Here is a 57,671-nt window from a genome sequence, read left to right as displayed (position 1 = left end):
CCAGACCATGGTCAGGTCCGCTACATCACGGTCGCGGTCCTGGGAGGTCGAAGGTTCCAGGGACTGCGTGCCGGTGCGCACACTCTGGCTGCTGGAGGCATTGACGTTGTTACGCCCCACGTATCCGGCGTCCAGCGCCATGCGCGGCAGCATGTCGAAACTGGCGAGGTCGAGCTGACGCTTGGCCAGGGCCTCTTCCATGATTTTCAACCGGCCTTCGAGGTTGTACTTCACCGCACGGGCCATGGCCTGGTGCAGGGTCAACGGGCCGCCAAGGGGCTCCTGCCCCTTGTACATGGCTTGCAGGTCACTTTTGGCCCGCTGCTCACTGACACTGCGTTCGATCGGCTCACTGGTGACTGCGCATCCGCTCATCGCCAGTGCCAGCAGGCTGGCGCCGAACAACTTATGACTTTTTTTCATCCTTGCATCGCCCCTGGGTGCCGCATCAAAAGTGAAAGTTCTCATCAGGCCTGCATTTCGCTGATGCCGGCCAGCTTCAGAGCGGCGGCCAGCTTGTCGACCTGCTGCTGCTCGTTGTCTTTGATTTGTTGCAATTGCTGACCCAGGGTCGGTGCGCCAAATACCCCGCGCAGGCCTTGGGAAACATCGCCGGACTTGATCGACTGACTGCCAAAGGCGTTCAACGAATCGCGTTCGCTACTGCTGTCCTGATTGAACAGGCTCGATAGCGTGCTGGTGCCAAACACACCGCCATCGCCGCCACCGAATCCGAGGAAACCATGCCCCGAACCATCGCCACCACCGTCATTGCTACTGAAAACCTGCGCGATGAAACTCGGGGTCAATGCGCCGTGGTTCATGAAGATATCGCCCAACGGCCGGATGCCGTTGCCGATCACCCGTTGCTCGAACAACGGCTGGAAGGTCAATGGTGAAGTGAGGTTGCCCGTCGGAGGCGTGAAAATGGTCGGTTGCAGCGGCACGTTAGGCACATCGGGCAGCGTCACCGGGGTGCTGCTTTGGAACTCGGGGTCTACCGTTACGACGACAACCGATGAGGTCGGCACCGTGTTGATGAAAAAATTGTCGGACTGGCTCACGCCGCTGCCACTGTTGCCGGCCATGTCGCTGATACCGGCGCGGTTGATGATGATCGCGTTGCTGGCGATATTGATGTTGGCGTTCGGTGTCAGCATCGCCGTCCAGGTCTTGCCGCCGTCGCTGCTGCTCAGGCCGGACAAGGTGCCGTTGGCAATACTGATGTCGGACAAATCAAAACCGCTGACCGCTTCGCTGAAGGTGATGGTCACCTGCGAGGTCTGGCCCACGCCCAGGTTCGGATTGGCGACCACGACGGTGGCGGTCGGCAGTTCGCTGTCGAGGGTGTAATTGTTCGACACCGCCACGGTGTTGCCCGTGTTGCCCACCAGATCGGTGACGTTGCCGGTGTCCAGGGCGATGAAGTTGCTTGGGTCGGTGACATTGGCCGTCGGCGTGAACGTCGCCGTCCAGGTCTTGCCGCCATCGCTGCTGGCGAGATTGCTCAGCTCGCCGTTGGTCACGCTCAAATCAGACAGATCGAAGTGGCTGACGGCCTCGCTGAAAGTGAAGGTCACCGTGGTGGTCTGGCCGATACCGAGGTTCGGGTTGGCAACCACGATGTTCACCGTTGGCCGGGTCGCATCGAGCGCGAAGTTGTTGGAGATAGCGATACTTGCACCGAAGTTGCCGGCAACGTCCTGCACTCGACCGGTGTCGAGCACGATCAGGTTGGTTGCATCGCTGACATTGGCGGTCGGCGTCAGGGTCGCGGTCCAGGTCACGCCGCCATCGCTGCTGCTCAGGTTCGACAGCGTGCCATTGGCAACACTGATGTCCGACAGGTCGAAACCGCTCACCCCTTCGCTGAAGGTGATAGTCACAGTGGTCGTTTCGCCAATGCCGAGCTGCGCGTCGGCAACAACGATGGTCGCCGTCGGCAGTACGGTGTCGATGGCGAAGTTATTCGAGTCGGTGGTGCCCGCCCCCGCATTGCCCGACGTGTTGGCCACGCCGCTATTGTCGAGCGTGATCAGGTTGCTGGCGTCGGTCACGTTCGAGGCTGGCGTAAAGGCTGCTGTCCAGGTGATGCCGCCGTCACTGCTGCTGACATTGCTCAATGTACCGTTGGCGACGGTCAGGTCGGCATTGGTGAAACCGTTGACTGCCTCGTTGAAGGTGATGGTAACCAGGGTCGTTTCGCCGGCCTTGAGCGCGGTGTCGGCGATCACGATGCTGGCGGTCGGCACGCTGGTTTGCACCAGATAATTCGCCGAATGGGTCACCCCGCTTCCGGTATTGCCTGCCGCATCAGTGACACCGGAGTTGTCCAGGGTGATCAGGTTGGTGGTGTCGGTGATGCTGGCGGTCGGCGTGAAAGTCGCGGTCCAGGTAACGCCACCGTCGCTGCTGCTCAACCCGCCCAAGGTACCGTTGGCGACGCTCAGGTCTGAACTGTCCAGGCCGCTGACCGCTTCGCTGAAGGTGATGGTCACCAGGGTCGTTTCGCCGGGACGCAGGTCGGTGTCGGCCATGACGATGGTCGCGGTCGGGCGCTGGGTGTCGATGGCGTAGTTATTCGAATCGGTGGTGCCGCTGCCGGCGTTGCCCGCCGCATCCTGGACACCGCTGTTATCGAGCTGGATGAGGTTGCTGGTGTCGGTGATAGCCGTCAACGGTGTCAGGATGGCCGTCCAGGTGATGCCGCCGTCGCTGCTGCTCACCGCGCTCAGGGTGCCATTGGCGATGGTCAGGTCGGCGTTACTGAAACCACTCACCGCTTCGCTGAAGGTGATGGTCACCAGCGAGGTTTCGCCGACGTTCAGGGCAGTGTCGGCGACCACGATGGTGGCCGTCGGGCGCACGGTGTCGATCGCGTAGTTGTTGGAGTCGGTGCTGCCGCTGCCGGCGTTGCCCGAGGCGTTTTGCACGCCGCTGTTGTCCAGGGTGATCAGGTTGCTGGCGTCGGTGATATTGGCGGTGGGTGTAAAGGTCGCCGTCCAGGTGACGCCGCCATCGCTGCTGCTCACCGCGCTCAAGGTGCCGTTGGCGATGCTCAGGTCGGCGTTGCTGAAACCGCTGACTGCTTCGCTGAACGTGATGGTCACCAGCGTGGTTTCGCCGACGTTCAGGGCGTTGTCGGCGACCACGATGGTGGCCGTCGGCAGCACGGTATCGATGGTGAAATTGGCGGAGTTGGTCGTACCGGTGCCGGCGTTGCCAGCCAGGTCGGCGATGCCGGTGTTGTCCAGGGTGATCAGGTTGGACGTGTCGTTGATCGCGGCGTTCGGTGTGAAGGTCGCCGTCCAGGTGATGCCGCCGTCGCTGCTGCTGACCGCGCTCAACGTGCCGTTGGGCACGGTCAGGTCAGCGTTGGTGAAACCGGTCACCGACTCACTGAAGGTGATGGTCACCAGGGTCGTTTCACCAGCACTCAAGGTCGGGTCGGCGACCACGATAGTCGCGGTTGGACGCAGGGTGTCGATGCTGAAATTGTTCGAATCGGTGGTGCCGCTGCCGGCGTTACCCGCCAAGTCAGCGATCCCGCTGTTGTCCAGGTTGATGACGTTGCTGGTGTTGGTGATGCTGGCGCTCGGCGTAAAGGTCGCCGTCCAGGTGATGCCGTCGCCAGTGCTCAAGCCGCTGAGCGTGCCGTTGGCCACGGTCAGGTCGGCGGTCGTGAAGCCCGTCACCGCTTCACTGAACGTGATCGTCACCAGCGAGGTTTCACCAATGGCCAGCGCGTTGTCGGCCACGACAATGGTCGCCGTCGGGCGCACGGTGTCGATGGCGTAGTTGTTGGAATCGGTGGTGCCGCTGCCCGCGTTGCCGGAGGCATTCTGCACGCCGCTGTTGTCCAGGGTGATCAGGTTGCTGGCGTCGGTGATGTTGGCGGTGGGTGTAAAGGTTGCCGTCCAGGTGACGCCGCCGTCGCTGCTGCTCACCGCGCTCAGGGTGCCGTTGGCAATGCTCAGGTCGGCATTGCTGAAACCGCTCACCGCTTCGCTGAAGGTGATGGTCACCAGCGAGGTTTCGCCGACGTTCAGGGCATTGTCGCCGACTACGATGGTGGCGGTTGGCAGCACGGTGTCGATGGTGAAATTGGCGGAGTTGGTCGTGCCGGTGCCGGCGTTACCGGCCAGGTCGGCGATGCCGGTGTTGTCCAGGGTGATCAGGTTAGACGTGTCGTTGATCGCGGCGTTCGGTGTGAAGGTCGCCGTCCAGGTGATGCCGCCGTCGCTGCTGCTGACCGCGCTCAACGTGCCGTTGGGCACGGACAGGTCGGCGTTGTCGAAACCGCTCACCGCCTCGGAGAAGGTGATGGTTACCAACGAGGTTTCACCGGCGCTCAGCGTCGTATCGGCCAGCACGATCGTGGCGGTTGGGCGAACCGTGTCGATGGCGTAGCTGTTGGAGTCGGTAGTACCGCTGCCGGCGTTGCCCGACAGGTCGCTGACCCCGGTGTTGTCCATGGTGATCAGGTTGCTCGTGTCGTTGATGCTCGCCGAAGGCGTGAACGTTGCCGTCCAGGTGATGCCGCCGTCGCTGCTGCTCACCGCGGTCAACGTGCCGTTGGTGATGGTCAGGTCGGCGTTGGTGAAACCGCTCACCGCTTCACTGAAGGTGATCGTCACCAGCGAGGTTTCGCCGATGCTCAGCGCCGTGTCCGCCACCACGATGGTCGCCGTTGGACGCACGGTGTCGATGGCGTAGTTGTTGGAATCGGTGGTGCCGCTGCCGGTATTGCCCGAGGCGTTTTGCACACCGCTGTTGTCCAGGGTGATGACGTTGCCGGTGTCGGTGATGGCGCTGGTCGGGGTGAAGGTCGCGGTCCAGGTGATGCCGCCGTCGCTGCTGCTGACGGAGGTCAAGGTGCCGTTGGCGATGGTCAGGTCGGCATTGGAGAAACCGCTGACGGCTTCGCTGAACGTGATGGTCACCAGCGACGTTTCACCGATTTTCAACGCATTGTCGGCCACCACGATGGTCGCCGTCGGCAGCACCGTATCGATGGTGTAGTTGCCGGAATTGGTGGTGCCGCTGCCGGTGTTGCCGGCTATGTCGGTAACGCCGGTATTGGCCAGGGTGATGACATTGCTGGCGTCACTTATGCCTGCGGTTGGCGTAAACGTCGCGGTCCAAGTAATCCCGCCGTCGCTGCTGCTGACTGCGCTGAGCGTGCCGTTGGCGATGCTCAAGTCACTGTTGTCAAAACCGGTCACCGCCTCGCTGAAGGTGATCGTCACCAGTGAAGTTTCGCCGGCACTCAGGGTCGCGTCCGCCAGGACGATGGTGGCCGTCGGGCGCTGGCTGTCGACGGCGAAGTTATTGGAGTCGGTGGTGCCGCTGCCGGTGTTATCCGCTGCATCCTGCACACCGCTGTTGTCCAGTGTGACCAGGTTGGTTGCATCAGTGATGCCCGCCGTCGGCGTCAGGGTCGCGGTATAAGTGATGTTGTCGCTGGTGCTGAGATTGCTCAGGGTACCGTTGTTCACCGTCAGGTCGGCCGTGGTAAAGCCAGTCACCGCCTCGGAGAACGTGATAGTCACCACCGATGTCTGACCCACCGCCAGCGCCGAGTCCGCGACCACAATGGTGGCTGTCGGGCGTACGGTATCGATGGCGTAGTTGTTGGAATCGGTGGTGCCGCTACCGGCGTTGCCCGAGGCGTTTTGCACGCCGCTGTTGTCCAGGGTGATCAGGTTGGTGGCGTCGGTGATGGTGCTGGTTGGCGTAAAGGTCGCGGTCCAGGTGACACCGCCGTCGCTGCTGCTGACGGAGGTCAAGGTACCGTTGGCGATGGTCAGGTCGGCATTGGAGAAACCGCTGACGGCTTCGCTGAACGTGATGGTCACCAGCGACGTTTCACCGATTTTCAACGCATTGTCGGCCACCACGATGGTGGCCGTTGGCTGCACCGTATCGATGGTGTAGTTGCCGGAACTGGTGGTGCCGCTACCGGTATTGCCGGCCAGGTCGGTCACACCGGTATTGGCCAGCGTGATGACGTTGCTCGAGTCATTCACGCCGACGGTTGGCGTGAAGGTCGCGGTCCAGGTGATCCCGCCGTCGCTGCTGCTCGCCGCGCTCAGGGTGCCATTGGCAATCGTCAGGTCGGCATTGGTGAAACCGCTGACCGCCTCACTGAAGGTGATGGTTACCAGCGAGGTTTCGCCCGCCGTCAGTGTTGTATCGGCCAGTACAATCGTGGCGGTCGGGCGCACCGTGTCGATGACGTAGTTGTTGGAATCGGTGGTGCCGCTGCCGACGTTGCCCGACAGGTCGCTGACCCCGGTGTTGTTCAGGGTGATCAGGTTGGTCGAGTCGTTGATGCTCGCGGAAGGTGTGAAGGTCGCGGTCCAGGTGATGCCGCCGTCACTGCTGCTCACCGCGGTCAGGGTGCCATTGGCAATGGTCAGGTCGGCATTGGTGAAACCGCTGACCGCTTCACTGAAGGTGATCGTCACCAGCGAGGTTTCGCCGATTCTCAGCGCCGTGTCCGTCACCACGATGGTTGTCGTTGGCCGCACGGTATCGATGGCGTAATTGTTCGAGTCGGTGGTACCGCTGCCGGCGTTGCCCGCCAGGTCGCTGACGCCGGTGTTGTCCAGGGTGATCAGGTTGGTCGTGTCGGTGATGCTGTTGGTCGGGGTAAAAGTCGCGGTCCAGGTTATACCGCCATCGCTGCTGCTCACCGCGGTCAAGGTCCCGTTGGCAATGGTCAGGTCGGCGTTGGTGAAACCGCTCACTGCTTCGCTGAAGGTAATGGTCACCAGCGAGGTTTCGCCGATTCTCAGCGCATTGTCCGCCACCACGATGGTTGCAGTCGGACGAAGCGTATCGATCGCATAGTTGTTCGAATCGGTGGTGCCGCTGCCGGTGTTGCCCGCCAGATCGCTAACCCCGGTGTTGTTCAGGGTGATCAGGTTGGTCGTGTCGGTGGTGCTCGCGGAGGGTGTGAAGGTGGCGGTCCAGGTGACTCCGCCGTCGCTGCTGCTGACTGCACTCAACGTCCCGTTGGCAATCGTCAGGTCGGCGTTGGTGAAACCACTGACCGCTTCACTGAAGGTGATCGTCACCAGCGAGGTTTCGCCGACTCTCAGCGCATTGTCTGTCACCACGATGGTCGCCGTTGGCCGCACGGTATCGATGGCGTAATTGTTCGAATCGGTGGTGCCGCTGCCGGCGTTGCCCGCCAGGTCACTGATCCCGGTGTTGTCCAGGGTGATCAGGTTGGTCGTGTCGGTGATGCTAGCGCTCGGCGTGAAAGTCCCCGTCCAGGTGATGCCGCCATCGCTGCTGCTCACCGAGGTCAAGGTGCCGTTGGCAATGGTCAGGTCGGCATTGGTGAAACCGCTGACCGCTTCGTTGAAGGTGATGGTCACCAGGGAGGTTTCGCCGACTCTCAGCGCATTGTCCGCCACCACGATGGTTGCGGTCGGGCGCACGGTGTCGACCGTGTAGTTGTTGGAGTTAGTGGTGCCGACGCCGGCGGTGCCCAGACCGTTTATCACCCCTGTGTTGTCCAGGGTGATGACGTTGGTCGTATCGGAAATACTGGCGGACGGCGTGAACGTTGCTGTCCAGGTGATGCCGCCATCACCACTGCTTAGCGCGGTCAAGGTGCCGTTGGCAATGGTCAGATCCGCATTGGTGAAACCGGTCACCGCCTCTGAGAAGGTAATGGTTACCAAGGACGTTTCACCGATGCTCAGTGTGGTGTCAGCGACCACAATGGTCGCGGTCGGTGGCGGTGCATAGGCGGTGTCGAGTATGCCACCGTCGTTGTAGAGGGTCGCGACAGAGGTCGGCGAGGTACCGGATGTACCTCCGCCCTGCGCGGTACCGCCTGCACCACTGGCCGCGGCATTACCGGCCAGGGCGGCGAAGTTGGCGGCCGTCATCAGCAGCGTGCCTTTGTTCCAGATCGCACCGACGCCCCGGCCGCCCAGGCCGCCATTGCTGGCATTGCTGCCCTGGCCACCGCCACCGCCACCGCCGCCACCAGCGCCGATGTTGTTACTGATGGTCGAGGTGCCGACGATGGTGAGGGTGCCGCTGCTGGCGTTGTAGATCCCGCCCACCGCATTGCCACCGGCGCCACCCACCTTGTCCCAACCGGCTCCGCCGCCACCACCGCCAATGGAAATCGTCCCATTGGTGGCCGTCGCACCGTTACCGCCGTTGCTGTAATAGGAAACGCCTATGCCGCCAGCCCCGCCAGTGGTGGTACCGCCGCGACCGCCCATGTGGGTGGCGTCATAACCGCCGCCGTAACCACCGACACCGCCGCCGCCCGCCTGGCCGCCCAATGTGCCGGTGCCCGGCCCTGCCGAACCGCCATGCCCGCCGCCCTGGCCGCCCAAACCGCCGCCACCGCCACCCCCACCGCCGTAAAAAGCGCCGGTGACACCGCCGCCGCCACCGCCACCAGAAGCGGCGTTGGAGGTCACGGTAACGTTTTTCAGGGTCAGAATCCCGGCGTTGAAAATCCCCCCGGCCATCGCGCCCGTGGCGCCGTAGCCACCGTTGCCGCCCGTACCCGACACCAGGCCACGGGTGATCACCAGGCCATCGAGGGTCACGGTGCTGCCGGACGTCACTTCAATCACTCGGGTCCTGTACTGGCCGTCGAGAATCACGTCAGCCGCACCGTCGTTGTTCAAGTCGCCATCAACGGTGATGTTCTTGTTGATCAGCAACTCGGACGTCAACTGCACCGTCATGCTGCTGTTGAAGGTGACGATATCGCCGTTCTGCGCCGAGGCGATCGCCGCGCGCAACGAACCGACGCCGGTGTTGGCGTTGTTGGTGGCGGTCCAGGTGGCAAGGCCCCACTGATAGTCGCTCATGGCCGTGGTCGAGAGGACGTTGGCGCTCTCGATGTTGCCGGTGACGATTTCCAGATCCCAGTCACCGCCCACGCCGGTACGGTTGTTCGAAGCTGCTACATCGCGGCCGGTCATTTGCGCCAGCGAATCGACAAAGCTCAGGCCACGCTCGCCTTCGGCGGTGTAGCAGCCGTAGATCAGGATGTCGCCGCCGGCGTTGATGTCCTTGCCGATTTCCGCCAGCACTGCGCTGCGGGCGGCGACGTTGTCGGCCGACAGATAGCTGTCGCCCAGCCACAGGTCGCCGACGTTGCCGTGGGCGATGATCTGCACCGAGCTGATACCCTGGTGCTGATCGAGGTAGTCGGCGATCTGTTGCAGCCCATCCTTGCCCGCGTCGAGTTTCACGACCTGGGTCCCGGGGGCGACGCCTGTGAGCAGGCTGTCGGCATCTTTCACCCGGGAGTCGACGAACACCACACTCTGCCCCGGCACCGCAACGGGACTGGCCGCCGGTGTGGCATCGGCCTGGCCGGGGGTATCCTTGCCAGCCGTCGGGTGATCGGCGATCGGCGCCTTGGCAGCATCGGCTGTGGAATGGCTGTCGGCCTGAGCGGCGGTATCGGCCACCGTGGCGGCGACTGCACCGTCGAACAGCATGCGCGGTTCAAGGGACATGATCATGGGCGCCGCTGGCGTCCGTTGGCCTTCGGTTACCCGTGACTTTGCCTTTGCCCCACCAAAAATGCTCCACCACATGCTGCTCACCCGAACTCGAACGAATGTACGTAACGCATCAATGAAAAACGCCGCGATCAAATGTTCGCGGCGTCGGACTTCATACGAATGACGTTGGCGGCGCTGGCAGAGCCATCGAGCCAAAAGGACAAGTCTGAGTATTGCTTGAACAGATCCGGCGGCAGGATGGTGCGCCGGGCCTGTACGGCAACCTTGGGCCTGACCTTGTGCAGGCCGGTTACCCCGAGGGCTTGGTCGAATTCCGGGGCGTCGTACGCCAGGTGCTCGAAGTCGTGCTCGAACCAGGGCTCGTCGATAAAGTCGTAGACCAGCCGCAACACCCGCTCCGGTGCCTGGGTCAGCAAGTCATAGTCGATGATCAGCAAGGAATCGGCGTGCTCGCCGTAATAGGCTTCCTTGAGCGCCGCCCAGGCAAAACCCACCAGGCGATTGCGCTGGGCCAGGGTTTCGCAACGGCTATAGACGGTGTTGCGCTCGACGGCATCGCCGAAGAGCTTGGTGTTTTCATAGGGATTGGCGCGGTAAAGACGCTCGATGCTGTCCATGATCCAGGCGACGTTGCGCACACAGGCAATCACCTTGGCCTTGGGAAACAGATCGTTGATGGCCGGCAGCTTGGCGCTCCAAAGGCGATTGGTGTCGAACACCACCGATTTGTCGGCCTTGTCGGCGTAGAAGGAATCAAACAGACCACGCAACAGGCGTCGGCGCATGTCGGTATCGATCACCGCGCCGAACTCGCTGCCAGCGCTGCACTGGTCCAGAACACCGGAAAACAGGGAACCCACGGGGCTGGTCATTCCGGCATGGAAACGCGGGTTCTGCAAAAGGATTGCAGAAAGCAGGGTCGAGCCCGAGCGCGGCAAGCCGGAAATGAAATGAAAATGGTGCAAGTCCCTTCACCGTTTTTGCTAGTCCTTTTGTAGGACAAAGCGTAGTCGATCGATGAAGTTTCGACTAGTGGTGCTTTGATATCAATTTGAAGCTAAACCGGCTTGAAACCGAGCTTTGCGCAACCAGTGAAGGACTTTAGCGATGACAGCGTTGGGGAGCGTCCATCGGGCAAACACAGCCTCGCCACGACACCCACAATCTACGACTACGCTGTGGCGTGGCGTGACCGAGCCACGTAAGGAAAAGGAGTCGACACCCCCAGTGTCTGGCAGCCGCGTGGCGCGCCAACCACCAACCTGAAGGATGAGGATTCATGGAAGTATTTATTGGCACTATCCAGCCTTTCGCCTTTGATTTCGCCCCCCAGAACTGGGCCCTTTGCAATGGCCAGACGTTGAGCATTGCGCAATGGAGTGCATTGTTCTCGCTGATTGGCGTGAACTACGGCGGCGACGGCCAGAGCACCTTCATGCTACCCAACCTGCAAGGCCGATTACCGATGGCCCAGGGCACCGGCACCAATCTCAGCACGCGCACCATTGGCGAGATTTCCGGTACCGAAAACGTCACCGCGACCATCGGCAACATGCCCAACCACACCCACCAGTTGTCCGGACTGACTGCCACCACGACCCTGCAACTGGCCAACCCCTCGAGCAATCCCGTGAACGTGCCAACGGCAACCAACTCGTTCATCGGCGCTTCAAGTGGCGGACCGGGTACGGCGAATATCTATTCGGATCAACAAGGGGCAACGGCGGTGGCGCTTCAGGGCGTGAGCACCTCCGTCACCGGAGAGATTGCCTCCACTGGCGGGACCCAGCCCATGAGCGTGATGAACCCGTTCCTGGTCATCAACTTCAGCATCGCTCTGCAAGGGTATTTTCCATCGCGTGGCTGAGGGTTCGCCGGGGGCCGCGCGCCCCCGGCACTGTTCACTTTTCGGAGCCTGATCATGTTGCAAGCGGTTCAAAGCCATCATTTCCAGACCCTGCTGGGTCAGACCGTCGCCCTACGCCTGCCCGACGGCAGCGAATTGTCGGTGCAGATCGAACACCTTGAGGACTCACCCCGCGCTCGCATGCGCAACAGTGAGCGCATGCCATTCAGTGTCGAGCTCAACAGTCTGGTCCCGACCGATTTTGTGGACGGGTTATGCACGCTGCAATTGCCGGAACTGGGCAAAGTGGAAAACATTTTCGTTTCCCGAGTGCCGTCTATGGGGCGTGATCCGCAGCGAGGCTACTTCTACATCGCCTTCAACTGACTCTTTTCTGGCTCGCAGTGCCTTCAGCCTTGCGGATACCACACCAGTCGTTTTGCCGCGACGTTGTATTCCTGCACTGCAAAGCCCAGGGCCAGGTAATGCCCAAGTGCATGAGGATTGCTGGCCCAGACCACCGTCGCCACCGGGCAACGAATCTGTTGGGCGGCTTTCTGCACTCCCTGCAGCACCGCCCGCCCATACCCCTGCCCTCGCGCCGCCGGGATAAAGGCCAGATACAGCACACGAATCTCGTTCGGCCCGAAATCAGTGCTCAACGCGCCGATCGCAGTGCCAAGCTTCTCAACCACGTAATGCATGGCGTTGGGGAAGTTTTCACCCAGGCCTTGCTCCTGCACCTGGAACTGCTGGGCCACAACCTGCTCGACCACCTCCACGCTGTCGTCGATCCATTGCAGGTCCGGTCGGGCCGATTGATACAGGCGCTGCAAAAAAGGCCCGTCACTGGCTAGCGAAGGCCGTACCACCAAACCTTCGGCTGCCACAGCACTGTTGTTCGCCATCGTCGCGCTCCTTAAAAACCGCTTTCCCTGACCCCCAGCGCCGCCATACGCCGCCAGGCGACCCCCATTATCGACTCGCCGCTGCCCTGCAACACTACCACGCCACGCAATGGCTGCACCGGCGTCGGCGCCGGTTCGAGGGGTATCAACCGCGCACCGTACTGCGCCTGTACCGGCTCGGCCCGTTGATACTGATCGCGGCGCACGGCAATCGGCCCGTGGTGATCGGAAGTCAGCGCCTCTTGATCGACAAACGCCGCACCATTGGTATCGATTTCGCTCAGTTGCACAGCAATCGCCGGGTGCATCGGATCGTCCGCGATAAACCGTCCGGTGGCACCCGGTGCCACGCGCCAGAGCTCTGCCTCGGCCAGATAGCCGCGCAAGCGCACACCGCGCTCGACGACCCGGGCCAGCGGCTCCCGGGTCGACAGCCAGCGCCCCACCGCCCATTGCGGCAGCAGATCGCGCACAGTGCCGGCATGGGGGGCGCGCAATAGCAATCGCTCACGCTGAGCCGCCAGCCCCCGGTACTCCGCGACCGCTTCGGCCAGGCGCTGCTCGACGATCCCGGCATCGGAAGCCGTTTCGCTGCGGCTGGCCTGACGACGCATCTGCAACTGCTGAATCTCGATCTCCCGGCGCGCGATGGTCTGGCGCGAATCGAGATCCGGGGACTCCAGTTCGATCAGGACATCACCCTGCGCCACCGACTGCCCGTCCTGCACATTCACCGCTTTGATCCGTGCCGCCACTGGCGCATGCAAGGTGCCGACCCGGCCCGCTTCGAGCATGACCGGCACCTCGACCGCACTGCGCCACGGCACGATGAGCAGCAGCAACAGCCCGAGCAACACCAGGCTGCTGAGCAGCACCCGCGGCCCATGCGCCTGCTCGCGGCGGCCCCACCACTGGCGCCATTCACTCATGATGGGCAGAAAGATGAACCACACCAGTTCCACCAGCATCAGGAAGATCCCCAACACCTTGAAGAACAGGTGGTAGACCGCCAGAGCGATCCCGAAAAACAATGCCGCGCGCCATAACCACGAGCCATACCCCCAGATCAGCAAACGCCGTTGCATTGTCGGCGACCAAGGCTCAGGCGCCGTGGCACCGTAGCCGAACAAAAACTCGCGCAGGCGCCAGCGACACAAGGCAAACGCCCGGCCTTGCAGGTTATCGACCTGCCAGAAATCGCTGAGCAAAAAATAACCATCAAAGCGCATGAACGGGTTGAGGTTGACCACCAACGTCGTGATCCACGTAGCACTGGCGAGCATGAACGCCGCGGTGCGAGCCGGCCCGTCGGGCAGCAACGACCACGCCAGCAAGGCCATGCACGCCAACAGCAACTCGGCCAGCACACCGCCCGCGCCAATCAGCAACCGGGCCTTGCGATCATTGACCCGCCAGGCATCGCTGACATCGGTATAGAACATCGGCAGCAGCACCATGAACGCCACGCCCATGCTCTGTACCCGGCACCCGGCACGCTTGGCCATGAACGCGTGACCGAACTCGTGGCAGAGCTTGGCAAAGAACAGGGCCACGCCAAACGCCAATGCGCCGCCAAGGCTGAACAAATGCGGAAAAGTCGCGATAAACCGCTGCCAGTCCCGCGACACCAGAAACACCCCCAACCCAAGCACAGCGGGCAAGCCGTAGCGCAGCGCCCGCGGGCCAAAGCGCTCCAGCCATGGCCAGGCACGGTTGAGAAAACGCTCGGGACGCCACAGCGGAATACGAAAAAACAGGTATTGATGCAGCAGTTGCTGCCACAGGCTCTGGCGTAGGGCAGCCGCTTTAAGGCTGTAACTGGCCCGCTGTTGGGGATCAAGGGCGGTAATCAGGTCGTGGCTGCGCAAGAACACCAGCAACTGCTCAAGATCCGCAGCGTCCAGCGCCAATCCCGGCTCACGATTGGCCGCTTGCAGGACTCGCTCGGGTTCACCCAGCGACCAGTGACGCAACAATCGCATGGCCGTGGTACCGAGCTTGAAGTAACGCCCCCGCATCGGGTCGGCCAGCGTCCAGCAGGGCGCGCCGTCCAGCGCCGGCGCTGCCGGGGACAATTGCAGGTCGGCACGCAGGCCGGGCAGGCTCATTTACAGGCCCACGCTCTGACGCAAACCGGCCAGCGGTCGACGCAGCAGGTACAACGCCAGCGGCGCCCGGTCACCGAAGATTTTCGCCGTGCCGCGCATACCGATGCGCGGGGGTACCGCGTCGAAAATCGCATCCAGGCGATAAGCCAATTGCCCACCCGCCGTGGGCTGCGCTTCATAGGCCGAACGTTCGAGTCTGGCCAGATGCCGTTGCAGCGGGTCACTGTCGAGGAACAAGGCGACCTCAGCGCCGGGCTCCAGGGAAATCGCATCGCCCACGGCCAGTTCGATACGCAATTGCGCCTGAGTCGGATCGGCGATTTCCATCAGCCGTTCGCCCGTCTGCACGGGCTTGCCGGTCCAGCGTTCGGCATCGGCAAATACCGCGATGCCATCGCGCTCGGCGCGCACTTCGCTGCGCTTGAGCAGTTCACGGGCGTAGTCACGCTCGGCGCGTTTCTGTTCGACCCGGGCGGCCAGCAAATCCAGTTTCGAGCTGGACTCGGCATCGGCGAACGAGCGCTGGGAGTTGGCCTTGAGTTCCGCCTCGGCAACCCCGAGGGCGCGTTCGGCGACATCGGCCTGAGCCTTGAGCGTGGTGCTTTCGAAGCGCAGCAGCAGGTCACCGGCCTTCACCGTCTGGTTGGGTTTGACCAGGAATTCGGCTATCACACCGTCCAGCGGTGCCGCCACCACCCGACCACCGAGCGGCACCACTTCGGCTGGCGCCAAAACGGATTGGCGCACCGGGATCAACAGCCCGAGCAATAGCATTGCCACCAGCAAGCCCTGGCGTTTACGCGTCCAGCGCAGGCGCCACGGTTTGCGCGGTTGCAACGCCTGCCAGGCGTGACTGTAGGTATCACCCAGTTGCGACAGCAGCACTTGCTCGGCAGGGTTCCACGGAACATCCCGGGCCAGCCACAACCCGCCGAACACTTCGCCCTGGCGATCGATCAGCGGCAGCCAGAACACCTGCGCAGCCGACAGGCTTTGCCATTGCGCCTGCAGTGATTCGCTGAGGACATCGGCGGCAATGACCCGTGCCTGCTGCAACTGCTCGCCTCTGAACAACTGCGCCACCGCCTGCTCGACGAACGCTACAAACGGCGAATTCGGCTCCACCGCGCTGACACCGGTCACGGCCTGCACCTTCCCGGCGATCAACAGTGCCGCATGGCGAAAGCCAAACAGTGCCTGGCCATCATTGACCAGGCTGTAAGCTAATTGGGCGGGCGTCTGGGCTGCACGGGTCTGGCGTTCAAGATCAAGAAAACGTGCGAACACCTGCTCGGCACCGCCGCTCAACGGCGCGTTCACTTGAACTCCGCGAAATGCGCCGTGCCGCTCATGCCCGCCAGCAACCCGCTGGCGTCAGGCACGCTGGCCACCAGCAGCAAGGTCTGACTGCCTTCATCGATTCGCGCGCCCAGGCGCTTGACCGTCGCGTCCAACGACTTGCCGGTTTCATCGGGAACAAAACTGAAAGTCTGGCCGGGCTTGAGTCGGGCCATCCAGCGCGAGGGCACCAGCAGATGGATTTCCAGGGTGCGATTATCGACTACGTCCAGCAATGGCGCGCCGGCTGGAACGCTTTCATAGCGCTGTACCTTGCGCTCGACGACCTGGCCATCGAACGGCGCCAGCACACTGCAACGCTTGACCTGCACTTGATACACCTGGGACTGCGCCTGGGTTTCGCTGACCTTGGCCTCGGCACGTGCCACTTCGAAACGCCCGACCGAATTCAGCGCGGCCAGTTGCCGGTTGTGCGCCAGCTCTTCACCAGCGCCACGGCTGGCCGCCTGAGCGGCATTGAGCTGCGCCTGATAGGCCGAGCAATCGAACCGCGCCAGGGTATCGCCCTTCTTGAACGATTCCCCCTCACTGAACGGTAATTCGACAATCCGCCCGGGGACCTCACTGGCCAGTACGGCCTGGTCCCTGGCGCGCAATACACCACGGGCCTCGGCACTGGTTGCAGCACTGGCGCCTGCATCCATTTGCGCAAGCGGGTCGTCGGCCCCGGGCGTTTGCGCCTGGACAACGCTCGCAACGAGGACCCATCCCAACCCCAACACACAGAAAATCCGCATGACCGCACTCCCTTTCGGATCAACGGAGTCTACGACAGCGGTGACTAGCGTCAAGCAGATGGCCATCATTGCCTGTGTATTAACGCCGCACCGTCTCGGCTAACGGATACACCGACTCCCAACCCCCACCCAACGCCTTGTACAACCCGACGGCCGCCAGCGACACGCCGGTCGAACTCTCGACCCACTGCTCCTGCGTGGCCAGCAGCGCCCCTTGCACGGTGAGTACGGTAACGAAATCCACCACGCCCTCAACGTACTGCTGTTGCGCGGTGTCCAGCGCAATGCGGTTCTGACGCACGGCTTCGGCCAGGCTGTCGCGGCGTAATTGGCTGGCGTTGTAGGCGGTCAGTTGGTCATCGATTTCATGCCAGGCGCGCAACACGGTTTGCTGATAGGCAATGGCCGCTTCCTGTTGTTGTGCTTCACGCAATTGGAGCACGCCACGCAAACGGCCACCGTCGAACAGCGGCAAGCTGAACTGCGGGCCGATCCCGAACGAACGCGAACCCCAGGAGCCAAAATCGCTCAGTTGCATGGCCTGGGAGCCGATGTTCCCCGACAGGGTGATTCGCGGATAGAAATCCCCCTTGGCCACGCCAATGCTGGCCGTGGCGGCATGCAGTCGCGCTTGGGCCTGGCGAATGTCCGGTCGACGTTCAGCCAGTTGCGAGGGCAAGCCAATGGCGACCTGGCGTGGCGTTTGTGGCACCGGCGCGTCTGTGGATAACTGCGCCGCCAATGCCTGGGGCGCTTCGCCCATCAACAGGCTCAAGGCATTGATCAGTTGCCACTGGCGCTGCTCCAGCGCGGGCAGACGCGATTCGATGGCAGCCACCTGTGCGGCGGCTTCGGCGACATCCAGATCCGTCGCGACGCCGTCGGCCAGGCGCAGCTGCGAAAGCTTCAGGCTATGGCGGGCGACGTCGAGGTTCTGTTCGGTGACGAGCCGGGTGTTCTGCACACCTCGCAGTTGAATGTAGTCCTGGGCGGTTTCGGCCAGCACCGACAACAGCACACCGCGCCGGTCGTTCTCGGCGACCTCAAAAGTGGCGTCGGCCGCTTCGGTTTCCCGACGCACGCGGCCCCAGAAGTCCAGCTCCCAGGAAGCGGAAAAACCGGCATTCCACAGGCTGAAGGCGGATTGGCCGTTGTGACCCGACGGATCGCTCAGACCTTCACCACTGTTGCGATTGCGCCCGTAACTGCCACTGGTGGCCGTGTTGGGGTAGCGGTTGGCAGTGATGACCTGGCGCACCGCACGACTTTGCTGCAAACGGCTGCCGGCCAGCTTCAGGTCGAGGTTGTCGGTCAGGGCGCGCTGGCTCAAGGCCGAGAGTTGCGGGTCATGGAACACCTCCCACCAGCGCTCGGCCATTGTTTCGGCGATGGCCTGGCTGGTGGCTGCCTTTGATGGTTTTGCCCATTCGGTGATTTGTGTGGCTTCGGGCTTTTTGAAATCGGGGCCGACGGTGCAGGCGCTGAGGCTCATGACGAGCAAGGCACTGAAAGTGAGTGGCCGCCAAAGGCCTCTTCGCGGGCAAGCCCGCTCCCACAGTTGACCGCATTCCCCTGTGGGAGCGGGCTTGCTCGCGAAGGCGTCAGCGAAATCAGCGAAAATCTTCATCGCTGAACAACCTCTTCCGCCTTGGCGGTGGCTGTATCAATACTCGCCTCCACCGACATCCCCACCCGCAAGCGCTCGGCCAGCGACTGCCCAGGCTCCAGCACGATCTTCACCGGTATCCGCTGCACCACCTTGGTGAAGTTGCCGGTGGCGTTGTCCGGTTTGATCGCAGCGAACGTCACCCCGGTGGCCGGTGCGATGCTTTCGACACGACCGTTGAGTGCCGCACCGCCCAGGCTGTCGACACGCACTTGCACCGCCTGCCCCGGCTGCACATCCGTCAGTTGCGTTTCCTGGAAATTGGCCATCACATAAGCCTGCGCCAGCGGCACCACGGCGAGGATCTTGCTGCCCGGCGTCACGTAGGCGCCGACCCGCACCGCGCGTTCGCCGACCATCCCGTCCTGTGGCGCCACAATCCGCGTATAGGACAACTCGTAGCTGGCCATTTCCAGCTTCGCTTGCGCCCGCTTCAGACCGCCTTCCGCCGCATCGCGCTGGGCCGTCAGGATCTCCACCTGCTTGCGCTCCGCCGCCAGCACTGCCGTGGCGTTAGCCAGACGTGCGCCAGCCTGGTCGATGCGCGTTTGCGCCTGTTGCGCATTTTGCACCGTGCCGGCGCCCACCCCGGCGAGGTGCTTGTAGCGGTTCAATTCATGCTCGGCAAAGGCCATTTCCGCCTTGGCCGAAACCACCGAAGATTGCGCCTGGGCAATCACCGATGCCTGGCGCTCCAGAGTCGCCCGGGCGTTTTGCAGTTGCGCCCTGGCCACCAGCGTTTCGGCGTCGGCGGCCTGGGCGGCGGCGCGCAAATCCCGGTCATCGATCAGCGCCAGCAATTGCCCCGCCTTGACCTGCTGGTTGTCCTCGACCAGCACTTCCTTGATAAACCCGGCGACCCGCGGCACGACCAGGGTGAAATCCGCCGAGACGTATGCATCGTTGGTGTTCTGCAGGGTACGCTTGCCGAACAGGCCGGGCATTGCCAGGTACAGCGCCCCACCGACGGCCAATGCGACGGCCACGGCCACCGCGACTTTCTGCTTTGCTTGGGTGTTCATAAAAACCTTCTGTTTCAGTGGAGCATTCAGGTCGGTGTGCGCGGCGGATAGATCCGCGTCGGCAGCCAGAAAATCAGCAGGATCAAGGTCATGGCGATACCGGCCATGCACAGGTAAAGATCAGAGGACGTGAGCACCAGCGCTTGCTCATGCAAGCGATGAGCGAGACTTACGCTGTCGCGCTCGGCCAGCGGCGAGTTGCCGAGGCGATCGACCAGCATGGTCGAGTGAAAATGCAGGCGGGCCGTGGTCAGCGCTTCGATCACCCCGGTGGCGATGACCGCCGACAGGCCTTTGACGGTGTTGAACCAGGCCGATGCGAACGGCCCTTGCATCGGGTTGATACTGCCGGTGGACAACATCAGCAGCGGCAACACCGCCATGGGCTGACCGAAAATCTGCAGCCATTGCAGCACATAGAAATCGTCGCGAATCCACGCGGACGTCAGTTGCGAGCCGCCGACGCACGACAACGCCAGCATGCTCAGGCCAATGCCCAAGACCCAGCGGCAATCGACCCAGCGAAAGTTGCACAGCGCCGCCACCAACGGCAGGGCGATCAATTGCGGCAGTGCCGCCAGCAGCATGATCGGTGCGGTCTGCACCGGGCGGTAACCCTGGACCTGCGCCAGGTAGCTGGACGGAATGATGATCACCGCCTGCAACACCACCAGCACGCCCGCCAGGGTCAACAGGGCAAAGGACAGGTTACGGATGCCGAGCATCTGCATATTGAAAAACGGTATCGGCTGCGACCACTCGCCGCCCAAAAACAGCACCAGCAGCAACAGCCCGCCACCGAGCAATCCGCAGATCAGGTTCGACTCGAACCAGTCCAGGCGATTGCCCTGCAAGATGCCGATCACCAGCATGCAGATGGCGGGAAAGCCCAGCAGCAATCCACGCCAGTTGAAGGATTTGAAGCGCTCCAGGCGCAGCGGGTCCTGGGGCAGGCCATACGCTACCGCTGCCATGGCAATCAGGCACGGCGCGATGATTTGCCAGAAGGTCCATTGCCAGCCGACGTATTCGGTCCACAGCCCGGCCAATGGCGTACCCAGGCCCGGGCCGAACGTCGCCGTCAGGGCATAACCGGCCAGGCCATACAACTTCACGTTGGCGGGCAGAAACCGCAGGGCCACGGTCATCAACATGGGAGGCAGTGCGCCGCCCGCCAGGCCTTGCAAGGTGCGTAGCAACAGCAGGCTTTCGTAGTTAGGGGCGAAGGGGCACAACACACCCAACAGGGTGAACAGACTGATGGCGCACAAGGTGAAACGCCGCAACGAGAACGTCACAGCACACCACGGCGCAAACGCCATGGCCGCCACCGACGTCGCGGTATAACAGGCGACCAGCCAGGTGCCTTCGTCGTAGCCGATGGCCAATGCGCCGCGGATGTCGGCGAGCGCGACCTTGGTCACCATCTCGTTCAGGCCCGACACCAGCACCGCCAGCAGCACGCCCACCAGGCCGATGATGATCCGTGGGCCGAAGACCGGCGGTGCGGCTGCCGTGCTGGCCGCAGCGACAGGTGCCGTGACCTTAAGGGAAGTCATGTACTGCAAGCTCCGGCGTGGAAAGACCGAAGCATTCTAAAAAGCGAGATGCCTGACGAAAATCAACTTATTGGCAGGTTATAAGTGCGCCAGACGCAATGATGAAGGACCTCTGTGGGAGCGAGCCTGCTCGCGAATGCGGTTTATCATTCAACGTTGATACTGACTGACCCAACGCCTTCGCGAGCAGGCTCGCTCCCACAGGGTTATGCGCTCGGCCTCAGTCCGGCTGCGCAGCCAGCCACGTTTCATCGCAGCAGGTTTTCAGGGTTTCACGCAGCCAGCGGTGCGCCGGGTCCTTGTCGAAGCGCGGGTGCCAGGCCTGAGTCAGCATCAGGGTCGGCAAAGGAACCGGCAGGTTGAACGAGCGCAATTTCAACCCCAACCGCCGCACACTCAACAAGGCTTCCTTGGGCACCGGCAGGATCAGGTCGGAATCGGGCAAGGCAAACATCGCCGCATGAAAGCTTGGCGCAATCACCGCCACCCGCCGCTCCAGGCCCAGGGCATTGAGCGCGGTATCGATCGGCCCCCGGGCAATGCCGCGCCGGGACATGCTGATATGGGAATAACCGGCATAGCGCTCAGCCGTGATCTCTTCGTCCAGCAGCGGATGATCCTCGCGCACCAGGCCGACGAAGTGGGTGGAAAACAGGTTCTGAACCTTCACTTCCGGGGTTAACGGCCGCGTGTTGCTGACGCTCAGATCGATCCGCCCTTCGCGCAATGCCTCATCATCGCCATCGCCTTCCGGGACGAACCGCAATTCGCAGTGCGGCGCTTGCCGGTCGAGGGTGTCGAACAACCTGCCGCCGTAAACACCGACAAAGAAGTCGTTGGCCCGAATACTGAACCGCCGCCGCAGTGAACTCAGTTCCACCGCATCGGCCGACCGAAACAGCAACCCGGCCTGCTCCACCACGCTGCGCACTTGCTCGCGCAATTCCAGCGCCTTGGGGGTCGGCACCAGGCCACGGCCGGCGCGCACCAGGATCGGGTCGCCAATGGCTTCGCGGATGCGCGTCAACGTCCGGCTCATGGCCGCCGGGCTCAGGTTCATCCGCCGCGCCGCGCCCACCACACTGCCCTCGTCGAGCAAGGCGTCGAGGGCGACCAACAGGTTCATGTCCGGGAGTTGCATGCAGGGCACTCATGGCCGATCAGGATTGATCCAGGTGCAATGCTAGCAGATCAAAAGATCGCAGCCTTCGGCAGCGCCTACAGAGGAATGCGACCTCTGGATTTGCGATCAGCGCTGCATCCCCCAGCGCTTGACCGTCACCCGCTCCAACGAATCAAACACCAGGTTCTCCACCAGCAACCCAATCAGAATCACCACCGCCAGGCCGGCAAACACCTTGTCGGTATATAGCTCATTGCGATTCTGAAAGATGTACCACCCCAACCCACCCTTGCCGCTGGTCGCACCAAACACCAACTCGGCAGCAATCAATGTCCGCCAGGCAAAAGCCCAGCCGATTTTCAACCCGGCGAGGATCGACGACAGCGCCGCCGGGATCAGGATGAACAGCACAAAACGCATGCCCTTGAGGCCATAGTTGCGCCCGGCCATGCGCAGTGTTTCCGAGACGCCGAGAAACCCGGCGTAGGTGTTCAGCGCCAAGGCCCAAAGCACCGAGTGCACCAGCACGAAAATCAGGCTGTTCTGCCCCAGGCCGAACCACAACAGCGCCAGCGGCAATAGAGCGATAGCGGGCAACGGGTTGAACATCGAAGTCAGGGTACTGAGCAAGTCGCGACCGAATTGCGTCGACACCGCCAGCGTCGTCAGGCCAAACGCCAGGACGATGCCGATCAGGTAACCCTTGAGCAACACCACCAAAGAGATCCACACCTTGCCCAGCAACTCGCCACTGAGCAGGCCGTCGTACAGCGCGTGAGCGGTCTGCAAGAAGCTTGGCAGCAGCAGATCGTTGTTCTGATAGCGCGCAACGGCTTCCCAGAGCACGGCGAGCAACACCAGGATCAGGCTTTTACGCAACCAGCCCTGTTGCCACAGGCGTTGTCCAAGGGGTAGTTCACGCTCCAGCGGCACGCTGGTCAGTGGCTGCAAAACCGTTTCGAACGCTTCACGCGGGGATGATAAATGGCTCATCGGGCCCTCCTCTCAACTGGCTCAATAAGCGATGCGGATGTCAGCGAAATCCAGCTCGTGCTCGGCTTGCGGTGATTGACCTTCGTCGAACAACAGCCGGTGAATGCGCCGCGCCGATTCCTGAAATGCCACACCGCCGAGGCTGTGCAAATCGTATTGGTGGCTGTGCACTTCCGCCCGCACCCGCCCCGGATGCGGTGACAGCAACAGAATGCGGTTACCCACCACCAGCGCCTCTTCGATGGAGTGCGTGACGAACAGTAGCGTGAAGCGCACCTCTTCCCAGAGCAGCAGCAGCTCTTCCTGCATCTTGCGTCTGGTCAGCGCATCGAGGGCGGCGAAGGGCTCGTCCATCAGGAGGATTTTCGGCTGCATCGCCAGCGCCCGAGCGATGGCAACCCGAGCCTTCATGCCACCGGACAAGGTGTGCGGATAGGCATCGGCAAACGCCGCCAGACCAACCTTCTCCAGGTAGTGCAACGCCCGCTCTTCAGCCTCTTTGCGCCTGAGGGTTTTCGAGGCCAGCAGCGGAAACATCACGTTCTGTTTGACGGTTTTCCACGGTGGCAGTTGATCGAACTCCTGGAACACCACGATCCGGTCCGGCCCCGGCGCATCGACGCGCTGGCCTTGCAGACGGATCTCGCCTTCCACGGGCTGGATGAAGCCGGCAGCGGCTTTGAGCAAGGTCGACTTGCCGCAACCGGACGGCCCGAGCAGGACAAATCGGTCCGCCGGATCGATCTCGAAGCTGACTTGATGGGTCGCCCGCACCACCCGCTGCGGCGTACGGTACTCGAGGCTGACGTTATCGACCGACAGCAGCGCCTGGGCTGCCGCGATCGGTTTGCTGACCGTGTGGTCTTGCAAAGGGGCGTTCATTTCGGTCAGCTCCCTTGCAGTGGCTTGGCGTCCTGGAAGAAATAATCCTTCCACGAGTCCGGTTTGTTTTTGATCGCGCCGACGCGGTAGAGGAACTCGGCCAACGGGTAAGTGTTTTTCGGCGTGACGCTGAACTCGAACTGCGGGTTATCGATGATTTTCAGCAACGCGGCGCGGTCGATTTTGGCCTTGGTCACGCGGATGTAGGTGTCCGCCGCTGCACCTTTATCGTTCTGCGCAAACTGTGCGGCTTCGGTCAGCGCTTCGATGAAGGCTTTATAGGTTTTCGGGTTCTCGTTGCGGAATTTCTCGGTAGCGAACAGCACGGTCGGCGAGTTCGGGCCGAGCAGGTCATAGGTGTTCAACACCACGTGTACATTGGGATTTTCCAGCGCCTGATCCTGGAATGGCGGGTTGGAAAAGTGCCCGGTCAACTCGGTGCCACCGGCTACCAGCGCCGCAGTCGCGTCGGGGTGCGGAACAGCGATGGTGTACTTGTCGAGGCGGTTGAATTCCTTGTCGCCCCACTGCCTGGCGGCCGCGTATTGGAGGAAGCGCGACTGCACCGACACGCCCACCGCCGGCACCGCGATACGGTCCTTCTCGGTGAAGTCGGCGATGGTTTTGACCTTGGGATTGTTGCTCACCAGGTAATACGGAAAGTTACCGAGGGAAGCCACGGCCTTGACGTTCTGCTTGCCATGGGTGCGGTCCCAGATGGTCAACAGCGGGCCGACACCGGCACCGGCAATGTCGATCGAGCCGGACAGCAACGCATCGTTGACCGCCGCGCCGCCCGAGAGCTGGGTCCAGTCGACCTTGATGTCGATACCTTCCTGCTTGCCGTACTTCTCGATCAGGTTTTGATCGCGCACCACGTTGAGCAGCAGGTAGACGATGCCGAACTGTTCGGCGATGCGGATTTCACCTTCGGCGTGAGCCACGGTCGGCGCCACCAGGCTGCCGGCGATCAGGCTGAAACCCAGGCCGATGGCGGCGGCCAGGGGTGCAAAGGGCAGACGTTTGGACATGATCAAATCTCCGGCAATTCAGAAAGGCGCGTCGCCCTGGATGGTGGTGCGATACAGCTTGCGGCGCAGATGGCTGGGGCAGCCGGCGGCGAGGTGGATCAGCGAACGGTTGTCCCAGAACACCAGGTCATGGGGCTGCCATTGATGGCGGTAGATGTTTTGCGGCAACACGCTGTGGGCGTAGAGCTCGGCCAACAGTTGCTGGCTCTCGTCCTCCGGCAGGCCAACGATGCGGGTGGTGAACCCCTCGCTGACGAACAAGGCCTTGCGGCCGTTTTCCGGGTGTGTCCGCACGACCGGGTGGACGACTTCGGCGACCTGGGCCAGTTGCTCCGGGGTCAGGGTCGGGCGCCAGTTGCCTTCGAATTTGGTTTCGCTGTAACGCGCCGTGTAGGAGTGTGCGGCCGAGCGGCCTTGCACCGCTTTGCGCAGCGCCTCGGGCAGGTTGTCCCAGGCCTTGTTCATGTCGGCGAACAAGGTGTCGCCGCCCTCCGAGGGCAGCTCCTGGGCATGCAGCATCGAGCCCAGGCTCGGCAGTTGTTTGTAGGAGAGGTCGGAATGCCAGAACTTGCCGGCGTCGCCCAGGCCGATGTTCTGGCCATTTTCGACGATGTTGGAAACGATGAGGATTTCCGGATGCCCTGCCAGCAGGAACTGCTTGAGCACGTGAATCTGCAACAGGCCAAAACGACGGCTGAAGTCGATGTGCTGTTGCGGGGTGATGCGCTGGTCGCGGAACACCACCACATGATGGTCCAGATGCGCGCGGTGAATGCGGGCGAAGTCCTGATCATTGATCGGGCGGGACAAATCGAGGCCGAGGATTTCGGCGCCCACCGCTCCGCTGAACGGGCGGATTTCAAAGAATTGTGGCGCGATGCTTGGCGAAGCTGAAGCTGCAGACATAAATCACTCCCACGCACGGCACGCTCAAGGGCGCGCGCGTCGATCAGAAACTCACGGAGGTCCCGTGTTGGTTCGTGTCGTGCGGCGCGCCGATTGGTCGGCAGGTACGCAGGGGATTGACTTTATAGGTATAAGAATTGAAATTTAAATACCGTTAACGAATAACGATATGGCGATTGAACAGGGACTGCGTGGATTGTGGAGTGACGTTTTTTGTCACTTACTGACAGGGTTGTGGTGCTTTGACTGACGCCATCGCGGGCAAGCCCGGCTCCCACAGGTTTTTGTGTCAAACACATGATCGTGTTTCAACAAAGAACCTTGTGGGAGCCGGGCTTGCCCGCGATGGGGCCAGTGAATCCACTAAAGATCTAGCGCTCGTGCAGCGCCTCGGCCCGCGCGCGGATGATCGGCTTGAGCAGGTAGCTGAGGACGGTCTTCTTGCCGGTGATGATGTCCACGGAAGCGACCATCCCCGGAATGATCAACAAGGGTTTTTCGTCGGTGCCCAAGTGGCTGCGGTCGGTGCGCAGCTTGATGATGTAGTAGGTGGTTTTCTTGTCTTCGTCGGTAATGGTGTCGGCACCGATCTGTTCCAGCTTGGCCTTCATCCCACCGTAGATGGTGTAGTCATAGGCGGTGAATTTCACCGTCGCTTCCTGCCCCGGATGCAGGAACGCGATGTCCTGCGGGCGGATCTTCGCCTCGACCAGCAAGGTGTCGTCCAGCGGCACGATTTCCACCAGGTCGCTACCTGGCTGGATAACCCCGCCAATGGTATTGACCAGCAGCTTGTTGACGATACCCCGCACTGGCGAGGTGACCAGCGTCCGGCTGACCCGGTCTTCCAGGGCCTTGCCGGTGGCTTGGGCCTTGTTCAGATCGGTGCGTGCTTCATTGAGTTGGGTCAGGGCCTCGCTACGGAACTTGCCGCGGGTTTCGTCAATTTTGCGCTGCACTTCCTTGATCGCCGACTCGGCTCGCGGAATAGCCAGGGTGGTGGCGTCGAGCTGGCCACGGGTCTCCGCTTCGGCACGCCTGAGGCGCAGGACTTCCACCGGCGATACCGCGCCCTGGGCCACCAATGGCTCGGACATGCTGATTTCCTGACGCTGGAAGCCCAATTGCTGGCGGTACTGCGCCTGTTTGGAGGTGAACTCGCGCAGCTCTTGCTGGCGCTGGATCAATTGCTCCTGCAGGCCGCCAATCTCGTCATGCAACTGCTGGCGGCGGCTGATATAGAGCGACTCTTCGCTCTTGGCCTGACCTGGCACAGCCTTGAGAACATCCTCGGGGAAGTTCAGCGGACGATCCTCGACCTCGGCACTCAAGCGCTCGACCCGCAGCACCATCGACAACCGATCGGCCTCGGTTTCTCCGACGTTCGAGGCAAATCGCGTGTCGTCCAGGCGAAGCAGCGGCGCACCGGCGTCGACGATCTGGCCTTCCTTGACGAACAGCTCGGAAACGATACCGCCCTCAAGGTTCTGGATTTTCTGGATCTTCGACGATGGAATCGCCTTGCCATCGCCCTTGGTCACTTCGTCGATGACCGCGAAGTTGGCCCAGAACATCAGGAAGACGAAGAACGCGATGATCGCCCAGATCGTCAGCCGCACCACACGCGGCGCATCTTCGATCAACGCCTTGTTGACCTCCGGCAGCGGCTGGCCCTGGAGCGAAGAAGAGCCCTTGAAGTAGCGAAGGATCGAACCCTTACCCGACTTAAGCAACACTGATCTGCCCCTTCTTCAACGCTTCCATCACCGCGGCTTTCGGGCCGTCGGCGAGTATCTGCCCGCGGTCGATCACGATCAGCCGATCCACCAGCGACAACAGCGATGCCCGGTGTGTCACCAGCACCACGGTCTTGTTTTCGATCACGGCTGCCAGGCGCTGCTTGAGGCGCTCTTCACCGGTGTTATCCATGGCACTGGTCGGTTCATCGAGCAGCAGGATCGGCGGATTGAGCAGTAGCGCACGGGCCAGGGCCACGTTCTGCCGCTGGCCGCCGGAGAGGTTCTGTCCGCGTTCGCCCACTTGCAGCTCATAACCCTGCGGATGCAGGCGCGCATATTCGTGGACACCGGCCAGCTCTGCCGCTTGCAGCACCAGTTCATCCTCGACATACCGCGCACCGGAAACCAGGTTGTCGCGCAAGGTGCCGGCGAGCAACTGAATGTCCTGGGGCACGTAGCCGATGTTGTAGCGCAGTTCGCTGACGTCGATCTGGCGGATGTCCACGCCATCGACCAACAACGAGCCATCATCCGGTTGATAGAGCCCCACCAGCAGCTTCGCCAGCGAGCTCTTGCCCGAGCCGCTCCGGCCAATGATGCCGATTTTCTCACCGGGCTGAATCGACAGATTGATGTTCTTCAGCGCCAGGTTCTGCTGTTGGGGGTAGGTGAAATTGAGCTGGCGGCACTCAATGGCGCCCTGCAATATCTTGCGGCTGAGCGGGCGCTCTTCGAAATTGCGCTCCTGGGGCAGTTCCATCATTTGATCGACGGACGTCATGGTCACCCGCGCCTGCTGATAGCGCGTCAGCAACCCGGAGAGCGACGCCAGCGGGCTGAGCGCACGACCACTGAGCATGTAGCAGGCAATCAGGCCGCCCATGCTCAGGTGACCGTCGATGATCTGGTACACACCGAAGACAATCATGATCACCCCGGCCAGTTGCTGGATCAGCAAGGTGATGTTCATCGCCAGGCCGGACAGCATCTTCACCCGCAATTCAAGGCGACTGAGGGTGCCGATGGTCTGTTCCCACTGATACTGGCGTTCGCTTTCGGCGTTGTTGACCTTTACCGCATCCAGCCCGGCCAGGGTTTCGATCAGGCTCGACTGACGCTCGGCCCCCAGCGCCATGGTCCGCTCCATGGTCGCTACCAGGGGTTTCTGCAACGCATAGCCGATGGCCAGGGCGATCGGGAATGCCAGCACCGGTATCCACACGAGATGGCCGCCGAGGATCGCGATAACCATGAAAATCAAAAGGGTGAACGGCAGGTCGATCAGGCTGGTGAGGGTCAGCGAGGCGAGGAAATCGCGCAGACTCTGAAACTCATGGATGTTCTGGGCAAAACTGCCGACCCGTGCCGGCCGGTATTTCATGGTCATGCCGACGATGCGCTCGAACAGCGTGGCCGAGATGATCAGGTCGGTTTTCTTGCCGGCCAGATCCAGGCACAGGCTGCGCAGGCTTTTGAGGATCAGGTCGAAGAGGTAGGCGCCAGAGATGCCGACGGCCAGCACCCATAGCGTCGCTTCGGCCTGGTTCGGCACGACACGGTCGTAGACGTTCATCACGAACAACGGCGCGGCCATGGCAATGATGTTGATCAGAAAACTGGCGGCAATGGCGTCGGCGTACAACCAGCGCGAACGCTTGAGGGTGTCGCGGAACCACGAGCGCGCACGGGGAATCAGTGTGCCGTGATTGACGTCGAATTTGTGCTGCGGCTGGGCAAAAAAGACTTTGCCGGTGTAATCGTCGGCCAGCAGCTCGCGGCTGACCAGGGACTCACCGCCATCACTTTCGCTGAGCAGCACCCGCGCCTGATCTTCGCCTTGCCAGCCAAGCAGGACGGCACTGCGACCGTCCTTGAGCAGCAACAATGCCGGCATGGCAATCGCCGGAATGTCATCCAGCTTGCGCTGCAGCACCCGACCCTGCAGCCCCGCGCGAGCCGCCGCGCGTGGCAGCAGCTCGACACTCAAACGCTGCTCGGGCAGTGGCAAGCCGGTGGTGAGCATGGCCGCGCTGGCCGGTTTCTGGTGCAGCATGCAAAGAGCGAGCAGACCATCCAGCAACGGATCGTCATGCAACGCGCGCGGATCATGAATGAGTTGAACCCGACTGACTTCTGATTCCACGCTCGGCACTCTTGGCTAACAATTGAACAATGAAGGTCCTGCTCAATTCATACCGGGCAATTGGACCTTCGGCTTCACGTCGTTCTGCACAACGGATGCCAATGGTGCGACCACTCCCTGGCTCTTGAGCAACTCGCCCATGGTCGCCTTGATTCGGTACTGAGTAAATAACTGAATGTTCTTGATCTCCACCAGACGGTGAGAAGAGGTGAACAACTCGTTCTCGCTATCGAGCAAATCGAGCAGAGTGCGCTCGCCGAGGCTGAACTGACGCTGGTAAGCGGTACGCACGGCGGTGCTGTGATCAACGTACTGCTGGGCGATCGGCACCTGGGCATTGGCGTTGTTCAGGGCGTTCCAGGCCAGGCCAAGTTCTTCATTCAACTGGCGCAGGGCGTTGTTGCGGATGTCCAGTGCCTGGTTCGACAGGTAGGACTTTGATTCCAGGTCGGCCTTGTTGCTGCCGCCGGCATACAGGTTGAAGCGCATGCGCAGCATGGCCTGCCATTCGTTGTTGTGGCCATTCTGACCATCGATATCGTTGTCTGCGGTGCGGCCCAACTCAGCATCGAAGCGTGGGTAGAAGGTCGACTTGGCCGTGTCGTACTGCTTTTCGGCAGCGGCGATGTCGGATTCGGCCGAGCGCAGGATCGGGCTGTTTTCCAGCATCTGCGCGCGGGCTTCATTCAGGTTGGCCGGCATCAGCGCCAGGAAACTCGCCGGGCGCTCCAGTTGATCGGGCATCTGGCCGACAGCGGAGAGGTAGTTGGTCTCGGCATCAGCCAGGTTGGTCTGCTCGGTGATCAGGTTGTTGCGCGCCTGGGCCATCCGCGCCTCGGCCTGATCGAGGTCGGCGCCGCTGCCGACGCCACGCTGGGTGCGCAGCTGGATCTGGTCGTAAATGCGTTGGTGGCTCTTGAGGTTGTCTTCGGCCAGGCGCACGAATTCGCGCCGGGTCAGCACGTCGAGATAGACCTGGGCCACGGTCAGCCCGGTACGCTCGGAAGTACTCAGCAGCGAATAGGCACGGGAGTTGACGGTGGCTTGTTGACGCCCTACTTCGCTGGTCGTCGCAAAACCGTCAAAAACCATCTGGGTCAGTCGCAAGCTCGATTCACTGCGGTTCAGGGTTTCCCAGTGATTGTTGCTGCCGTCTCGCGTCGTCACACTATCGGTGCCTTCACGACCATAACCGCCCAGCAGGTCGACCCGTGGCAAGTATCCGCCTTTCGCAGCCTTCAACTGATAATCAGCCGCCAACCGGCTGTTGACGCCTGCCTGGACCTCCGGATGGACATCCAGCGCTTGTTGCATGGCTTCTGGTAAGGATTGCGCCTGGACGAAAGACGCGGCGAGGGCGAAAGGTAGAGCCATGAACAAAGGCGAACGCATTGTAGGAATTTCCCAGGACTTCTTGTCTTGAATCACGACTGAAAAACGCGCCGTGTCGGAAGATGGCAAGCGGAATGACCGTATGTCGGAAAGTTCAGAAGCGGAACTGGATCACATACCGAGGACAGGTCACGGCTCAAATATCAATGTGACATTACTGGGACGATTGTTTAGGATGGCTCCAAGAAGGTCAATAGTTTGGCATAAAGTTAATAGCGAAAAAATATAGCCAATATATTGACGAATTGCAGCGTCAAACTTGTGCATCTATTTTGCAATGAACGTCCAGACTGGTCGGCGCAGGCGCCATCAGGTCTATGGAAGTCTACTGAACGTGACACCCCGGAGAGTCTTCAATGAGCAGTGTTGTTGCCATCGTCAAAAGCATTGTCGGTCAAGTATTCGTGGTGTCCCCAGAGGGCATCCGCCGCGTTCTCGTTGAAGGCGACAAACTGTTCGCCGGGGACCAGATCGACACTGGCCTTTCCGGTGCCGTGTCCCTGGAACTGGCCGATGGCCGCACTCTCGACCTGGGCCGCGACACCCAGTGGAGCGCTGACGCTCCCGATTCCAGTGCTGACCTGGCAGCCGCCACTGCGCAAGCCGCGCCTTCGGTAGAAGAGCTGCAACAAGCCATTGCCGCCGGTGCCGACCCGACCAAAGACCTTGAAGCCACCGCTGCCGGCCCGACTGCAGCAGGTTCTGGCGGTGCCGCCGGTGGCGGTCACAGCGTCGTGATGCTCGACGCCACGGCTGGCCGTGTCGACCCGACCATCGGCTTCCCTACCGACGGTCCTGAGTCCACTGCCACCCCCACGACCCTCGATACTGGCAACCAGAACATCACGAACATCACGCCCATCAACGCTGCAAGTGTACTGACCGCGGATACGGGCACTCTGGCCGAAGACAGCGTCGCGACGGGCAATGTACTGAACAACGATAGCGATGCCGAGACACCGCTCAGCGTCACCAGCTTCACCATCGCCGGCGTGACCGGCAGTTTCACCGCAGGCCAGACAGCGACCATCGTCGGCGTCGGTACGTTGACCATCGGTGCCAATGGCAACTACACCTTTACCCCGGACGCCAACTACAACGGCGCTGTACCGCAAGTCACGTACACCACCAACACCGGCTCGAGCAGCACTCTGGATCTCACCGTGACAGCGGTCGACGACCCGAGCGTTTTGACTGCCGACACCCAAACCATTGCTGAAGACACCGCTGCGACCGGCAACGTGCTGAGCAACGACAGCGACATCGATAACGCCCTGAGCGTGGCCACCTTCACCATCGACGGTGTTCCTGGCACCTTCACCGCCGGCCAGACGGCGACCATCGCCAACGTCGGGACCCTGGTGATCGGGGCCGACGGCGCCTACACCTTCACGCCAGCCGAGCATTACAACGGCACGGTGCCGACCGTGAGCTACACCGTCACCGACGGCTCCACTTCGACGCTGAACATCGGTGTTACGCCGGCTGATGACAGCTTTATCGATGCCAGCGAAAGCGTGACCACCGCTGAAGACACCGCCGTCAGCGGCACTGTGTTGACGGGTACCTCGAGCGTCGACGGCCCGGTCAGCGTGGTTAATTTCACCATCGACGGTGTCCCTGGCACGTTCACCGCCGGCCAGACGGCGACCATCGCCAACGTCGGGACCCTGGTGATCGGCGCCAACGGGGCCTACACCTTCACCCCGGATGCCAACTACAACGGCAGCGTGCCGACGGTGAGCTACACCGTCACCGACGGTTCCGGCACCGACGTTACTTCGACCCTGACCATCGACGTCACCCCGGTCGACGACAGCTTCACCGACCTCAGCGAAACGGTCTCCACCCAGGAAGACACCGCCATCAGCGGCAGTGTGTTGACGGGCACCTCGAGCGTCGACGGCCCAGTCAGCGTGGTTAATTTCACCATCGACGGTGTCCCTGGCACGTTCACCGCCGGCCAGACCGCGACCATCGCTAATGTCGGCACCCTGGTCATCGGGACCAACGGCGCCTACACCTTCACGCCTGCCGAGAATTACAACGGCAGCGTGCCGACGGTGAGCTACACCGTCACCGACGGTTCCGGCAGCAATGTCACCTCGACCCTGACCATCGACGTCACCCCGGTCGACGACAGCTTCACCGACATCAGCGAAACGGTCTCCACCCAGGAAGACACGGCCGTGACCGGCAGCGTCCTCACTGGCACGAGCAGCGTCGACGGTCCAGTCAGCGTGGTTAATTTCACCATCGACGGCGTTCCTGGCACGTTCACCGCCGGCCAGACCGCGACCATCGCCAATGTCGGCACTCTGGTGATCGGGGCCAATGGCGCTTACACCTTCACGCCAGCCGAAAACTACAACGGCGCGGTGCCCACCGTCAGCTACACCGTCACCGACGGCTCCGGAACGGACGTCACTTCAACCCTGAACATCGACGTCACCCCGGTCGATGACAGCTTTACCGACATTAGCGAAACGGTCTCCACCCAGGAAGACACCGCTATTAGCGGCAGCGTCCTCACCGGTACCTCGAGCGTCGACGGCCCGGTCAGCGTGGTGAATTTCACCATCGACGGTGTTCCTGGCACGTTCACCGCCGGCCAGACCGCGACCATCGCCAATGTCGGCACTCTGGTGATCGGGGCCAATGGCGCTTACACCTTCACGCCAGCCGAAAACTACAACGGCGCGGTGCCCACCGTCAGCTACACCGTCACCGACGGCTCCGGAACGGACGTCACTTCAACCCTGAACATCGACGTCACCCCGGTCGATGACAGCTTTATCGACATTAGCGAAACGGTCTCCACCCAGGAAGACACCGCTATTAGCGGCAGCGTCCTCACCGGTACCTCGAGCGTCGACGGCCCGGTCAGCGTGGTGAATTTCACCATCGACGGTGTTCCTGGCACGTTCACCGCCGGCCAGACCGCGACCATTGCCAATGTCGGCACCCTGGTGATCGGGGCTAACGGCGCTTACACCTTTACCCCAGACGCCAATTACAACGGCAGCGTGCCAACGGTGAGCTATACCGTCACCGACGGTTCGGGCAGCAATGTCACCTCGACCCTGACCATCGACGTCACCCCGGTTGACGACAACTTCACTGACCTCAGCGAAAGCGTGACCACCGCTGAAGACACCGCCGTGACCGGCAGCGTCCTCACCGGTACGAGCAGCGTCGACGGCCCAGTCAGCGTGGTGAACTTCACCATCGGTGATACCACCTACGTCGCCGGCCAGACCGCGACCATCGCCAACGTCGGCACCCTGGTCATCGGAGCCAATGGCGCCTACTCCTTTACTCCGGCCGCCAACTACAACGGCGCGGTGCCAACTGTCAGCTACACCGTCACCGACGGTTCCGGCAGCAATGTCACCTCGACCCTGACCATCAACGTCACCCCGGTCGATGACAGCTTCACCGACCTCAGCGAAAGCGTGACCACCGCTGAAGATGCCCCGGTGACCGGCAGCGTCCTTACTGGCGCGAGCAGCGTCGACGGCCCGGTCAGCGTGGTGAATTTCACCATCGGTGATACCACCTACGTCGCCGGCCAGACCGCGACCATCGCCAACGTCGGCACCCTGGTGATCGGGGCCAATGGCGCCTACACCTTCACCCCGGACGCCAACTACAACGGCAGCGTGCCGACCGTCAGCTACACCGTCACCGACGGCTCCGGCAGCAACGTCACCTCGACCTTGAACATCAATGTCACCCCGGTCGATGACAGCTTTACCGACATCAGCGAAACGGTCTCCACCCAGGAAGACACCGCTATTAGCGGCAGCGTCCTCACTGGCACGAGCAGCGTCGATGGCCCGGTCAACGTGGTTAATTTCACCATCGGTGAAACCACCTACGCCGCTGGCAGCACGGCGACCATTGCCAACGTCGGCACCCTGGTGATCGGGGCGAACGGCGCTTACACCTTCACCCCGGACGCCAACTACAACGGCAGCGTGCCGACCATCAGCTACACCGTCACTGACGGCTCCGGCAGCAATGTCACTTCGACCCTGACCATCGACGTGACCCCAGTCGATGACAGCTTCACCGACCTCAGCGAAAGCGTGACCACCGCTGAAGATGCCCCGGTGACCGGCAGCGTCCTCACTGGCACGAGCAGCGTCGACGGCCCGGTCAGCGTGGTGAATTTCACCATCGACGGTGTCCCTGGCACGTTCACCGCCGGCCAGACGGCGACCATCGCCAACGTCGGGACCCTGGTGATCGGCGCCAACGGGGCCTACACCTTCACCCCGGATGCCAACTACAACGGCGCGGTGCCAACGGTGAGCTACACCGTCACCGACGGCTCCGGTAGCAATGTCACCTCGACCCTGACCATCGACGTCACCCCGGTCGACGACAGCTTCACCGATATCAGCGAAAGCGTGACCACTGCTGAAGACACGGCCGTGACCGGCAGCGTCCTCACCGGCACCTCGAGCGTCGACGGCCCGGTCAGCGTGGTGAATTTCACCATCGACGGTGTCCCTGGCACGTTCACCGCCGGCCAGACCGCGACCATCGCTAATGTCGGCACCCTGGTGATCGGCGCCAACGGGGCCTACACCTTCACCCCGGATGCCAACTACAACGGCAGCGTGCCGACGGTGAGCTACACCGTCACCGACGGTTCCGGTACGGACGTTACTTCGACCTTGACCATCGACGTCACCCCGGTCGACGACAGCTTCACCGATATCAGCGAAAGCGTGACCACTGCTGAAGACACGGCCGTGACCGGCAGCGTCCTCACCGGCACCTCGAGCGTCGACGGCCCGGTCAGCGTGGTGAATTTCACCATCGACGGTGTCCCTGGCACGTTCACCGCCGGCCAGACGGCGACCATCGCCAACGTCGGGACCCTGGTGATCGGCGCCAACGGGGCCTACACCTTCACCCCGGATGCCAACTACAACGGCGCGGTGCCGACGGTGAGCTACACCGTCACCGACGGCTCCGGTAGCAATGTCACCTCGACCCTGACCATCGACGTCACCCCGGTCGATGACAGCTTCACTGACCTCGGCGAAACGGTCTCCACCCAGGAAGACACCGCCATCAGCGGCAGTGTGTTGACGGGCACCTCGAGCGTCGACGGCCCGGTCAGCGTGCTCAACTTCACCATCGACGGTGTTCCTGGCATCTTCACCGCCGGTCAGACGGCGACCATTGCCAACGTCGGCACCCTGGTCATTGCAGCTAACGGCGCTTACACCTTCACCCCGGACGCCAACTACAACGGCGCGGTGCCAACGGTGAGCTACACCGTCACCGACGGCTCCGGTAGCAATGTCACCTCGACCCTGACCATCGACGTCACCCCGGTCGACGACAGCTTCACCGACCTCAGCGAGAGCGTGACCACCGCTGAAGATGCCCCGGTGACCGGCAGCGTCCTCACTGGCACGAGCAGCGTCGACGGCCCGGTCAGCGTGGTGATTTTCACCATCGACGGTGTCCCTGGCACGTTCACCGCCGGCCAGACGGCGACCATCGCCAACGTCGGGACCCTGGTGATCGGCGCCAACGGGGCCTACACCTTCACCCCGGATGCCAACTACAACGGCAGCGTGCCGACGGTGAGCTACACCGTCACCGACGGTTCCGGTAGCAATGTCACCTCGACCCTGACCATCGACGTCACCCCGGTCGACGACAGCTTCACCGATATCAGCGAAAGCGTGACCACTGCTGAAGACACGGCCGTGACCGGCAGCGTCCTCACCGGCACCTCGAGCGTCGACGGCCCGGTCAGCGTGGTGAATTTCACCATCGACGGTGTCCCTGGCACGTTCACCGCCGGCCAGACCGCGACCATCGCTAATGTCGGCACCCTGGTGATCGGCGCCAACGGGGCCTACACCTTCACCCCGGATGCCAACTACAACGGCAGCTTGCCGACGGTGAGCTACACCGTCACCGACGGTTCCGGCACGGACGTCACTTCGACCTTGACCATCGACGTCACCCCGGTCGACGACAGCTTCACCGATATCAGCGAAAGCGTGACCACCGCTGAAGATGCCCCGGTGACCGGCAGCGTCCTCACCGGTACCTCGAGCGTCGACGGCCCAGTCAGCGTGGTTAATTTCACCATCGACGGTGTCCCTGGCACGTTCACCGCCGGTCAGACGGCGACCATCGCCAACGTCGGGACCCTGGTGATCGGCGCCAACGGGGCCTACACCTTCACCCCGGATGCCAACTACAACGGCAGCGTGCCAACGGTCAGCTACACCGTCACCGACGGTTCCGGCACCGACGTTACTTCGACCCTGACCATCGACGTCACCCCGGTCGACGACAGCTTCACCGACCTCAGCGAAACGGTCTCCACCCAGGAAGACACCGCCATCAGCGGCAGTGTGTTGACGGGTACCTCGAGCGTCGACGGCCCAGTCAGCGTGGTGAACTTCACCATCGACGGTGTCCCTGGCACGTTCACCGCCGGCCAGACGGCGACCATCGCCAACGTCGGGACCCTGGTGATCGGGACCAACGGGGCCTACACCTTCACCCCGGACGCCAACTACAACGGCACGGTGCCAACCGTGAGCTACACCGTCACCGACGGTTCCGGTACGGACGTCACTTCGAACCTGACCATCGACGTCACCCCGGTCGACGACAGCTTCACCGACCTCAGCGAAAACGTGACCACCGCTGAAGATACAGCTGTCACTGGCAGCGTCCTCACCGGAACGAACAGCGTCGACGGTCCGGTCAGCGTGGTGAACTTCTCCGTCGACGGTGTTCCTGGCATCTTCACCGCCGGTCAGACGGCGACCATCGCCAACGTCGGTACCCTGGTGATCGGGACCAACGGTGCCTACACCTTCATCCCGGACGCCAACTACAACGGCGCGGTGCCGACGGTGAGCTACACCGTCACCGACGGCTCCGGTAGCAATGTCACCTCGACCCTGACCATCGACGTCACCCCGGTCGATGACAGCTTCACTGACCTCGGCGAAACGGTCTCCACCCAGGAAGACACCGCCATCAGCGGCAGTGTGTTGACGGGCACCTCGAGCGTCGACGGCCCGGTCAGCGTGCTCAACTTCACCATCGACGGTGTTCCTGGCATCTTCACCGCCGGTCAGACGGCGACCATTGCCAACGTCGGCACCCTGGTCATTGCAGCTAACGGCGCTTACACCTTCACCCCGGACGCCAACTACAACGGCGCGGTGCCAACGGTGAGCTACACCGTCACCGACGGCTCCGGTAGCAATGTCACCTCGACCCTGACCATCGACGTCACCCCGGTCGACGACAGCTTCACCGACCTCAGCGAGAGCGTGACCACCGCTGAAGATGCCCCGGTGACCGGCAGCGTCCTCACTGGCACGAGCAGCGTCGACGGCCCGGTCAGCGTGGTGATTTTCACCATCGACGGTGTCCCTGGCACGTTCACCGCCGGCCAGACGGCGACCATCGCCAACGTCGGGACCCTGGTGATCGGCGCCAACGGGGCCTACACCTTCACCCCGGATGCCAACTACAACGGCAGCGTGCCGACGGTGAGCTACACCGTCACCGACGGTTCCGGTAGCAATGTCACCTCGACCCTGACCATCGACGTCACCCCGGTCGACGACAGCTTCACCGATATCAGCGAAAGCGTGACCACTGCTGAAGACACGGCCGTGACCGGCAGCGTCCTCACCGGCACCTCGAGCGTCGACGGCCCGGTCAGCGTGGTGAATTTCACCATCGACGGTGTCCCTGGCACGTTCACCGCCGGCCAGACCGCGACCATCGCTAATGTCGGCACCCTGGTGATCGGCGCCAACGGGGCCTACACCTTCACCCCGGATGCCAACTACAACGGCAGCTTGCCGACGGTGAGCTACACCGTCACCGACGGTTCCGGCACGGACGTCACTTCGACCTTGACCATCGACGTCACCCCGGTCGACGACAGCTTCACCGATATCAGCGAAAGCGTGACCACCGCTGAAGATGCCCCGGTGACCGGCAGCGTCCTCACCGGTACCTCGAGCGTCGACGGCCCAGTCAGCGTGGTTAATTTCACCATCGACGGTGTCCCTGGCACGTTCACCGCCGGTCAGACGGCGACCATCGCCAACGTCGGGACCCTGGTGATCGGCGCCAACGGGGCCTACACCTTCACCCCGGATGCCAACTACAACGGCAGCGTGCCAACGGTCAGCTACACCGTCACCGACGGTTCCGGCACCGACGTTACTTCGACCCTGACCATCGACGTCACCCCGGTCGACGACAGCTTCACCGACCTCAGCGAAACGGTCTCCACCCAGGAAGACACCGCCATCAGCGGCAGTGTGTTGACGGGTACCTCGAGCGTCGACGGCCCAGTCAGCGTGGTGAACTTCACCATCGACGGTGTCCCTGGCACGTTCACCGCCGGCCAGACGGCGACCATCGCCAACGTCGGGACCCTGGTGATCGGGACCAACGGGGCCTACACCTTCACCCCGGACGCCAACTACAACGGCACGGTGCCAACCGTGAGCTACACCGTCACCGACGGTTCCGGTACGGACGTCACTTCGAACCTGACCATCGACGTCACCCCGGTCGACGACAGCTTCACCGACCTCAGCGAAAACGTGACCACCGCTGAAGATACAGCTGTCACTGGCAGCGTCCTCACCGGAACGAACAGCGTCGACGGTCCGGTCAGCGTGGTGAACTTCTCCGTCGACGGTGTTCCTGGCATCTTCACCGCCGGTCAGACGGCGACCATCGCCAACGTCGGTACCCTGGTGATCGGGACCAACGGTGCCTACACCTTCATCCCGGACGCCAACTACAACGGCGCGGTGCCAACGGTCAGCTACACCGTCACCGACGGCTCCGGTACGGACGTTACTTCGACCCTGACCATCGACGTCACCCCGGTCGACGACAGCTTCACCGACCTCAGCGAAACGGTCTCCACCCAGGAAGACACCGCCATCAGCGGCAGTGTGTTGACGGGCACCTCGAGCGTCGACGGCCCGGTCAGCGTGCTCAACTTCTCCGTCGACGGTGTCCCTGGCACGTTCACCGCCGGCCAGACGGCGACCATTGCCAACGTCGGCACCCTGGTGATCAGCGCCAACGGCGCTTACACCTTCACCCCGGACGCCAACTACAACGGCACGGTGCCAACCGTGAGCTACACCGTCACCGACGGTTCCGGTACGGACGTCACTTCGAACCTGACCATCGACGTCACCCCGGTCGACGACAGCTTCACCGACCTCAGCGAAAACGTGACCACCGCTGAAGATACAGCTGTCACTGGCAGCGTCCTCACCGGAACGAGCAGCGTCGACGGCCCGGTCAGCGTGGTGAATTTCACCATCGACGGTGTCCCTGGCACGTTCACCGCCGGCCAGACGGCGACCATTGCCAACGTCGGCACCCTGGTCATCGGGACCAACGGTGCCTACACCTTCATCCCGGACGCCAACTACAACGGCGCGGTGCCAACGGTCAGCTACACCGTCACCGACGGCTCCGGCAGCAATGTCACCTCGACCCTGAACATCGACGTCACCCCGGTCGACGACAGCTTCACTGACCTCAGCGAAACGGTCTCCACCCAGGAAGACACCGCCATCAGCGGCAGTGTGTTGACGGGTACCTCGAGCGTCGACGGCCCAGTCAGCGTGGTGAATTTCACCATCGACGGTGTCCCTGGCACGTTCACCGCCGGCCAGACCGCGACCATCGCTAATGTCGGCACCCTGGTCATCGGGACCAACGGCGCTTACACCTTCACGCCTGCCGAGAATTACAACGGCAGCGTGCCGACGGTGAGCTACACCGTCACCGACGGCTCCGGTAGCAATGTCACCTCGACCCTGACCATCGACGTCACCCCGGTCGATGACAGCTTCACCGATATCAGCGAAAGCGTGACCACCGCTGAAGATGCCCCGGTGACCGGCAGCGTCCTCACCGGTACCTCAAGCGTCGACGGCCCAGTCAGCGTGGTTAATTTCACCATCGACGGTGTCCCTGGCACGTTCACCGCCGGTCAGACGGCGACCATCGCCAACGTCGGTACCCTGGTGATCGGGACCAACGGTGCCTACACCTTCATCCCGGACGCCAACTACAACGGCGCGGTGCCAACGGTCAGCTACACCGTCACCGACGGCTCCGGTACGGACGTTACTTCGACCCTGAACATCGACGTCACCCCGGTCGACGACAGCTTCACCGACCTCAGCGAAACGGTCTCCACCCAGGAAGACACCGCCATCAGCGGCAGTGTGTTGACGGGCACCTCGAGCGTCGACGGCCCAGTCAGCGTGGTTAATTTCACCATCGACGGTGTCCCTGGCACGTTCACCGCCGGCCAGACGGCGACCATCGCCAACGTCGGTACCCTGGTGATCGGCGCCAACGGGGCCTACACCTTCACCCCGGACGCTAACTACAACGGCAGCGTGCCGACGGTGAGCTACACCGTCACCGACGGTTCCGGTAGCAATGTCACCTCGACCCTGACCATCAACGTTACCCCGGTCGATGACAGCTTCACCGATATCAGCGAAAGCGTGACCACTGCTGAAGACACGGCCGTGACCGGCAGCGTCCTCAGCGGAACGAACAGCGTCGACGGTCCGGTCAGCGTGGTGAACTTCACCATCGACGGTGTTCCTGGCACGTTCACCGCCGGTCAGACGGCGACCATCGCCAACGTCGGGACCCTGGTGATCGGCGCCAACGGGGCCTACACCTTCACCCCGGATGCCAACTACAACGGCAGCGTGCCAACGGTCAGCTACACCGTCACCGACGGTTCCGGCACCGACGTTACTTCGACCCTGACCATCGACGTCACCCCGGTCGACGACAGCTTCACCGACCTCAGCGAAACGGTCTCCACCCAGGAAGACACCGCCATCAGCGGCAGTGTGTTGACGGGCACCTCGAGCGTCGACGGCCCGGTCAGCGTGCTCAACTTCACCATTGACGGTGTTCCTGGCACTTTCACTGCGGGCCAGACCGCGACCATCGTCAACGTCGGCACCCTGGTGATCAGCGCCAACGGCACTTACACCTTTACCCCGGATGCCAACTACAACGGCAGCGTGCCAACGGTCAGCTACACCGTCACCGACGGCTCCGGTACGGACGTTACTTCGACCCTGACCATCGACGTCACCCCGGTCGACGACAGCTTCACCGACCTCAGCGAAACGGTCTCCACCCAGGAAGACACCGCCATCAGCGGCAGTGTGTTGACGGGCACCTCGAGCGTCGACGGCCCGGTCAGCGTGCTCAACTTCTCCGTCGACGGTGTCCCTGGCACGTTCACCGCCGGCCAGACGGCGACCATTGCCAACGTCGGCACCCTGGTGATCAGCGCCAACGGCGCTTACACCTTCACCCCGGACGCCAACTACAACGGCACGGTGCCAACCGTCAGCTACACCGTCACCGACGGCTCCGGCAGCAATGTCACCTCGACCCTGACCATCGACGTCACCCCGGTCGATGACCCGAGCGTCCTGATTGCAGATACCAAGACCGTCGATGAAGACCACGCTGCAACGGGCAACGTGCTTGGCAATGACATTGATGTCGACAACGCTCTAACTGTCGCGACATTCACCATACAAGGCGTCCCCGGCTCCTTTACCGCGGGTCAAATCGCGACTATCTCCGGCGTCGGCACTGTGACTATCGCCACCAACGGCGATTACAGTTTCACCCCGGCCGCGAACTGGAACGGAACAGTTCCACAGATCGGCTACACCACCAACACCCATTCCACCAGTACGCTGGACATCACGGTCAACCCGGTCAACGACGCTCCGACCGTTAACTCCACCTCGGCCAGAGGTGATGAAGATCATTTGATCGCCGTGCAGCTCGGCGGCAATGACATTGACGGCAGCGTCAATCACTTCACCCTGACCAGCCTGCCGGCCAATGGCAAGTTTTACGCAGACTCCGCCGGGACCATCGAGCTGACCACCAGCAGCGTGATCTCAGCAACGGCCAATGGCGCAACGGTTTACTTCAAACCCACTGGCGACTGGAGCGGCACCACCAGCTTCACCTACAACGCGACCGACAACGGGGGCATGCCTTCTGCTGCTTCGGCGACCGGTACCATCGTCGTCGCGCCAGTCACCGATACCCCGAGCCTGTCGCTGACCGGTGGCGGTGTTGTTGCCTCGACCGACTTCCAGGAAGTCGCTGTGAGTATCGACGTCGATGTCAGCAAGCTCGGCAACGGCGCCTGGCACACTGACAACCGCGGGGGCATGGTCGAAATCGGCAAAGCCAGCGTCTACGGTGCCGGCGGCGGTAACCAGGTGATCGAACTCGAGCGTAATACCGGTGATGCGAGCAACCTCTACACCACTATCGATGCGAAGGCCGGTACCACGTACAACGTATCGTTCGACTATGCACCGCGTGCCGGCGTAGATAATTCGCTCATCAACGTGTACTGGGGCGGTCAACTCATTGGCACCCTGAACACTTCGACCACGGGCATGCAGCACTACAGCTTCGACATTCCAGTCACTGCCGATGGCAACCAGAAACTCGAGTTCCGTGCCGGGGACAGCAACAGCCTGGGCGGCCTGCTGGACAACATCAATGTCACTCAGGTGCTCAACTCAGGCCTTGAAGACAACGCGATCCTGTTGTCCACCATCCAGGCCCACACCAATGACGCCGACGGTTCGGAAACTCTCGCCCTCACACTGAGCGGCTTGCCAGCGGGCTCCATCCTCACCGATGGCACCCACACCTTCAATGCTGCCAACGGCTCGACCTCGGTGGACATTACGGGCTGGAACCTGTCCACGCTCAAGCTGACACCGCCGACGAACTTCAATGGCGACATCCCCCTGACCGTAACGGCCACCGCCAAAGACGGCGATGCCCCAAGCGCGAGCACCTCGCTGCCACTGGTGGTGCACGTGGCTGCCGTCGATGACGCCAGCGTGCTGCAGTCGGACCAGATCACCGTCGAAGAGGATCACAACGCGATCGGCAACGTGCTGACCAACGACCACGATGTCGATAATGTCCTGAGCGTCGCAAGCTTCAGCGTGAACGGGGTCAACGGCAGTTTCACGGCGGGCCAGACCGCGACCATTACGGGTGTCGGTACGCTGATCATTACCAGCAACGGCGACTACACCTTCAAGCCGGCTGCCGACTGGAATGGCAACGTTCCACAGGTGACATACACCACCAATACTGGCTCGAGCAGTACGCTGAACATCAGCGTTACGCCGGTCAACGACAACTTCACCGACGCCAACGAAACGCCCTCCACCCTGGAAGACACCGCCCTCAGCGGCAGCGTCCTCAGTGGCACGAGCAGCGCCGATGGCCCGGTCAGCGTGGTCAATTTCACCATCGGTGATACCACCTACGCCGCCGGCAGCACGGCGACCATCGCCAACGTCGGTACCCTGGTGATCAGTGCCAATGGGGCTTACACCTTCACCCCGGCTGCCAACTACAACGGCACCGTGCCGACTGTCACCTACACCGTCACCGACGGTTCGGGACCTAACGACACCTCGACCCTGAACATCAGCGTCACGCCGGTCAACGACAACTTCACCGACGCCAGCGAAACGGTCTCGACCCTGGAAGACACCGCCCTCACCGGCAGCGTCCTCACAGGCACGAGCAGCGTTGACGGCCCGGTCAGCGTGGTCAACTTCACCATTGGTTCGACCACTTATACGGCCGGTACCACGGCGACCATTGCCAATGTCGGCACCCTGGTAATCGCGGCGAACGGGGCCTACACCTTCACCCCGGCTGCCAACTACAACGGCACCGTGCCAACGGTCACCTACACCGTTACCGACGGTTCGGGACCTAACGACACCTCGACCCTGAACATCAGTGTCACGCCGGTCGACGACAGCTTCACCGACGCCAGCGAAACGGTCTCGACTCTGGAAGACGCCGTCCTGACCGGCAGCGTCCTCAGCGGCACCTCGAGCGTTGACGGCCCGGTCAGTGTGGTCAGCTTCACCATCGATGGTGTGACGGGCACTTTCAACGCCGGCCAGACTGCGACCATCGCCAACGTCGGCACCCTGGTCATTGGGGCCAACGGCACTTACACCTTCACCCCGGCCGCCAACTATAACGGCACCGTGCCGACTGTTACCTACACCGTCACTGACGGTTCGGGAACCAACGACACTTCGACCCTGAATATCAGCGTCACGCCGGTCAACGACAACTTCACCGACGCCAACGAAAGCGTGACCACCGCTGAAGACACAGCCATTAGCGGCAGCGTCCTCACTGGCACGAGCAGCGTCGATGGCCCGGTCAGCGTGGTCAACTTCACCATCGGTGATAGCACCTACGCCGCTGGCAGCACCGCGACCATCGCCAACGTCGGCACCTTGGTGATCGCGGCGAACGGGGCTTACACCTTCACCCCGGCCGCCAACTACAACGGCACCGTGCCGACCGTCACCTATACCGTCACCGATGGTTCCGGCACAGACGACACTTCGACCCTGAACATCAGCGTTACGCCGGTCAACGACAACTTCACCGACGCCAGCGAAACGCTCTCGACCCTGGAAGACACCGCCCTCACCGGCAGCGTCCTCACTGGCACCAGCAGCGTCGACGGCCCGGTCAGCGTGGTGAACTTCAGCATCGACGGTGTGACGGGTACTTTCAACGCCGGCCAGACTGCGACCATCGCCAATGTCGGCACCTTGGTGATCGCGGCGAACGGGGCCTACACCTTCACCCCGGCCGCCAACTACAACGGCACCGTGCCAACGGTCACCTACACCGTCACCGACGGCTCGGGACCCAACGACACCTCGACCCTGAACATCAGCGTTACGCCCGTTAACGACAACTTCACCGACGCCAACGAAAGCGTGACCACCGCTGAAGACACCGCCCTCACAGGCAGCGTCCTCAGTGGCACGAGCAGCGTCGACGGCCCGGTCAGTGTGGTCAACTTCAGCATCGGTGATACCACCTACACCGCTGGCAGCACGGCGACCATCGCCAACGTCGGTACCTTGGTCATTGCAGCGAACGGCGCTTACACCTTCACCCCGGCTGCCAACTACAACGGCACCGTGCCAACGGTTACCTACACCGTCACCGACGGTTCCGGCACAGACGACACTTCGACCCTGAGCATCAGCGTTACCCCGGTCGATGACAGCTTCACCGATATCAGTGAAAGCGTGACCACCGCTGAAGATACGGCCCTCACCGGCAGCGTCCTCACCGGCACCTCGAGCGTCGATGGCCCGGTCAGCGTGGTCAATTTCACCATTGGTTCGACCACCTACACGGCCGGTACCACGGCGAACATTGCCAATGTCGGCACCCTGGTGATCGCGGCGAACGGTGCTTACACCTTCACCCCGGCTGCCAACTACAACGGCACCGTGCCGACCGTCACCTACACCGTCACTGACGGTTCGGGGACCAACGACACTTCGACCCTGAACATCAGTGTCACGCCGGTCGACGACAGCTTCAGCGATGCCAACGAAACGCTCTCCACCCTGGAAGACTCCGCCCTCACCGGCAGCGTTCTCACTGGCACCAGCAGCGTCGACGGCCCGGTCAGTGTGGTCAACTTCACCATCGACGGCGTTACTGACACTTTCAACGCCGGCCAGACCGCAACCATCGCCAACGTCGGTACTCTGGTGATCGCGGCGAACGGCGCTTACACCTTCACCCCGGCCGCCAACTACAACGGCACGGTTCCAACGGTCACCTACACCGTCACCGACGGTTCGGGAACCAACGACACCTCGACCCTGAACATCAGCGTCACGCCGGTCGACGACAGCTTCACCGACGCCAGCGAAACGGTCTCGACCCTGGAAGATACTGCCCTCAGCGGCAGCGTCCTCAGTGGCACAAGCAGCGTCGATGGTCCGGTCAGCGTGGTCAATTTCACCATCAACGGTGTTCCTGGCACCTTTACCGCCGGCCAGACCGCGACCATCGCCAACGTCGGCACCCTGGTGATCGCAGCGAACGGCGCTTACACCTTCACCCCGGCCGCCAACTACAACGGCACGGTGCCAACCGTCACCTACAGCGTCACCGACGGTTCAGGACCTAACGACACATCGACCCTGAACATCAGCGTCACGCCGGTCGACGACAGCTTCACCGATGCCAGCGAAACGGTCTCGACCCTGGAAGATACGGCCCTCACCGGCAGCGTCCTCACCGGCACCTCGAGCGTCGATGGCGCGGTCAGCGTGGTCAACTTCACCATTGGTTCGACCATCTACACAGCTGGCACCACGGCGACCATTGCCAATGTCGGCACCCTGGTGATCGCGGCGAACGGCGCTTACACCTTCACCCCGGCCGCCAACTACAACGGCACGGTGCCAACCGTTACTTACACCGTCACCGACGGTTCGGGAACCAACGACACTTCGACCCTGAACATCAGCGTCACGCCGGTCGACGACAGCTTCACCGACGCCAACGAAACGCTCTCCACCCCGGAAGACACTGCCTTGACCGGCAGTGTCCTCTCCGGCACGAGCAGCGTCGACGGCCCGGTCAGCGTGGTCAACTTCACCATCGGTGATACCACCTACGCCGCCGGCAGCGCGGCGACCATCGCCAACGTCGGCACCCTGGTCATCGGTGCCAACGGCGCCTACACCTTCACCCCGGCTGCCAACTACAACGGCACCGTGCCAACGGTTACCTACACCGTCACCGACGGCTCGGGACCTAACGACACTTCGACCCTGAACATCAGCGTTACGCCGGTCAACGACAGCTTCACCGACGCCAGCGAAACGGTCTCGACTCTGGAAGACACCGCCCTCAGCGGCAGCGTGCTCACTGGCACGAGCAGCGTCGATGGCCCGGTCAGCGTGGTCAACTTCACCATTGGTTCGACCACTTACACGGCCGGTACCACGGCGACCATCGCCAATGTCGGTACCCTGGTGATCGCCGCCAGCGGGGCCTACACCTTCACTCCGGCCACCAACTACAACGGCACGCTGCCAACCGTCACCTATACCGTCACCGACGGTTTGGGACCCAACGTCACCTCGACCCTGAATATCAGTGTCACGCCAGTCGATGACTCGAGTGTGCTGGCTGCGGACCTGAAAACCACTCTTGAGGACCAGATCTCCACCGGTAACGTACTGACCAACGACCGTGATGTGGACAACGCTCTCAGCGTGACCAGGTTCACTATCGGTGGCCTCGAGTACAGCGCGGGGGGGACCGCCACCATCGCAAACGTGGGCAGGCTGACGCTCGGTGCCAACGGTGACTACAGCTTTACCCCTGCCGACAATTGGAGTGGCAAGGTTCCGACTGTGACCTACACCACCAATACCGGCTCAAGCACCACGCTGGACCTCAGTGTGACTGCGGTCGCGGATACTCCGATCGTGACCGCCACCACGTCTCAGGTGGCCGAGAACAGCAGCATCGCGTTGGGCTTGAAGGTAACGTCAGTGGACACTGATGGCTCTGAAACCCAGACCATTACCTCGATCGCCGGCATCCCTGCAGGTGCGACCCTGACCGATGGCACGCACACCTTTACCGGCACCACCGGTAACGGCGTCGTCAACCTCAGCGGGTGGGACGTGAGCAAGTTGAGCTACACCCCGGCACCGTACGCCACCGGCACCAACACGCTGACCGTTACGGCCGTCTCGACCGAGAGCCAGGGTGATTCGGCCAGCAATACGACGCAGATTCCGATCACGATCAATCCAGCGGTCTATAACCCGCTCACTGCCACCGCCAGTAACGACACCGTCACCGGCACCAGTGGCAATGACATCGTGGTGTCGGATATCGGCGGGCTGACGGTCGCACCAGGTCAGAACTACAATATCGCCTTCATGGTCGACAGCTCGGGCAGTATGGGCGACGCCTCCATGTCGGCGGCGAAGAAGTCTCTGGAGGCGGTGTTTACTTCGCTGATCGCCAGTGCGACTTCGAAAGACGCGAATCCGGGTACTGTGAAAGTGTTCCTCGTGGACTTCGACACGACGGTCAAACAGTCGATTTCGATCGACCTGTCCAGCAAAGATGCCCTGGCGAACTTGAAGTCAGTTCTCGACGGCATGAAATCGGGTGGATACACCAACTACGAGGACGTGTTCAAGACCACCGCCAACTGGTTCTACAGTGCTGATGCGAAGAGCAACCCTAATGCGATCAATCTCACCTACTTCATTACCGATGGTGAGCCAACCGCTTACACCAGCAATGAACAGACCAACCCGGTCGTCGTCAACTTCAAGTCGAACAGCTCCGCGGACCTGACCCTGGACAGCCTGTTGAAACTGGGCGACTACAAGCCTGGCTATGCGTTCACCACAGTGATCGGCGGTGCGACTCGTACGCTGGTCGATGCCAATGGCGCCGTTTACAAATGGAGTGAGGACAGCAAGGGTAACTGGAGCTCTTCCAAGTACAGTGGCCTGACACTTCATGCGCAAGGCGACGGCACATATGAGCTGTCGGCCAACGATGGCGATGGTTACGTCGATAGAACCAGTGCCTCAAATGCTGCGGCGGCATTTGCCCTGCTGGCGGCTGCCAACTCCACTGTGCAAGCCATCGGCCTGAACGGCGAAGTCAAGGAAAGCGATCTGGCGCCGTACAACACCACCGACGGCAAGCCGCTGGCCAATATCAACCCCGCGGATCTGGCCAACGCGATTCTCGGCCACAGCGAGGCCACGCTACCAGGTCAAGACACCGTCAACAGCGGTGATGGCAATGACATCATCTTCGGCGATCTGGTGAGCTTCAATAGCGTCACCGGCGAGGGTTACGCCTCGCTACAGGCTTTTGTCGGCCTGCAAACCGGGGCCGAGACCAACCAGGTCACACCAAGCAATGTGCACCAGTACATCACCGAGCACTACAGCGTGTTCGATGTGTCCGGCGCTCAGGATGGTGCCGATACGCTGCTGGGCGGTGCCGGCAATGACATCATCTTCGGCCAGGGCGGCGACGACAAACTCTACGGCGGCACCGGCAATGACATCCTGCTCGGCGGTACCGGAAACGACTTGCTCGACGGTGGCGAAGGCAATGACATTCTCTTGGGCGGAAAAGGCAATGACACCCTGACTGGCGGTTTGGGCGGCGACACCTTCGTCTGGAAAGCGGGCGACACCGGCAACGACGTGATCAAGGACTTCAAGGCCAGCGAAGGCGACCGGATCGACCTGCGCGATCTGTTGCAGGGCGAAACCGGCAGCACCATCGACAACTTCCTGAAGATCACTACGGTCGATGGCGTGTCGTCGCTGCAAGTCAGCTCGACCGGTCAGTTCAACTCTGGCAACGCCGCAGCCGCCACGCCGGACGTGACGATCAAGCTGGAGGGCAACAACTGGTCAAGCGCCAACCTGCACAACCTGATTGCCGGTAGCGACCCGACCATCAAAATCGATCACAACAACAGCTGATACATGAAAACGGCCGCCCCTTCCGGGGCGGTCGTCACGTTTGTGTCCACTGCCCGGTGACGATTTCGTCGCTGCGCCACATACTGGCGCGCAGTTGACCTATGCTGCTGACAGCATGACGCTGGTTCAATTCTGAGGGATGCTCAATGTTTTACGTGCAACGCGATGCGCAGGGCCTGTTGGTACGCGTGGAACCCGCCGCCTACGCCGAGGCCACGGAAACGCTGCCGGCCGACAATCATGAAATCCAGGCCTGGTTTGCCAATGCGGCGGTGGAGAACAGCCTCAAACAGCTCAAGCAAAGTGACCTGGAAATGATCCGGGTACTCGATGACTTGATTCAGGTGCTGACCCAGAAAGGCGTGATCCGCGTCACCGACCTGCCGACGGCGGCCCAAGCTAAACTCATGGACCGGAACCAGGCCCGTGAAGCCTTGGGTGGCTTGAGCCAATTGATCGATGATGAAGAGACCGGGCTGATCTGACGCCCCCCTCCGATCACTCCCACGCCCTGCGTGGGAGTGATCAAATCAGCGCCAGGGCTTGGGCTCGCCGAACAACTGGCCCTGCACACCGTATAACCCCATCTCGCGGATCACCGACAACTCGCCTTCAGTCTCGACCCGTTCGGCAATCAGCGGCAAATCAATGCTGTGCGCCGCTCGCTGGATCGCCTCGATGAACAGGCGTTTGTCACTCTCCAGATCAATCGAGCGAATGTAGCTGCCATCGATCTTGAGGTACGCCAGCCCCAGCCGCGCCAGGTTGCCGATCATGCTGAAGCGTCCGCCAAAACGTTGCAGGCTCAGTGAGAAGCCGAGTTCGCGCAGGCGTCGGGTCAACTGCTCCAACACTGCCTGATCAGGCAGTTGCTCTTCGCCAATCTCCAGGGTCAGACGCGGGCCAAGATTGGAGTGCGCACGCAGTAGCTCGAAGATTTTGTTTTGCGCCTGCGGGTCGCCCAAGGTCGCCGACGACAGATTCAGCGCCAGCGATTCCTCATGTTCGCTCATTTGCGCCAACACCCGTTCGAGCATCAGCCGATCCAGGCGCGCGGTCCAGCCGAAGCGCTCCAGCCAAGGCAAAAAACGCCCGGCGGGGATGGTCTGGCCGTGTTCGTCGAGCAGTCGCGACAACACTTTGTAATGCAGCACCAGTTGCGTGTCCTGGGCGGCCACTACCGGCTGGAAATACAGTTCGAAGCGCCGCTGTGTCAGCGCCTGGTCAAGCATCTGGTGCCAGGCGTGGTGATCGTCGCCGACACTGGCCGAGAGGCTGTGCTCGAGGCAGGCCCAGTTCTGCTCGCCCTGGCCTTCAGCCTGTGCCAGCGCCTGATCACCGAGGCTGAGCACGGCTTGCGGCGAGTCACCGTGAGCAAAAGGCGCCAGGCCGATAGACGCCACGGCAGCCACATCAGTGGCGCCGGTAGCGTGCAGACTGGCCAGGGCACTGTCGAGATTTTGCGCCAGTTGCAGCGCTTCTTCACGCACCAGCCCCGGCGCCAGCACGGCAAATTCGCCGCCACGGATACGGGTCACCAGGTTCTGGGTTTCCGGATACTTGGCGCACTCGCGAGTCAGTTGCTCACCGACGGCCTTGAGCACTTCATCGGTGCGCTGACCCCCAAGACGCTGGTTGAGGCCGGCCAGATCCTTGACCCGCAACAGCAGCAGATAACCAGAGCTGGCCTGCTCCAGGTTGCTCACCCGCGCGTTCAGTTGCATCTCGAAATAGCGCCGGTTGGCCAACCCGGTCAACGAATCCTGATAGGACTCGACCCGCAGCTTTTCACTACGCTCGGCCTGTTCCTGGAACAGCGCCTTGAGCTTCTCGACCATCTGGTTCATGGCCTGCACGACCCGGCGAAGCTCGGGAGTGCGCGGCAGTTCCGGCAGGCTGAGGAACTCCCTTCGGGCGATGGCGTGGGATTGCTTGACCATATAATCCAGCGGTCGCAATTGCTGGCGCAGCAACAGCGCGCCGAGCACCGCACTGACGGCGCCGCATAGCAGCAACCAACCCAGGCTGCCCAAGGCGCTTTGCCACAACTTGGCCAGCGCGAACATCGGATGGCTGACGACCTCGACCCGGGCAGCCTGCTCCCAGCCGCGGCTGACGATCGCATCACCACCGGCAGGCTCCAGGCCGATCAGTTTAACGAACCAGTCAGGAACATTGTTGACCGCCGGTATGCCCGTGCGCTCAACCAGGTTCTGGTCGGTCTTCAGATCGACCACGCGGATGCTTGCGTAGTAACCACTGTCGAAAATCGAGCTGACCAGCAACTCGACCATCGCCGGGTCGTCGATATTCGGGGTCAGGGAAAGCGCCAGCGCGGTCGCGGCGTCCTGGGCATGGGAGCGCAACTGGTTGACGTACTGAGTGCGTGAGCTCTCCAGACTGACCATGAAACTGCCGGTGAAGGCGACCACCAGGAACAGACAGATAGCAATCAACAGCTGTTTGAACAAAGACATCTGAGCACGTGCTCCTAGTTAGTCGTCTCGACCGGGAATCCTTCGGCCTGCATTTTCTTCAACACATCCTGCCAGCGCGACAGGCGTTTGGTATCGCCGACCTTTTTGTTGCCCTTAGCGCCCGGCAACCACAGTCCCTCTGCATTGAAAGAGTAGACCGGCAGCAAATCCTTTCGTTGGCTGGCCGGCTTGATTGCATCAATCAGGCTGTCGAGCACCAGGGGCTCGGCATCCGGAGTCGAGTAGTAGGTCAGCACCATGTGCGCGCGGTTCTGGGTCAATGCCTTGACGTAGGTGATACGCAGCTTTTCACTGGCTACACCGAGGTGACGCAGGCTGAAGTACTTGGCAATAGCGTAGTCTTCACAGTCGCCGGCGCCTTTCCACAGGGCTTCGATCGGGGTTTCCCAGTAGTCGACTGCATGCCACAGATCGATGTCTTCAACGTATCGCAGTTGTTTGTTGAAGAAGCGATTGACCACGTTGAGTTGTTCCGACTCGCCGATCTGCTTCTGGCTGGCCAACAAGTATTGCCAATCGTTAATGCGTTGCTGACCCTCTCCCAGAGGTCCGTACAATGCCTGCGCCCGCCGGCTGATCAGGGAAAAGTCCCAATCGGCACTCAAGCTGCCCAGCATCACGCCAGCCAGCAGCAATGCGCTGCACAACCAGCGTAAAATCCGTGGGATCGTTAAACATGCTGCCAATGCGAGGCATCCTGGGTAGGCAGGAGAGAGTCGTTCGAATGGTGAAGGTTAGTCCGGAAAAAGACAATGGCACGATGAGATCACTGGCAGCGCGCTAAACTGCAGGAAAGGCATTCGTTCACTTGTTTGACAAGCTGTCAGGCAGTCACTAGTGTCATTTGGATCCAAAAAATTTCATTATTCAGGGTGCGTTTAGTGACACAAAAGCCCAACCCTCTCAGCAGTATCAAGGTCAACGGGCCGATTCCCGCACATCTGGCACGCACGGTGATCGAAGAAACCCTGCGCGCGGCGATACTTGACGGGCGCATCCCTTGCGGTGCGGCCCTGCGCCAGCAGGACCTCGCCGACCTGTTCGGCGTCAGCCGGATGCCCGTACGCGAAGCCTTGCGCCAGCTCGAAGCACAGTCGTTGCTCAACGTGGTGGCCCATAAGGGCGCCGTGGTCGCGCCTCTGGTCCAGGGAGACGCCGTTGAAACCTACGCGCTGCGCATCCTGCTGGAATCCGAGGCCCTGCGTCTCTCAGTTCCATTGCTCCAGGACGAAGATCTCGAACAGGCTGCCCGCTACATCGGCGAACTCGAAACGCAAAGCGACTACACCGAAATCGGCCGGCTCAACCGCTTGTTCCACATGGCGCTTTACAGCCGAGCGCCCAATCGCCGGCTGTTGAAACTGGTTGAAGACGGCCTGAACGAGGAAGAGCGCTTCCTGCGTTTCAACCTGGAAGCCATGGGCCTGGGTAAACTGTCCCAGGACGACCACCAGGCATTGTTGCGAGCCGCCGAGGAACGGGACGTGGAACGCTCCGTACAGCTGCTCGAACATCATCTGAACCGAGCGGTCGAGGTCATTACGCGCTACCTCAACAGCCCTGAAGTCCAGGCCAGAAACACACCGAAGTAACCCGCAGCGGCAGGTGCAAGACGTGAGAAAGCCCGTTGTGGAGAGGCTCCACAACGGGCTTTTCAGTACCCCTGAAACGACAAAACCCCTGTCTGCGTCAGCAGACAGGGGTTTTGGAATTTAATCTTGACGATGACCTACTCTCACATGGGGAAACCCCACACTACCATCGGCGATGCATCGTTTCACTTCTGAGTTCGGGATGGGATCAGGTGGTTCCAACGCTCTATGGTCGTCAAGAAATTCTGTGACCAGCCCGTTAGAACATCAACGTGCCAGTGAAAACTTGTGACTTCTACTAAAAACAAAACCCCAACTGCTTTCGCAATTGGGGTTTCGGAATTTAATCTTGACGATGACCTACTCTCACATGGGGAAACCCCACACTACCATCGGCGATGCATCGTTTCACTTCTGAGTTCGGGATGGGATCAGGTGGTTCCAACGCTCTATGGTCGTCAAGAAATTCGGGTACTGAGTCGTGGCCAGTTGGCCTCGCTTCAGCAAATTGGGTATGTGACAGCTCGGTGTTTTGTGAGTCTTTCGAACTTTCGGTTCGTTTCGTCTTCACACACCGCAATCTGGTCTCTTTCGTATTTTTCAACTAGGAGCATCAAATTGCTTGGGTGTTATATGGTCAAGCCTCACGGGCAATTAGTATTGGTTAGCTCAACGCCTCACAGCGCTTACACACCCAACCTATCAACGTCGTAGTCTTCGACGGCCCTTCAGGGGACTCAAGGTCCCAGTGAGATCTCATCTTGAGGCAAGTTTCCCGCTTAGATGCTTTCAGCGGTTATCTTTTCCGAACATAGCTACCCGGCAATGCCACTGGCGTGACAACCGGAACACCAGAGGTTCGTCCACTCCGGTCCTCTCGTACTAGGAGCAGCCCCTCTCAAATCTCAAACGTCCACGGCAGATAGGGACCGAACTGTCTCACGACGTTCTAAACCCAGCTCGCGTACCACTTTAAATGGCGAACAGCCATACCCTTGGGACCGGCTTCAGCCCCAGGATGTGATGAGCCGACATCGAGGTGCCAAACACCGCCGTCGATATGAACTCTTGGGCGGTATCAGCCTGTTATCCCCGGAGTACCTTTTATCCGTTGAGCGATGGCCCTTCCATACAGAACCACCGGATCACTAAGACCTACTTTCGTACCTGCTCGACGTGTCTGTCTCGCAGTCAAGCGCGCTTTTGCCTTTATACTCTACGACCGATTTCCGACCGGTCTGAGCGCACCTTCGTACTCCTCCGTTACTCTTTAGGAGGAGACCGCCCCAGTCAAACTACCCACCATACACTGTCCTCGATCCGGATAACGGACCTGAGTTAGAACCTCAAAGTTGCCAGGGTGGTATTTCAAGGATGGCTCCACGCGAACTGGCGTCCACGCTTCAAAGCCTCCCACCTATCCTACACAAGCAAATTCAAAGTCCAGTGCAAAGCTATAGTAAAGGTTCACGGGGTCTTTCCGTCTAGCCGCGGATACACTGCATCTTCACAGCGATTTCAATTTCACTGAGTCTCGGGTGGAGACAGCGCCGCCATCGTTACGCCATTCGTGCAGGTCGGAACTTACCCGACAAGGAATTTCGCTACCTTAGGACCGTTATAGTTACGGCCGCCGTTTACCGGGGCTTCGATCAAGAGCTTCGCGTTAGCTAACCCCATCAATTAACCTTCCGGCACCGGGCAGGCGTCACACCCTATACGTCCACTTTCGTGTTTGCAGAGTGCTGTGTTTTTAATAAACAGTCGCAGCGGCCTGGTATCTTCGACCGGCGTGGGCTTACGGAGCAAGTCCTTCACCCTCACCGGCGCACCTTCTCCCGAAGTTACGGTGCCATTTTGCCTAGTTCCTTCACCCGAGTTCTCTCAAGCGCCTTGGTATTCTCTACCCAACCACCTGTGTCGGTTTGGGGTACGGTTCCTGGTTATCTGAAGCTTAGAAGCTTTTCTTGGAAGCATGGCATCAACCACTTCGTCACCAAAAAGGTAACTCGTCATCAGCTCTCGGCCTTAAGATCCCGGATTTACCTAAGATCTCAGCCTACCACCTTAAACTTGGACAACCAACGCCAAGCTGGCCTAGCCTTCTCCGTCCCTCCATCGCAATAACCAGAAGTACAGGAATATTAACCTGTTTTCCATCGACTACGCTTTTCAGCCTCGCCTTAGGGACCGACTAACCCTGCGTCGATTAACGTTGCGCAGGAAACCTTGGTCTTTCGGCGTGGGTGTTTTTCACACCCATTGTCGTTACTCATGTCAGCATTCGCACTTCTGATACCTCCAGCAAGCTTCTCAACTCACCTTCACAGGCTTACAGAACGCTCCTCTACCGCATCACCCGAAGGTGATACCCGTAGCTTCGGTGTATGGTTTGAGCCCCGTTACATCTTCCGCGCAGGCCGACTCGACTAGTGAGCTATTACGCTTTCTTTAAAGGGTGGCTGCTTCTAAGCCAACCTCCTAGCTGTCTAAGCCTTCCCACATCGTTTCCCACTTAACCATAACTTTGGGACCTTAGCTGACGGTCTGGGTTGTTTCCCTTTTCACGACGGACGTTAGCACCCGCCGTGTGTCTCCCATGCTCGGCACTTGTAGGTATTCGGAGTTTGCATCGGTTTGGTAAGTCGGGATGACCCCCTAGCCGAAACAGTGCTCTACCCCCTACAGTGATACATGAGGCGCTACCTAAATAGCTTTCGAGGAGAACCAGCTATCTCCGAGCTTGATTAGCCTTTCACTCCGATCCACAGGTCATCCGCTAACTTTTCAACGGTAGTCGGTTCGGTCCTCCAGTCAGTGTTACCTAACCTTCAACCTGCCCATGGATAGATCGCCCGGTTTCGGGTCTATTCCCAGCGACTAGACGCCCTATTAAGACTCGCTTTCGCTACGCCTCCCCTATTCGGTTAAGCTCGCCACTGAAAATAAGTCGCTGACCCATTATACAAAAGGTACGCAGTCACCTAACAAAGTAGGCTCCCACTGCTTGTACGCATACGGTTTCAGGATCTATTTCACTCCCCTCTCCGGGGTTCTTTTCGCCTTTCCCTCACGGTACTAGTTCACTATCGGTCAGTCAGTAGTATTTAGCCTTGGAGGATGGTCCCCCCATATTCAGACAAAGTTTCTCGTGCTCCG

At 61.4% G+C, this 57,671-nt stretch carries 25 protein-coding genes and 3 rRNA genes (2 of these 28 only partly in view); 5 read left to right on the top strand and 23 right to left on the bottom strand.

All coding sequences use genetic code 11. The features are described from left to right. From ACXX83_RS25410 to ACXX83_RS25400, 3 genes are all read right to left on the bottom strand, one after another. A protein-coding gene (locus ACXX83_RS25410) for a TolC family protein (RefSeq protein ID WP_458549931.1) crosses the window boundary here: on the bottom strand, positions 1-423 show its start. It extends 1,092 nt beyond the left edge of the window; 423 of the gene's 1,515 nt are visible here — the first part of the coding sequence; its start codon is at positions 421-423; the stop codon falls past the left edge of the window. A 44-nt stretch (positions 424-467) separates the two neighbouring features. Then, positions 468-9,518 carry an Ig-like domain-containing protein gene (locus tag ACXX83_RS25405; RefSeq protein WP_458549930.1) on the bottom strand — a complete coding sequence of 3,017 codons (9,051 nt, stop codon included), beginning with the start codon at positions 9,516-9,518 and terminating at the stop codon, positions 468-470. A gap of 131 nt (positions 9,519-9,649) precedes the next feature. After that, a complete protein-coding gene (locus tag ACXX83_RS25400; RefSeq protein WP_217836830.1) occupies positions 9,650-10,486 on the bottom strand; it encodes a sulfotransferase family protein in 837 nt (278 codons plus the stop codon). A 314-nt stretch (positions 10,487-10,800) separates the two neighbouring features. On the opposite strand from ACXX83_RS25400, the gene ACXX83_RS25395 reads away from it, so the two are divergent. Both ACXX83_RS25395 and ACXX83_RS25390 read left to right on the top strand, forming a co-directional pair. Further along, the gene (locus tag ACXX83_RS25395; protein WP_458549929.1) at positions 10,801-11,388 is read left to right on the top strand and encodes a phage tail protein; all 588 of its coding nucleotides are present in this window, start codon (positions 10,801-10,803) and stop codon (positions 11,386-11,388) included. Between the two features lie 54 nt (positions 11,389-11,442). Continuing rightward, positions 11,443-11,754 carry a DUF6916 family protein gene (locus ACXX83_RS25390; RefSeq protein WP_102702420.1) on the top strand — a complete coding sequence of 104 codons (312 nt, stop codon included), beginning with the start codon at positions 11,443-11,445 and terminating at the stop codon, positions 11,752-11,754. Between the two features lie 23 nt (positions 11,755-11,777). On the opposite strand, the gene ACXX83_RS25385 is transcribed toward ACXX83_RS25390, so the two are convergent. From ACXX83_RS25385 to ACXX83_RS25315, 15 genes are all read right to left on the bottom strand, one after another. Further along, complete coding sequence (locus ACXX83_RS25385; RefSeq protein WP_458549928.1) at positions 11,778-12,275, bottom strand: GNAT family N-acetyltransferase; 498 nt, start codon at positions 12,273-12,275, stop codon at positions 11,778-11,780. An 11-nt stretch (positions 12,276-12,286) separates the two neighbouring features. Next, on the bottom strand, positions 12,287-14,383 hold the full coding sequence (locus ACXX83_RS25380) for an efflux RND transporter periplasmic adaptor subunit (protein ID WP_458549927.1): 2,097 nt from the start codon (positions 14,381-14,383) through the stop codon (positions 12,287-12,289). Beyond that, on the bottom strand, positions 14,384-15,703 hold the full coding sequence (locus ACXX83_RS25375) for an efflux RND transporter periplasmic adaptor subunit (RefSeq protein WP_458549926.1): 1,320 nt from the start codon (positions 15,701-15,703) through the stop codon (positions 14,384-14,386). Further along, positions 15,700-16,479, bottom strand: coding sequence for an efflux RND transporter periplasmic adaptor subunit (locus ACXX83_RS25370; RefSeq protein ID WP_217836824.1), 780 nt, complete (start codon positions 16,477-16,479; stop codon positions 15,700-15,702). The genes ACXX83_RS25375 and ACXX83_RS25370 overlap by 4 nt, the downstream gene beginning before the upstream one ends. 79 nt (positions 16,480-16,558) lie before the next feature. Continuing rightward, positions 16,559-18,106 carry an efflux transporter outer membrane subunit gene (locus tag ACXX83_RS25365; protein ID WP_458549924.1) on the bottom strand — a complete coding sequence of 516 codons (1,548 nt, stop codon included), beginning with the start codon at positions 18,104-18,106 and terminating at the stop codon, positions 16,559-16,561. Next, positions 18,103-19,167 (bottom strand): HlyD family secretion protein, encoded by a 1,065-nt coding sequence (locus tag ACXX83_RS25360; protein ID WP_458549922.1) that lies wholly within the window; start codon positions 19,165-19,167, stop codon positions 18,103-18,105. Before ACXX83_RS25360 ends, ACXX83_RS25365 begins: the two co-directional genes overlap by 4 nt. A gap of 26 nt (positions 19,168-19,193) precedes the next feature. Further along, positions 19,194-20,726 (bottom strand): MFS transporter, encoded by a 1,533-nt coding sequence (locus ACXX83_RS25355; RefSeq protein WP_458549920.1) that lies wholly within the window; start codon positions 20,724-20,726, stop codon positions 19,194-19,196. Between the two features lie 220 nt (positions 20,727-20,946). After that, a complete protein-coding gene (locus tag ACXX83_RS25350) occupies positions 20,947-21,867 on the bottom strand; it encodes a LysR family transcriptional regulator (protein WP_458549918.1) in 921 nt (306 codons plus the stop codon). A 108-nt stretch (positions 21,868-21,975) separates the two neighbouring features. Further along, complete coding sequence (locus ACXX83_RS25345) at positions 21,976-22,842, bottom strand: ABC transporter permease (RefSeq protein ID WP_458549916.1); 867 nt, start codon at positions 22,840-22,842, stop codon at positions 21,976-21,978. A gap of 21 nt (positions 22,843-22,863) precedes the next feature. Then, on the bottom strand, positions 22,864-23,724 hold the full coding sequence (locus ACXX83_RS25340; RefSeq protein ID WP_458549914.1) for an ABC transporter ATP-binding protein: 861 nt from the start codon (positions 23,722-23,724) through the stop codon (positions 22,864-22,866). Positions 23,725-23,729: 5 nt separating this feature from the next. After that, positions 23,730-24,755 carry an ABC transporter substrate-binding protein gene (locus tag ACXX83_RS25335; protein ID WP_015092949.1) on the bottom strand — a complete coding sequence of 342 codons (1,026 nt, stop codon included), beginning with the start codon at positions 24,753-24,755 and terminating at the stop codon, positions 23,730-23,732. An 18-nt stretch (positions 24,756-24,773) separates the two neighbouring features. Further along, positions 24,774-25,661 carry a TauD/TfdA dioxygenase family protein gene (locus ACXX83_RS25330; protein WP_458549912.1) on the bottom strand — a complete coding sequence of 296 codons (888 nt, stop codon included), beginning with the start codon at positions 25,659-25,661 and terminating at the stop codon, positions 24,774-24,776. Positions 25,662-26,032: 371 nt separating this feature from the next. Further along, positions 26,033-27,397 carry an HlyD family type I secretion periplasmic adaptor subunit gene (locus ACXX83_RS25325; RefSeq protein ID WP_217836818.1) on the bottom strand — a complete coding sequence of 455 codons (1,365 nt, stop codon included), beginning with the start codon at positions 27,395-27,397 and terminating at the stop codon, positions 26,033-26,035. After that, on the bottom strand, positions 27,387-29,543 hold the full coding sequence (locus ACXX83_RS25320; protein ID WP_458549910.1) for a type I secretion system permease/ATPase: 2,157 nt from the start codon (positions 29,541-29,543) through the stop codon (positions 27,387-27,389). Before ACXX83_RS25320 ends, ACXX83_RS25325 begins: the two co-directional genes overlap by 11 nt. A 42-nt stretch (positions 29,544-29,585) precedes the next feature. Then, positions 29,586-30,935: a TolC family outer membrane protein gene (locus ACXX83_RS25315; RefSeq protein ID WP_217836816.1), complete on the bottom strand. Its 1,350-nt coding sequence runs from the start codon at positions 30,933-30,935 to the stop codon at positions 29,586-29,588. Positions 30,936-31,291: 356 nt separating this feature from the next. Here ACXX83_RS25315 and ACXX83_RS25310 point away from each other — a divergent pair, with 356 nt between their 5' ends. Further along, positions 31,292-50,422: a retention module-containing protein gene (locus ACXX83_RS25310; protein WP_458549908.1), complete on the top strand. Its 19,131-nt coding sequence runs from the start codon at positions 31,292-31,294 to the stop codon at positions 50,420-50,422. Positions 50,423-50,568: 146 nt separating this feature from the next. Further along, complete coding sequence (locus ACXX83_RS25305) at positions 50,569-50,907, top strand: hypothetical protein (RefSeq protein WP_015092944.1); 339 nt, start codon at positions 50,569-50,571, stop codon at positions 50,905-50,907. A gap of 45 nt (positions 50,908-50,952) precedes the next feature. Here the strand turns inward: ACXX83_RS25305 and lapD are convergent, their stop codons facing one another. Beyond that, positions 50,953-52,899 (bottom strand): cyclic di-GMP receptor LapD, encoded by a 1,947-nt coding sequence (gene lapD / locus ACXX83_RS25300; protein ID WP_458549907.1) that lies wholly within the window; start codon positions 52,897-52,899, stop codon positions 50,953-50,955. Between the two features lie 14 nt (positions 52,900-52,913). Then, entirely contained in the window at positions 52,914-53,606 is a 693-nt protein-coding gene (gene lapG, locus ACXX83_RS25295) for a cysteine protease LapG (RefSeq protein ID WP_095968270.1), read from the bottom strand. A 195-nt stretch (positions 53,607-53,801) separates the two neighbouring features. Here lapG and ACXX83_RS25290 point away from each other — a divergent pair, with 195 nt between their 5' ends. Further along, positions 53,802-54,512: a GntR family transcriptional regulator gene (locus ACXX83_RS25290; RefSeq protein WP_458549905.1), complete on the top strand. Its 711-nt coding sequence runs from the start codon at positions 53,802-53,804 to the stop codon at positions 54,510-54,512. Between the two features lie 124 nt (positions 54,513-54,636). On the opposite strand, the gene rrf (ACXX83_RS25285) is transcribed toward ACXX83_RS25290, so the two are convergent. The 3 genes from rrf (ACXX83_RS25285) to ACXX83_RS25275 all read right to left on the bottom strand — a co-directional run. Further along, positions 54,637-54,752 (bottom strand): 5S ribosomal RNA (rrf, locus tag ACXX83_RS25285). Positions 54,753-54,859: 107 nt separating this feature from the next. Further along, positions 54,860-54,975: ribosomal RNA gene (rrf, locus tag ACXX83_RS25280) — 5S ribosomal RNA — on the bottom strand. Positions 54,976-55,145: 170 nt separating this feature from the next. Beyond that, positions 55,146-57,671: ribosomal RNA gene (locus tag ACXX83_RS25275) — 23S ribosomal RNA — on the bottom strand (it continues 368 nt past the right edge of the window).

It is taken from the genome of Pseudomonas sp. GNP012 (assembly GCF_054343835.1).
This window is presented reverse-complemented; position numbering and strand designations above follow the sequence as displayed.

Coding starts and splice junctions, on each gene's coding strand:
- ACXX83_RS25405 (WP_458549930.1), bottom strand. CDS start 9,518: ATGATCATGTCCCTTGAACCGCGCATGCTGTTCGACGGTGCAGTCGCC.
- ACXX83_RS25395 (WP_458549929.1), top strand. CDS start 10,801: ATGGAAGTATTTATTGGCACTATCCAGCCTTTCGCCTTTGATTTCGCC.
- ACXX83_RS25390 (WP_102702420.1), top strand. CDS start 11,443: ATGTTGCAAGCGGTTCAAAGCCATCATTTCCAGACCCTGCTGGGTCAG.
- ACXX83_RS25385 (WP_458549928.1), bottom strand. CDS start 12,275: ATGGCGAACAACAGTGCTGTGGCAGCCGAAGGTTTGGTGGTACGGCCT.
- ACXX83_RS25380 (WP_458549927.1), bottom strand. CDS start 14,383: ATGAGCCTGCCCGGCCTGCGTGCCGACCTGCAATTGTCCCCGGCAGCG.
- ACXX83_RS25370 (WP_217836824.1), bottom strand. CDS start 16,479: ATGCGGATTTTCTGTGTGTTGGGGTTGGGATGGGTCCTCGTTGCGAGC.
- ACXX83_RS25365 (WP_458549924.1), bottom strand. CDS start 18,106: ATGAAGATTTTCGCTGATTTCGCTGACGCCTTCGCGAGCAAGCCCGCT.
- ACXX83_RS25360 (WP_458549922.1), bottom strand. CDS start 19,167: ATGAACACCCAAGCAAAGCAGAAAGTCGCGGTGGCCGTGGCCGTCGCA.
- ACXX83_RS25355 (WP_458549920.1), bottom strand. CDS start 20,726: ATGACTTCCCTTAAGGTCACGGCACCTGTCGCTGCGGCCAGCACGGCA.
- ACXX83_RS25350 (WP_458549918.1), bottom strand. CDS start 21,867: ATGCAACTCCCGGACATGAACCTGTTGGTCGCCCTCGACGCCTTGCTC.
- ACXX83_RS25345 (WP_458549916.1), bottom strand. CDS start 22,842: ATGAGCCATTTATCATCCCCGCGTGAAGCGTTCGAAACGGTTTTGCAG.
- ACXX83_RS25340 (WP_458549914.1), bottom strand. CDS start 23,724: ATGAACGCCCCTTTGCAAGACCACACGGTCAGCAAACCGATCGCGGCA.
- ACXX83_RS25335 (WP_015092949.1), bottom strand. CDS start 24,755: ATGTCCAAACGTCTGCCCTTTGCACCCCTGGCCGCCGCCATCGGCCTG.
- ACXX83_RS25330 (WP_458549912.1), bottom strand. CDS start 25,661: ATGTCTGCAGCTTCAGCTTCGCCAAGCATCGCGCCACAATTCTTTGAA.
- ACXX83_RS25315 (WP_217836816.1), bottom strand. CDS start 30,935: ATGCGTTCGCCTTTGTTCATGGCTCTACCTTTCGCCCTCGCCGCGTCT.
- ACXX83_RS25310 (WP_458549908.1), top strand. CDS start 31,292: ATGAGCAGTGTTGTTGCCATCGTCAAAAGCATTGTCGGTCAAGTATTC.
- ACXX83_RS25305 (WP_015092944.1), top strand. CDS start 50,569: ATGTTTTACGTGCAACGCGATGCGCAGGGCCTGTTGGTACGCGTGGAA.
- lapD (WP_458549907.1), bottom strand. CDS start 52,899: ATGTCTTTGTTCAAACAGCTGTTGATTGCTATCTGTCTGTTCCTGGTG.